Origin of the sequence: Clostridium sp. YIM B02500 (assembly GCF_022324665.1) — a bacterium.
In the GTDB taxonomy this organism is placed as follows: Bacteria; Bacillota; Clostridia; order Clostridiales; family Clostridiaceae; genus Clostridium; species Clostridium beijerinckii.
Map to the genome: position 1 here is coordinate 1 of NZ_JAKGTE010000042.1, position 41785 is coordinate 41785.

Consider the following 41785-nt stretch of genomic DNA (forward strand, 5'->3'; position numbering starts at 1 on the left):
GGCACAACAGGGCTCGAACCTGTGACCCCCTGCTTGTAAGGCAGGTGCTCTCCCAGCTGAGCTATGCGCCCATAAGATAGATATAAATGGTGACTCCTAGGGGAATCGAACCCCTGTTACCACCGTGAAAGGGTGGTGTCTTAACCGCTTGACCAAGGAGCCATGCTATATTGTCTTTCGCTTAAATGTCTTAACTAGATGTCCTTGAGTTATTCAAGCTGCTGACCACATAGACTATAATACCCAAAATTAGATTCCCTGTCAACACATTTTTTCATTTTTTTTATTTTTATATTATTTATTTTTAATAAAGTGGCATTATATCTACATTTCAGAGGTTCCTTAAATATAATCTCTAGCCTCCTTCAGACTAGATAAAAGATCTTTTTTTAAATTAATTTGCTCTTCAATATTTTTTATTTCACCACAACATATTTCTAAAAAATCTTCTTTCTCTATTTTATTAATATTTATACTATATCCATTCTTTTTAAAATTTTTTCCTGACGCTTTAACTTCTAAGGGAAATTTATTATTTATAAATAACAGCATTTCCTTTTCCCATACTTTACTTTTGTACAGTTTATATTTATCTCTTAAAATACTTAGATTTTTTACCTCTTCTTTAATTTCTAACTTTAATGATTCATATAGTGCATTGTAAAAAAGTACTGATATCCCTCTTTTTAATTTAATTTTCAAGAAATTTCTATTGTTAATTAAAAATTTATCTATATCACTTTCACTTATACATTCCACATCATTAAAAGAAAAACTCTTTACCCCACTCATATTCGGATAATTAACCATTATATTATCAAAGTTCATTCTGATCACTTTAAATACTCTTTCGAAATCTCCCGAATTCATATTAATTACCTTTACTTCCATTATAAAATCACCTCATTTTTAGTATTCCTTTCTTTTAACCTTAATATTACTATGATAAAATTTATTAAAAAGTATTATAAAATATTGAATAATATGATTTGAATCCTTTTATTTTAGTAGTGATTAATAAATTAATGGTATACTTAAAATATTCAGTTTATTTTAGCACTGGGTAAAATATGTGATTTAATTTTATATGGTCAATAAAACATACATAGGGAGTGATTGTTATAATGATTTATCACGATTTAATGATTGTCGGCGGTGGTGCCTCTGGCCTAATGGCTGCAATAATAGCCAAAGATTTTGGACTTGATGTGGCAATTATTGAGAGCAACGATAGAATTGGCAAAAAAATTCTTGTAACTGGCAATGGAAGATGTAATATTACTAATAAAAATATATCTCACCCATTTGGGTGTTTCCATAGTGAAAATCAAGATTTCTTTAAAGCGACATTAGATAACTTTACTGTTAAAGATACTGAAAGCACATTTTTATCTCTAGGATTGCCATTAATTGAATTGGAAAGCGGAAAGATGTATCCAAAATCTCTTCAGGCCTCTTCTGTAATAGATATATTCAGAATGGCAATAGAGGATAGACAAATACCTCTATATACAAATTGTAAAATTGATTCTACAAGTAAAAAAAATAACTTTATTTTAACAAGTAATAATGATGACTTTAAAAATTTTTCTTGTAAAAAACTTATTTTAAGCTGTGGTGGGAAATCAGCTACTAAAACAGGTTCTGATGGATCTGGCTATAAACTATGCAAGTCATTGGGTCATAGTATTATAGAGCCTATTCCTGGCATTGTTCAATTAAAATTAGATTATCCTTATTTAAAAGCTCTATCAGGAGTAAAATTTGATGGCTCTGCTTCTATTTTAGTTGATAATAAAGTTATTCGAACAGAGTTTGGTGAAATACTTTTTACCGATTATGGAATTTCAGGCCCCCCTATAATGCAATTATCATCTTATGCTTCTAAAGCTCTCTATGAAAATCTAAATGTAACTATAAGAATAGATATGTTTCCACTAGAAAGTAAAGATGATATTGAAAGTTTCTTTACCACACATTTTTCTATGTTTGGTCACAGAGAGATATCAACAGCCCTAATTGGGGTTATAAATAAAAAATTAATTTCTACAATTTTAAAAGATGTTGGGATAAAAGATATACATATACCGTGCAGTAGTATTGATTGGAGAACTACCAGCAAATTAATTGATAAGTTTAAAAGATGGGATTTTAAATGTATTGGCACTAATGGCTTTAACAATTCACAAGTTACAGTTGGTGGTGTAAATACATCTGAAGTAAATAATATTTCCTTAGAATCTAAGTTAGTTAAAAATCTTTATTTCTGTGGAGAGATTTTAGATGTGCATGGAGATTGTGGAGGTTTCAACCTTCAGTGGGCATGGAGTTCTGGATATTTAGCAGCTAAGTCCGCCGCCAATAGCTAAAAATTATTAACTTATCTATAAAAATAATACTATAAAATTAGCTGTCGTAATTATTAATATTACCTAGATTCTTGCAACAGCTAATTTTCTATATTTACCTTTATTATTTTTTCCAATCTGCTTGTAATAGCGTTAGTTCAGTTCCCTCACCATTTTTTATAGTATGATATGATTTTAAACTATTTTCATCAATTACATTTATAGCAGCAGTTGATGAAATCTTATCCCTATATGTTGTTTCTTTCTCAAATACTACCTTAATTCTTTTAAGAGTATAATTATTAATGATATCGAGAGGAACAGCTTCCATTGCCCACTCAACATATTTGACATTATTAACATGGTTATTAGAATCAATATCACTGTATCTTATGTTAAATTGCTTATAGTATTGTGCATCATTTGTTCTTTCTATTTTATCCATACTTATATCGTAATCAACATCACCATCTACTCCATATATATGATATTGTTCATCTTGTATTCGCATTGGCCTTCTTTTATCTATATTAATTAGAAAAAATAATGCTAGTGCTTCCCCTATAACATTATTATTCTCATCATTAATTGTATATTTTCTTAATCCATAGAATTTCTTAAAGCCTATAGCTTCTGTTGTGACGCTTATTACCTCACCAAACATTGGATATCTATACATTTTTATATCGTATTTATAAAATACCCAAGCGCAGTTATTTTTCGTACAGTAATCAATTCCTCCACCTAAGGCTTCTGATTGTTGAGTGCCTACATCACATATAAAATCTATTATAGATGACAATTTACATCTTAAATTAGAATTTACTTCATAATAATGTATTTCATATTTTTTTGTAAACTTCTTACTCATAATTAACAATTGTAAAATGCAAAAATAAATCTCAAGCTAAGAAACATTTTTATTTAACGAATAAATTATAGCTAAATGGCATCTATTTTGATTTACAACTCCTCCCCTCCTTTACTATATCTTATATTTATTATTATAAAAAATTATCAATAATATTGTTAATGAATTATTTAATCTTATAATCTATTATAATCACAAAAATTGAATTACACATAAAAAACATAAACGATATAAATATATTTTTTAATAAGTAAAAAAGGATTCCCTAAAAAGAAAATCCTTTTAAAATAATTATCTTATCTATTTAATGCTTCTAATAAATCGTCTAGATTTAATCCATGTACTGTTGCAGCTTCTGCTATAGTTTCAGCTTGAGCTGATGGACATCCAACACATCCCATTCCAAAACTCATTAAAACTTGAGCTTTAGATTGATCTGCACTAACTACTTCACCAATTGTCATATCTTTAGTTATCATACTTTCACCTTCTTTAATATAACTTTATGTAATTATTGTCTACAATAAAATTATATTTTATACAAAACATAAAGTCAATACCCGAGCATAATACTAAACTATAGATTATCTATTCTCATAGTTTGATCTCTCTTTGGTCCAACTCCAACTATAGAAATTCTAGTCCCTGTGAATTCTGATATTCTTGCTAAATACTTCTTAACATTCTCAGGTAATTCATCATAACTTCTAACATCAGCTACACTATCATCCCAGCCATCAAATTCTTCATAAATTGGTTCACACTCTGCTAAGTCTTCTAAACTTGCTGGGAAGTAATCTATAACTGTATCATTAAATTTATATCCAACACATACTTTGATTTTTTCTAGACCAGCTAAAGTATCAATCTTAGTAACAGCTAATGATGTCAATCCACTCACTCTAACTGCAGTTTTAATTATAACTAAATCAAGCCATCCACATCTTCTTGATCTTCCTGTATTTACACCATATTCGTGTCCCTTTTCTCTAATCCAGTCTCCAGTTTCACCAAGTAATTCTGTTGGGAATGGTCCTTTACCGACTCTTGTAGTATATGCTTTTGTTATACCTACTGCATTAGTAATCATATTAGGTCCTATACCAGAACCACTTGAAACGCCTCCTGCAGTTGTGTTAGATGATGTTACATACGGATATGTACCATAATCAATATCTAATAGCATTCCTTGAGCGCCTTCAAATAAAACTGTCTTATCTGCTTTAATTGCATCATATACCTTAACTGATGTATCTTGAACAAATGGTCTTAATTTCTTAGCAAAACCTAAGTATTCATCTAGTATCTCATCAAAATTTAATGCTTCTCCACCTAATACTTTAGTAATATAAGCATTTTTCATTTCAACATTTTCTCTTAATTTTTCTATAAAAACATCTTCATGCAGTAAATCACAAACTCTGATTCCACATCTTTCAAATTTATCTGTATAACAAGGTCCGATTCCTCTACCTGTAGTACCTATATCATTTTTTCCTCTAGCTTTTTCTTTTAATTTATCTAGTACCTTATGGTATGGCATTATAAGCTGTGCTCTATCGCTTACTATTAACTTTTCAGGCGATATTTTAACTCCAACACCTTCTAAGTATTCTATTTCTTCAAATAAGGCCTTTGGATCTACAACTACTCCATTACCTATAACATTTAATTTATCTTCGTATAAAATTCCAGATGGTATTAATCGCAATTTGTATTCTTTATCACCAACCACTACTGTGTGACCAGCATTATTTCCACCTTGAAATCTAACAACTACATTAGCTTCCTCTGCTAAGTAATCTGTCATCTTTCCTTTTCCTTCATCTCCCCATTGAGCTCCTAAAACAATAAATGCTGACATTTATATTGCCTCCCTTAATATATAAAGTTTAAATAAATAACTTTAATTTTTATTATCAATTTGGAGTTTCATTAAATTTATTTTAACCTCTCCTTTTAAATAGTAGCAAAGTACTTTTCTATGGTCAACCACATATCGAATATTTTTTTGCTTTTTTTATAAATAATTCGTATAATTGTTTTATATTGTTATGATCAAGATCATGTTTTTGTAAATTTGAATATATTTAGCATATTAAGGAGTGTTTTTAATGAATATTTATGAAGAAGCCTTGAAATTTCATGAAGAAAAAAAAGGTAAATATGAAATCAAACCTACCTGTGAAGTTAAGACTGCTAAGGATCTAAGTCTTGCATATACACCTGGTGTTGCAGAACCTTGTCGTGAGATACATAAAGACCCATCCAAAGCTTATATATATACTCGTAAATGGAATACAGTTGCTGTTATTTCTGATGGAACTGCGGTTCTAGGACTTGGAGACATTGGCCCACTTGCTTCTTTACCTGTCATGGAGGGTAAGAGTATTTTATTTAAGGAATTTGGTAATGTAGATGCATTTCCTATAGTTTTAGATACTAAAGATATAGATGAAATTGTTAATACAGTTGTAAATATCGCGCCAACTCTTGGAGGAATAAATCTAGAAGATATTTCAGCTCCTAGATGCTTCGAAGTTGAAAAAAGACTGAAAGAGAAATTAAATATACCAGTATTTCATGATGATCAACACGGAACGGCTATAGTCGTTTTATCAGGTCTCTTGAATGCCTTAAAAATAGTAAATAAAAAACTAGAAAGCCTAAAAGTAATTATAAATGGTGCTGGGTCTGCAGGAACTGCCATATGTAAGTTACTACTTTCTTCTGGAGTTAAAAATATAGTAATGTGTGATATAGATGGCGTAATAAGTAGAGATAAAGATTTAAGTCATAATATTTACATGCAAGAACTAGCTAATATAACTAATCCAAATAATGAAACTGGTACGCTTAAAGATGTTATAAAAGGTGCAGATGTTTTTATTGGTGTTTCTGCCCCAAATATAGTTTCTAAAGACATGGTTAGAACTATGAACAAAGATGGAATAATATTTGCAATGGCTAATCCAACCCCTGAAATTTTTCCTGAAGATGCAAAAGAAGCTGGAATTGCAGTAATGGGAACTGGTCGTTCAGATTATCCTAACCAAATAAACAATGTATTAGCTTTTCCAGGAATATTTAGAGGCGCTTTAGATGTAAGGGCTACAGAAATTAATGAAGATATGAAAGTAGCTGCTGCTTATGCTATAGCAAATGCTATACCGGCTGGTGAACTATCTCCTGATAATATAATACCAAAAGCATTTGATCTAAAAGTTCAAGCTTTAGTTGCTGAAGCTGTTAAAGAAGCGGCAATTAGAAGCGGCGTTGCTAGTATTTAGTATTCATGAATTTAAGTTTTTGATTTCCTATTTCAAATTAAGACCTACAATTGAATGATAAACTCAATTGTAGGTTTTATTATTTGTATTGCTTTTCTATTAAGATTCTACCAGATAATATAATACTGAAAATAAATATTTTATCCACAACTTCACTTAAGCAATAATTATTCACAGAATAAGTTTTATATAATTATCCACATTATATTATTATCAATCTTATCCACAAGAAGTATCTTCAAGAATTATGTTAATAAATATATTATTCTCTTAAAACCAACTTAACTATAACCAATACTATAGGCAACCATAAACTATTTAATTAATATTAATTACATTGGGAGTGAATCACATGAATAAATTACTAATACCTATAAATGATGATACCTTTAAAGCTAAAGTTAATATAAGATTTAATAATATACTTGATGGCTTATATTCTTTCAAAAATTTTACTCTTGTAGCTAGTGATATTGATGATGGTGAGAATAAACTAATCAAATTAATAGAATATATTTTTGAGATCAATAATTCTAACGCTTATATAGATTTTTATATAAACAAAATTTCACCTGAAGACAAAAACACGCTTTTTCATCTCCTTTCAGATGAAGATAAAGATATATTCACGTCTTATTTAAATTTTGATGAGCACACTGGTGTATTTTTTAGACTTATTGATAAAGAACTTATACCATTCCTAGTTCGTTTAAATACAAGAGAAATTTTCTTCGTCACTTTTTATTTTACTAATAAACCTATAACAATTTGGGGAAATTATGATTTAAACTTTCCTTGTTTTTTTAATGCTCAAGAAGATTTTGAATTTTACTATAATATATCTAAATCATTTGGCCTATTAATTAATTCTGATTTGGAAGGTTAAAGTTATAAAAAAGGTATATTAAATAATTATAATTATTTAATATACCTCCACTTTTCAATTACTACATATTTTTAGATTTCTCTGCACATTTATCCATAGCCTGTATAACACTATTTCTAAAACCTAATTTCTCTAGTTCAACTACTGCATCTATAGTAGTCCCAGCAGGTGAACAAACCATATCCTTTAACTCTCCTGGATGTTTTCCTGTTTCTAAGACCATCTTTGATGATCCTAAGACACTCTGTGCTGCCATTTTATAAGCTTTAGCCCTAGGTATTCCTAATCTTACCGCTGAATCTGCCATAGCTTCAATAAACATGAAAACATATGCAGGTGATGATCCACATAATGCAATAAATGCGTGAAAATCTTTTTCTTCTAGTTGAACACATTCTCCGAAACTTTCAAATATCTTAAAGCAATAATCCAACTCATCTTTAGTTACATTCTTATTAGGGCATACCGCTGACATTGCTTGCCCTACAAGTGCTGGCGTATTTGGCATTGTCCTAATTATTTTAGCACTACTATTAATCCACTCCTCCATATTGCTAATTGTAATTCCTGCAGCTATAGTAATAATTAATTTATCTGTTGTTAATTCCGATTTAATTTCACTTATCATTTCCTTAAACATAAAAGGTTTAATAGCTAAAATAATAACATCAGATTCTCTTGCAACAATTGTACTATCTAAAGTTGTTTTCACTTGGAAACTTTCTTCTAATCGCTTTGAAGAAGATTCCGTTTTAGTTGATACTATTATATCATCAGCCTTTATAAATCCAGATTTAATAAGACCTCCAACCATAGAACTTCCCATATTACCACAACCAATGAAACCAATTTTTTTATTCATATCATAGCCCCCATTAAAAAATTTTTGTTATTTATTCAAATTTTATCATTTTATATGAATATCTTAATTATAAACCACCACTATCATAGGATAGCTTGTATTAAAACTTCACAAACTATAATTAAATATGAAGGGAGGAATATATATGAAAGATAATTTTTTAGTATATAATAATTGTTTAATAAGCCCAAAAGAATTCATTAATTCCGTGCTATCTCTTGAGCTCGAAGAACAACTTCCTACATGTGAACTTGAAGAATCTTCAGATTTTTATTACATAAATGTAGATTCATTCTATGATAGTAAACATATATTAGAAATATCTTATAAAAATCATTTTTTAATATTAAAAATTATGTTTAATAATAATTCAAAAGAATTTTTATTTCAGCGAATTTTTTATTTATCAAAAGTTGATGTAAGTAATATTTTACTCCACGATAATAAAAGCAGTTTAAAATTAATAATTCCAAAAGCTGTTTAATACTAATCATATTATTCACATCATTTAAAGATATAAGAAATTTTATATTTATATAAATTTCTTATATCTTTTTAATTTAGTATTACTAATTATTTAAATTTTATTCCTTATGAATTAAATCTAAATTACCGAATTTACTATACTGACCAAGCCAAGCAAGTTTAACAGTTCCAACCGGTCCATTTCTCTGCTTAGCCATTATACATTCACCGATATTTTTATCTTCAGTTTCTTTATTGTAATATTCATCTCTATATAAAAACATAACAATATCAGCATCTTGCTCTATAGATCCTGATTCTCTTAAGTCAGATAACATCGGCCTATGATCTGCTCTTTGCTCAGGCGCACGTGACAGCTGAGACAAAGCTATTACTGGACATTCCATTTCTTTAGCTAACGCTTTAATCGATCTCGAAATTTCAGATACTTCTTGTTGTCTATTATCACTACCTGATCCTCCAGACATAAGCTGCAAATAGTCTATGACGATTAGATCTATTCCATACTCCATTTTAAGTCTTCTACATTTTGATCTCATTTCCATAACAGTTACGCCAGCAGTATCATCTATATAAATTTTTGCCTTTGAAAGTGGACCTGCAGCCATAGCTATATTTTCCCAATCCTTATCTTCTAAAGTTCCAGTTCTAAGGCTTAACATATCTACGTTTGCTTCTGAACAAAGAAGTTTATATGCCAATTGCTCTTTAGACATTTCCAGAGAAAAGACTACAACACTTTTATTTTCTCTAAGAGCTGCGTGTTCTACAATATTTAGTGCAAATGTTGTTTTACCCATTGAAGGTCTAGCTGCTATTAATATCATATCTCCACTTTGAAATCCGGATGTTTTTGCATCTAGATCAGTAAAGCCAGATCCTACACCAGTAATTGTTCCCTTATTGTTGAACAATTTCTCTATTTGTGCAAATCCTCTTTCTAATACATCGCTTAAAGGTTCGAAATCCTTTGATGTTCTTTTTTCAGCTATATTAAATATTTTCTTTTCAGCACTATCCACGACATCTTCCACATTACTTTGATTATTATAACTTTCTTCTATTATTGCAGTTGATGACTTAATAAGTTTTCTCAACGTAGATTTATCAGAAACAATTTTTATATATGCGCTTAAGTTTGCAGTAGTTGGTACAGAAGAGCTTATTTCTGTTATATAGGTTACCCCTCCAGCTCTCTCAAGCATATCAGAACTCTTCAAATATTCTAATAGTGTTAATAAATCTACTGCTATATCACTTCTAAACATTTCTTGTATAGCTTTATATATTACCTTATGACCATCTCTATAAAAATCCTCTTCTTCTAAACTCTCTAGAACTTTGGCAATAGCATTCTTATCGATGATCATAGATCCTATAACTGATTGTTCCGCTTCTATGCTTTGAGGCAAACTCCTCATAACTGATGCATCCAAGTTTTATTCCTCCTATCTAATTATCAATTGACAATTAATTTTCCCTTTATCTTTTGTATATCATCATTCTAATTCTATCATTTCTTAGTTGCAAAAAAAAGTCTCCTTCATATTAAGGAGACCTATTTCATTAAATTAAATAAGGGCAATGTCCATAATCTCTTTTATAGATCCTACAGTTCTAATATCTATGTCATCAGTATTTAGAGGAATTTCATTTTTATTATCACTTGGAATTAAAACAGTTTTTATTCCCATTCTTCTAGCTCCATATATTTTTTCAAATATTCCTCCAACTGGCTTGACATTTCCTTTGAGTGATATCTCTCCTGTAATAGCCATATCTTGTCTTATAGGTTTGTTTAACAACGAACTTATTATGCAAATGGTGATAGCTGCACCTGCTGAAGGTCCATCTATTTTTCCTCCACCAACTATATTAACATGAATATCATAATCTTTAATGTCTTTATCGGTTAAGCTTCGGATTACTGAAGCAGCATTAAATACGGAATCCTTAGCCATACTTCCAGCTGTATCATTAAATCTTACCATACCTGAACCCTTTTTCTTTGCAGCAAAAACTGTAGCTTCAATTTCAATTGTAGATCCTAAAAAACCACTAACGCCTAATCCATACACATGCCCAACTTCGCTTTTGTCTACATTGCTTAGTCTTTCATATGGTGTATATCTTCCAACTGATATTACCTCATCTAAATCTGATAATTTTATTTCTAAGTTATCAACAAATTTTTTAGATCGGTGTAACGCATATCCATATGTGTCTGTCAGAATATTTACAGCTTTTCTACCCTCAAATGTATAATTACTTATTTTTTTAGCAACCCCATCTTCTAAGTTTACCTTTAATTTCTTAGCTGCATCTTCTACTATAAATACAACATCCTTTGAAGAAAGAGGTTCAAAATACACTTCTGTACATCTAGACCTTAAAGCCGGATTAATTTCACTTGGACTTTTAGTTGTAGCGCCAATTAAAACAAAGTCTGCTGGAGCTCCATTATCAAAAAGATATTTTATATATTTAGGTATTGTTTCATCATCCGGATCATAGTATGATGATGAAAATTCTACTCTTTTATCTTCTAAAACCTTCAACAGCTTGTTTTGAAGCATAGAGTCCAATTCTCCAATCTCATCTATAAATAGTATACCTCCATGCGCCTGTGTAACTAAACCTGGTTTAGGTTCTGGTATCCCAACCTCAGCCAGATCCCTTTTACTTCCTTGATATATTGGATCGTGCACTGATCCTAGCAATGGGTTTGTTATTTCTCTAGGATCCCATCTTAATGTAGTACCATCAACTTCAACGAATTTAGATTTGTCATCAAAAGGAGTAAATGAAAGTTTTTTAACCTCATCTAAAGCTAATCTTGCTGCTGTAGTTTTTCCAACTCCCGGAGGTCCATATAATATTATATGTTGTGGATATGGTGATGAAAGCTTTGATATTAATGATCTTATAGCTCTTTCTTGCCCAACTACTTGATTAAAATCAGTTGGTCTTAAAAAGCTCATAATATTTTTACTAGTAATTCTACTATCTAATTCTATTAAATTATTCAATTTGCTGATAGTCTTTTTATTTTCAGAACCCTTTTGCTTGTTTATAACTGAAAGTCTAACTTCATCTATATACTTTTCCTGCTTTTCCATAATAGATTGTTCAACTTGAGATTCGATTTTATTTTGAACATATCTTTTTGCTAGTTCATTTGAAATTAACCTAACTGTTCTATTTATGGCTTTTTGCAATTCTTCTTCCTTAGGTGTAACTTTTAAATCTTTTCCCTCTGCTAATATAGTATTTAGTGCGAAAACTTTATCGCAGAGATTTGATGATTGAATGAATTTATCTAGTTTAAACCTAACTGTTCTAGCCCTAAAAGCTCCTTTGTCAAGTACATTCTTAGTTATAGAAAATAAAGCCTCGATTTGTGATTCTAATGATAAGGTTCCTGAAATAATATCCTGCAATAAGCTTGCGTCATCATATGAATTCAAAATTAATCCTCCTTATTCTTGTGGAACAATAATCACCTTCATTTTAGTGCTAACTTCTGGATATAGTTTAATATCAATTTCATATCCGCCTGCTAATTTTATTGTATCCATAACAATTTTCTTTTTATCTATTTCAATCTTATACTGTTCTCTAATTAATTCTGCAACATCTTTACTAGTAATTGCACCAAATAACTTTCCATTTTCTCCTGTCTTAGCTTTAATTTTTATTTCTTTTCCTTTTAATTCTTCAGCTAATTTTTGTGCTGCTTCAAGTTCTGCTAACTTTTGTTTTCGCTCATTTTCTTTTTTATTATTCAAAATGTGCATATTTGCATCACTAGCTTCTTGTGCTAATTTCCTTGGAAATAAAAAGTTTCTTGCATACCCATCTGAAGCCTCAATGATATCACCCTTTTTACCTATCTTTTTAACATCTTGTAATAAAATAACTTTCATAACTTATTCACCTATCCTTAAGTATTTTTTCATTACTTCTTTTAATTCAACAATTACTTCCTCAATTGTCTTATTTGATATTTTTACGCCAGCAATATTCATATGTCCTCCTCCGCCAAGTGCTTCTAGCACTACTTGAACATTAATATCGCCTACTGACCTTCCACTTATATATATATCGTTATTTACTTCCCCTAAAACAAAGCTTACAGATATTCCGGATATATTTAGCAATTCATCTGCTGCCTTTGCTATAATTACTGTATCAATATTTTTAGGGGTTATAGCAATAGCTGTATTATCTCTTACTTCAGCAGATTTTATAGTCTCAGCAATAAGTAAATAATCTTCTAGGTCATCAGTAAACATCTTTTTAATTTCTATAGGATCTGCTCCCAAGGATTTTAAAAATGATGCAGCATCAAAAGTTCTGACACCAGTTTTAAAAGAAAACCCTTTTGTATCCATAAAAATACCTGCAAGCAAACCTTCTGCTTCTGTTCTTGTTAATTTAGGCTTATCAACCATATACTGAATAATTTCTGTTACCATCTCTGATGTAGATGAGGCATATACTTCTATATAATTAAGTATATCATGCTCTATCATATCAGGACTTCTTCTATGGTGATCTATTATTACTTTTCTTTGAACCTTATCTACTAGCGATAAATCAGCAACATAACTCTTATTATGAACATCCACAATAATTACTAGTGTTTGGGCATCTAAATCACTTTTTGCCTCTTCTACTGATATAAATAAATCATCATATTTAGATTCCTTGTTTAATTTATTTAAGAAATATCCAATTGCAGTAATGTCATTATTTAATATAATTTTACACCCGATCCCCAATTGCTTAACCACGCTAGCCAATCCGACTGCAGATCCAAAGCAATCCATATCAGGATTCTTGTGTCCTATTATATAAACCTTACTACTCTCTCTAATTAGTTCACTCAAAGCTCTAGCTATAACTCTTGCTTTTACTTTAGTTCTTTTTTCTATTTCTTTTGAATTTCCACCAAAAAACTTTATGTCATCATTAGTTTTAACAACAACTTGATCTCCACCTCTGCCTAACGCTAACTCTTTAGCTATATTAGCATTGTTATGATTTTCAAGTGGAGACATTCCACCTCTGCCAACACCAATAGATAAAGTAATTTCAATTGAATTCCCCTTATCTATTTTTGATATTACTTCCATTATATTGAACTTGTGTTTTATTTCATCTTCAATATACTTATCTTGAATTGATAATACATATTTATTGGTATCATATCTTTTAATCATTGCTTTTAAGTTATTGGCATATGTGTTTATTGTTCTCTCTATTTCAGCTACTAAAAGCGGTCTGTTGTTATCATCGGTTTTATCTATTACTTCTGTAAAATTATCTACTTCTATTAACATTACACTCTCTTGAGTGGTTTCATAATCTATTAGCTTCGTAATGTCATTAAAAGATAATAAGTATAGATTTTTTTTATTTTTAGTTTCAATTAAAGTAGCGTATACATCATATAATTTATTTTGTATGCTCAATCTTTGATGCAAATTATTTTCATTCTTTAAAAAATCATCTAGATTTATACCTCTGGCTATACTTAAAATATTCTTTTCAGTATTTTCTTCATCTGATTTTAAAGTGTTAAATAAATTATTATACCAAACTATTTCTCCATCTTCTTTTATCAATACTAATGGATATATTGATTTTAATGCATTCTCTGATATACCTTTATTTATACTTTTTATAAATTGGTTAAAATCACTTTCCTTTTCCAAGTAATAATTTAATTGGTGGAAATTATCTATAAAATAGATTACTAGGATAATTATACCTATGCCTGTATAATTATATGCAAATAATAGTATTAAAATTGTAATTAGTAATCCAGGCTTAAGCAAACGTTTAAGCATAGTTATCCAATTCATAAAAAGCCTCCTAAGAATATTTAATCTCTTCTGTTACTAATATAATGCTTCAACTTACTTAAGCTTTTACCTTCTTTTTCAACTTGATCCTCTGCTCTTACCCCTAAATCTAATTTTGATTTTATATTATGGTCTATATCTACCAATGAATATCCTAACTTATCACCTAGAATATATAGTATAATTATAGCTCCTGAAATACAATCTAAAATAGAATCACGGGCTACATTGTTACCTTTTGTCAATAGTCTGAAAAACTCTCCTATTATACAAAGAAGTTGTGCTTTTAAATCTTCTATAATCTTAATGTTAGTCATAATATTAAAATTATCTTTTCTCATAGTCTATCACCTCTCTCAAAACCCTTGTATTATTATTTTAATTTTTTTTTGTGAGTATTGCAAGAATTTATAGACAATTTGCTATATTTTTCCACAAAGTTGAGAGATTGATTTAATAATAATATTTTTTTATATTAAAAACCCCCTGATTTCTCAGGGGGGATATTACTACTACCATTATTCTGTTGTAAATGGTAATAATGCTATGTTTCTTGCTCTCTTAATTGAAGATGTTAATTCTCTTTGGTGCTTAGCACAAGTTCCAGAAATTCTTCTTGGAAGAATCTTTCCTCTTTCTGTAACATATTTTCTAAGCTTATTTATATCTTTATAGTCGATAAATTCAGCTTTATCTACACAAAAAGCACAAACTTTTTTTCTAGATCTTCTCATTTTACCGCCAGGTCTTCTACCGTTGTTACCTTCTTCTCTGCTCATTATATTCCCTCCTTACTTAAAATTTTAGAAAGGCATATCTCCGTCATCTACCGGAGTTATATCCTCTTCAAATCCACCACTGAATGCATCATTCGCTGGTGCTGAATATTCATTGCTATTACCAAAACTATTTCCTGATGAATTACTTCCTTTACTTCCTAGGAATTCAACTCCACCAAATTGATCTGCTACAACTTCCGTAACATATCTCTTAGTTCCGTCTTTCGCATCATAACTTCTGGTTTGGATTCTACCACTAATAGCCACTTGGCTACCTTTACTCATGTAATTAGCAGTACTCTCAGCTTGTTTGCCCCATACTACTACAGGAACAAAATCTGCTTCTCTTTGGCCAGTTTTTGTATTATATTTATCAACTGCTAATGTTAAGGTTGTTACTGCTGCTCCACTTCCTGGAGTAAATCTTAGTTCTGGATCTTTTGTTAATCTTCCGATTAGAACTACTTTATTCATTTACAACGCCACCTTATACTTGTTCATTAACAATGATATGTCTTATAACACCATCAGTGATTCTGAATATTCTATCTAACTCTCTTGGTAATTCAGGGTTAGCAGTAAAGTTAACTAAAGTATAAAAACCTTCACTAACTTTTGAGATTTCATAAGCAAGCTTTCTCTTACCCCAGAAATCAACATTTTCTACTGTTCCTCCACCATTTTCTATAACACCCTTAAACTTTTCGATGTTAGCTTTTACAGTTTCTTCATCGAATGATGGGTTTAATATAAATATAGTTTCGTACTTTCTCATTAATTTCACCTCCTCCCCTCGGACTAACGGCTATGCTTTGCATAGCAGGGATTACAATTAATGATTATACCATTAATAAAAGAATGAATCAAGTTATTTTGCTAACTTTCTGCAGCAATTACTATTTTTTTTGCTTCCTTTTTAAATTTCACTCTAGGAATCATTACAATTCTACCACAGCCAGTACATTTTATTTTTATATCTGCACCTACCCTTATTATTTCAAATTGATTTGAACCGCATGGATGTTGCTTCTTCATTTCAACCACATCTCCAAGATTAAAGTTTTCTACCATTACTCCCCATCCTTCTCTATATTTTCATTATCTAGTTGTTTCTCATCCAATGATACATTTATTCTATTTTTATCTAAAGCTAACTTTATTGACATTCTAAGCTCTCTTTCCATTTTCCACTGCATTAATGGCTTTGCATTCCCTACTACTCTTATTGTAACCTTTGATACTTCAAGAGCTATGACCCCAGTTATTTCTATGGATTCACCTATATATTCTTCGTTTTTGCTCTTAAAATCGTCACAAGCAGCTCTTATAACGTTAATAACTTTTTTAATATCTTCCTGTGGAGATATATCTATGTCTACCGTGAACCTAATATCATTCCTCGAATGATTTGTAACTCCACCTATTGACCCATTTGGAATTGAATGTATATCCCCTGTAAAATCTTTAATTACGGTGGCTCTAATTCCTATACTTTTGACAATTCCGTTAAAACTTCCTATTGTTACATGATCTCCTACTCCAAATTGATTTTCAAATAAAATAAAAAATCCATTAATTAAATCTTTTATTAGACTTTGCGCACCAAGACCAACTGCAATTCCACCTATACTCGCAAACGTAAATGACATACCACCAAATACAATTGATATTATTATTGTTATCCCCATAAAATATACTGAATATTTTAAAACACTTTTCAATACTTCCCCCAAAGTTTTTGCCCTTTGAGAATCCAAAGAAATCACTGCATTGCTTTCAATCTGCTTATCAACAAACTTTTTTATTAAATGCTTACCTATTTTTATAGAAAAATACATTATAATAATTACAACTGCTATTTTAAGTGCTTTATTTATTATTAGCTCGATTGATTTAACACTTATGATATCTACTAGCGTACTATTAATATTAGATTTCAATTCTTTTAAAAATTGGAAATCTTCCTCTAACTCTATTAAGTAATTACCATACAAACATAATCCCCCCTCCTATTTATTAATTAGTATATATCCTTCATCATTTCTATAGTATATATTTTTATATTCCATCAAATCATTATTTATTATGTTATCTATATCTGCCTTTTTATCTATTCTCACGCATATCCCACAACTCATAGTTATAGATGTAGGAGTTGGCATTATTCTAAACTCTAGATCTAATTCTTTTAAATTTTTTTCTGCTGACATTGCATCATATGTATTTTTGAATACTATTATATAATAATCCATATTTACACCACCTATATAATCTTTATTATAACTTATATTAATATTATATATATTTTTTTAAATTTATAAAGGTTAAGAACACATTCATATAAAAACTTCATAAATTTAGTGAAAAATATATCTTTTTATTTTATAATTATATAGAAATGCAATTAGAAGGAGAATATAATGTTTTCAGTAATTAACATATTAAAAGCTATATTAATTGGTTTTTTTACAGGTTTTGTTGCCTCTATACCTTTGGGGCCCTCAGGCCTTGAATCTGTTAGTCGTTCAATATCAAAAGGTTTTAAAGAGGGATTTAAAGTATCACTTGGTGCTGTATCCGCAGATATAACATATATAGTAATTATAAACCTAGGTCTTTTTACAATACTTACTAGAAATCCTAAGTTTCACAGTCTATTTTGGATAGTATCTGGTATTGTTTTAATTATATCTAATAAAATATCATTTACAGCTAAAAAGCCAGACCTTAACTTAGAAAAATCAATTTATAGACGTTCATCAAATGCTTTTTTAACTGGTTTTTTGATAACGTTTCTCAATCCAACAACTCCATCATTATGGATTGCATTAAGTGGAACCATATTCAATGTTTGGAGACATCATGGAAGGATATATTTTATATTCTCAATCTCATCAATGATAATTGGAAGTATAACTTGGTTTTGCTTTCTTAATATTTTAGTAAGTAAAGGTTTTAAGAAATTCAAACCTGATTTGGCCAATAATACAACTAAAATATTGGACTACTTCCTATTTGCTTTGGGTATAATATTTATTATTTGGGGCTCTTACAAATTATTTTTTTAGAGGTGAATACTTGATATGGAAGTTTACTTAGATAATTCATCAACAACTTTTCCTAAACCAAAGCAAGTTATTAATGCCATGTGTGACTATATGCTAAATGTAGGTGGCAATGCAGGCCGTGGAAATTACAGTAATTCTCTTCAAAGTAATAGATACCTTTATGATGCAAGAGAATTAATTTGCAATTTTTTTGGTTATGATTCCCCTAGTAATGTTATTTTTACAAACAACGTTACTACATCTTTAAACATATTAATCAAAGGTATTTTAAGGCATGGTGATCATGTAATAACATCTTCAATGGAACATAATTCTGTTATTAGACCATTATTCTCTTGTAAGGAGAATCTTCAAATTGAATTAGATATAGTGGCTGCAAATTCTGAAGGTTTTATCAATGCCAATGATTTAAAGAAGAAAATTACTAATAAAACAAGGCTAGTTGTAATGACTCAAGCATCTAACGTCACAGGCTCAGTACAAGACCTATATAACATCGGTAAAATATGTGATGAAAACAATATTTTTTTCATTGTTGATTCTTCTCAGGGTGCCGGTGTTCTGGATATCAATATGAAAAACATAAAAGCTAATGCGATAGCTTTTACAGGACATAAAAGTTTATTGGGTCCGCAAGGAATTGGTGGATTTATATTGGACTCTAAATTTAATGACTCTTGTTCAAGTCTAATACATGGCGGTACTGGAAGTCTTTCTTATTCTTTATCACAACCAGACTTTCTACCTGATAAGTTTGAATGCGGAACTCATAATCTTCCAGGGATAGTTGGATTATCAGAATCTATTAAATACATAAACTCAGTAGGTTTAAATTCAATTTATGAACATAATAACTACTTAATAAAACATATGCTAGAAGGTTTGCTAAACATCAAAGGAATAACTGTTTATGGTGATTTATCTGGCAAAAGGCTAAGTTCATGTATTTCTATAAATCTTAATTCCCTCGATCCTTCTGAATTGGGATATTATTTAGAATGTGAAGGAATAAAGACTAGATCTGGTTTGCATTGTTCTCCATTAGCACACAAGACCATAGGTAGTTATCCATCCGGAACTGTCAGACTAAGCATTAGTTATTTTACAACTAAGGAAGAAGTTAATTATGTGCTTACGGTTCTAAATAAAATTTCGAAAAATCTATAACAACAAATATTTCAAGTGCTCTTAGCACCGGCCTTAATACATACCTTTTATATTATTTTCTTGTTAGATGTGATTATTAATTTAATTTGTATTCTATTTATTATTTTTAGACAATGAATAAAACCTCTTTTTATTGGAAATAAATCTAATAAAAGGAGGTTTTCTTATGTGTCAAAGTTTTTCTGTAAACTCATCTTCACTGGCTTCTTGTACTAAAATCAAAGATTATTTATTGACTGAATTACAACCAATACTTTATGAAGATAGACCAATTATATTTATTTGTATTGGAAGTGATAGATCTACTGGAGATTCATTAGGCCCATTAGTAGGACATAAATTAAAACATTTTTCTAAGAATAATATACATATATTTGGAACACTCGAAAATCCAATACATGCAAAAAATATAGTAAGTAAATTAAATGAGATAAATTTTAATTTTATAAATCCATATATTATAGCAATCGATTCTTGTTTAGGATCTATAAATAATATAGGTAAAGTTTTCATACAGAAAAAGCCTCTACTTCCTGGTTTGGCTTTAAATAAGAACCTTCCTGCCGTTGGTGATATGAGTATAACTGGTATTGTAAATGTATCCGGAGGATTTGATTTTTTGGTTTTACAAAATACTAGATTATATACTGTTATGAATCTCGCAGATTCAATTTCTAGAGGTATCTATTATTTTATTTTAAAGAGCTTAGATAGGCCTAGCACTACTAGCACTTCTGTAAATATTCAATTTTAGTAACTTTTAATTCTTAATTGTTTTAACAAAACAATTCTCATTTCTATGATTATTAATTTATTTTAAACTTATATAGTGTCATCAGTGTAATACTATTTTGTATTATTTTTTAATAAAGATTGTTTCACGTGAAACAATCTTTATTTTCTTTTAATAATAAAAACTTTCTAACCATGCGTGGTATATTATAATTTAATAATTTTCTGGTTTTTAACATAACTATAATCACTTACTTATAACTATACTAGTGTAAAAATGCTTGAATAATTCTACAACTAAATAAAGTAAAAAACACCTATGACAAATCCTTGTTATAATTGAGTTACCACACAATAATGCCAACAAGGAGCCATACATAAATGCTTCAAAACACAATTGTATCGGATGAACTATCAATATACAATTCTTTAAAAGAACTAAATTTTAATTTTTACTTAACTACGCGTCAATTAAGGAATTTAGAAAATATAATGAATGCTATGATATCAGAAGGTTATAATGTTAAAATTTCCGACATAGCAGAGCTTGCTCCTTCGAAACATAGAACTAGTATTACTAGATTTCTTTCAAATAATAGTTTCTTTACTACCGTGTAACGGATTAGTTCTGCCATACTCAATTGATATCTATGATAAAGATAGAATTAACTCAAAAATTAATTACAACACTTCTCAAGCTTGAAAATAAAGCCTATATATTAGCTGTTCGTTAGGCGATTGAACCATTTTTTAGGGATTACAAAACTTACTTAGGGCTAGATGGAAATCAAGTGAAAAGTAAAAAAAGTATTAATAGATATCTAATCATAATGTTAGTAAATTATACTTATTGCGAAATATACTGTATTGATTTTCTTCACATTAATACTGAATATAAGTTGCTAATAAGAATTTAGAAAAGTCTAAAATAATATATTTACAAAGCTACTTCAAGCGGGTAGGTCTAGAAAATTTTTCTAGTCATTAGAAATAGCTTGTAATCTATTTTTTTATTCAACTGTAAATTTCTTTAAACAAAGCTGCACCATTGTAGATAATATCTATTTTTCAATAAGGAAATCAATCTTGATTATCTATGTAAATGCGTCGATATATTCCTTCAAGGTTCATTTATTCATACGCTATATCTTCTCTATATTTTATTTTTATATACTCTTTTATTATCTTTATGCTTATTCCTATTATATCTACATAATATCCTTACAGAAAATTGTCCATTTCTATACTTGCATTTTTGTGTGTCTATAAAAAATCATCAATGAATTCTACCTTTCAGATACCCCCTAGATTTCACTACACTTAATTTAGGTGGTATACTTACAAACATATTATATAATCTAGAAATGCTTTCACTTCTATAATTTCAAGTATTTTTTTCACATAATAATCCAGGTGTTTTCATATATCATTCTTTATCTTCTTGTATATAAATTTTTTTCTAAACCTTGGCATGAAAACTATATGATATTTACCATTCCGTTCACTATACTCTAAATTATCAATGTCCATAAAAGCACCTCCTTGTAGTTCATAGTTCAAGTCGGCGAACATGCTATAATTTTGCAGCAGAGATTTATTTCTTCACTTACAGCCAAAAGCTTTCCGTAACCACAAATCCAACTTGTTACATTCTTAAATACAAAAATAGAGCACCAAAATCTATTGGTGCTCACTTAACTAAAATCAATTCTACTAATTTTTATTTTCTTTATTAGCTGCTTCATTTAAAACATATAACTCTTCCTCCGAAAGGTCATATCTTGATATTCCCTTATCAATTGGTTTTGCATAAGTTGTACTTTCTTGCCTTCCATATATACCAGTTAAAATAACCCCATCATTTCTATCATCTAGCATAGCTATCGAAAAGCTCAAGTCACTACCAACATTCTCGAATGCCTTATATCTCATAATTGCTACTTTTTGAACACAATCCTTCATCTTAACTTCTAATCTCTTACATTCTTCTAGAGCCTTATCAGATCTTTCTTTAGCATCCTCAATACTATCTAATCTTTCCAGTAACATTTCTTCTAAATTATTATTAGTAGTACCTTTCATTAATTTTCTGTATCTGCTTTCTACTTTTCCAACTGCTTTAAATAAGACCACTACCATTATAAATAATAATATAATTATTATTGCCATTCCAATTAATAAATATGGCATTATATCATTCATTGCACTAATTAGCATATCCAATTTTGTGTCATTCCTTTCATAATTGTTTCACGTGAAACATTACATATTAATAATGTCGAGTATTCTTTGAAGATCTTCCTCTGAATAATATTCAATTTCTATTTTACCCTTGTTTTTCTTGTTTAAAATATTTACCTTTGTTCCAAAATAGTTCTGAAGCTGATTCTTAATTTCTTTATAATAAGGATTTACTTCTCCTATATTTTCATTATTTTTTTCCTTTTCAATATCATCATTAATTCTTTTTATTAATCTTTCTAATTCTCTAACGGATAATTTTTCATCAATTACCTGCTGAGCTATTTCATACTGTTTCTGCTTATCATTTATTGAAAGAAGCACTCTTCCATGTCCTTCCGTTATGATACTCTCAATTATATATTGTTGAACACGTTCATCCAGATTCATCAATCTCATTGTATTAGCAATAGCAACCCTTGACTTTCCTATTCTTTTACTTAATTCTTCTTGTGTTATTTTAAAATCATTTAACAATTTTCTATATGCTAAAGCCTCTTCTATTGGATTTAAGTCTTGGCGTTGAATATTCTCTATCAATGATATTTCTAATATATCTCTATCACTTAATTCCATTATTATTGCTGGGACTTCTTTTAAGCCAACAATTTTAGCCGCTCTCCATCTGCGCTCTCCAGCAACTATAATGTATCTATCATTTTTTAGCTCTCTTAAAATTAAAGGTTGAATAACACCATGGGTTTTGATTGACTCTGCTAATTCAGCTATTTTTTCTGAATCAAATAATTTTCTTGGTTGATCTTCATCACTTTTAATTTTATTTATAGGAATGAGCAAACTATTATTTTCTTGTTCAGTATTATCTGATTCCTCCGGTATAAGTGCGCCTAATCCTTTTCCTAAGGCGAATTTCTTTGCCATTCTATCACCTACTGTCTCTCTAAAAACTCTTTAGTTAATTTTACATACGCCTCAGCGCCCTTACATTTTTCGTCATACAACATTATCGGAAGTCCAAAGCTTGGCGCCTCTGCAAGCCTTACATTTCTAGATATTGTAGCTTCATATACCTTATTCTTAAAATATTTTTTTACTTCTTTCAAAACTTCATTACTAAGATTTGTCCTATAATCAAACATTGTCATTACAACACCTTCGATTTCTAGCTTTTTATTAAGAGATTTTTTTACTAATTGTATTGTGTTTATTAATTGACTAACTCCCTCCAATGCATAGAATTCGCATTGTATTGGTATTAGCACTGAATCTGCACATGTTAATGCATTTATTGTTAATACCCCTAAAGACGGCGGACAATCTATAAACACATAGTCATATTCTGATTCAATTTCTTTTAATTTATTCTTCATTATATTTTCCCTATCACTTCTATTTATAAGTTCCACCTCTGCACCAGCTAGTTCCATCGTTGACGGTGATATGTACAAGTTCTGGACTAAGTCACTCCTTACTATAGATTCCTTCATAGTTGCATCAGAAATTAACACATCGTAAATGGATAAGTCTAAATTACTTTTATCCAATCCTAATCCACTCGTAGTATTTCCTTGAGGATCTATGTCTATAGTCAATACTCTATAACCTTCCATTGCTAAGTATGCACATAAGTTTATATTAGTAGTTGTTTTCCCAACCCCACCTTTTTGATTAAAAATGCAAATTACTTTCATAAGCACAGCCCTAAAAGAGCGTCCCCCCTTTCCATATTAATATTATATATACTTTTTTATTATAATAAAAGAATTATGTTCTAAAAAACAATAACTCTTAATAAAATATATTCTATCATAAAATATTTTTCATTAATTCTTAATTTTCTGTGTATAAATATGATTGACAATCCTATATTTCTATATTTATAAATATAAGATTAATATATACTTGCAATAATAAATTTACATTTATAATTCCAGTCATGTAATCCCTAAGTTAAGACCAAAATGTAGAACTTTAATTACAACATGTATATATAATTAAAGTTAAGGCAATACTTAGTAAAACCTTAACTTCCAATTATTCCGCTTATTTTTTTGTTTTTGGTATCTTTACTACTACTTCTATAAACTCATCATCATCTTTATATGCATATTCAGCTGGAATATCAAATTTCTGCAAAACTTGTTTTATTGTATTAACATAAAGTTTAGCCGGCAATACGCCTCTTATATTTCTTTTATTCTTATTTTTTAATTCTTCTCCAGCTAATTTAAGCAATTCTTTGTTAATTAATTCCTCTGTTTTCTTAACATTTAATCCGTCTTTTATTACTTTTTGAACAATTCTTAACTGCATTTCTTCAGTCGGAATTGTTAATAAAGCTCTTGCATGTCTTTCAGTTAATTTATTCTTTAAGCATAATTCCCTAACTTCACTACTTAACTTTAGCAATCTTAATTTATTAGCGATTGTTGATTGCTTCTTTCCCATCTTTTTTGCTAATTCATCTTGCGTAAAATTATGATCACTTATTAAATTATAATACGCTTCTGCTTCTTCTATGTAATTTAAATCTTCTCTTTGAAGATTTTCAAGTAGAGCTATCTGAGCAGATTCAGAGTCAGTTATATCTATAATATTGCAAGGAACCGTCTCTAACTCAGCTAACTTAGCTGCTCTAAGTCTTCTCTCTCCTGCTACCAATTCAAAGACCTCTCCACGCCGTCTTACAGTAATTGGTTGAATTATTCCATGTTCTCTAATTGATTGTGATAATTCTTCTATAGCTTCTTCATTAAAATATTTACGTGGTTGATAAATATTTGGAATGACTTTATTTATGCTAATACTTACTATTTCATTATTCATGTTCCCAACCCATCCCTTATTAAAATACTACATACATATTTTACCTTAATATCCTTATTTGTCTATTTAACTCCTACCTTAATATTTTATCATATACCTGCTTACATAATCAAATTTCAATTATTTATGTAATATCTTTATTTAATTGGATTTTTACTTATTACTCCTGCTCTTCTTGGATATCCCTTAGGAGATCTATCTATCTTTTTCACGACAACTAAATTATGTTTTAATTGTGTATCTTCAATGTTAATTTCACAAACTTCCAATACTTTTCCACCTAAAATCTTTATTGCATTTGTGCTCTCTGTAATTTCTTGATCAACTGATGGACCTTTTAGCGCAATAAAACTTCCTCCAACTTTTACATATGGTAAGCATAATTCAGATAATACACTCATATTTGCAACGGCCCTAGATGTTGCAATATCAAAATTCTCTCTTAGCTTAATATCTTTTGCTCCATCTTCAGCCCTAGAATGTATAGTTGTTACATTAGATACTCCAATTCTATTAATAACTGTGTTTAAAAAACTCACTCTTTTGTTCAATGAATCTAATAATGTAACATTCAAATCAGCTCTCATTATTGCAATAGGCAAACCTGGAAAACCAGCTCCTGTACCAACATCTATTAAGCTGCTAGCAATTTTGAATTCATTTCTTTTAAATGCTTTTATTGAATCAATAAAATGCTTTTTGATTATTTCTTCATCATCAATTATAGCTGTTAAATTAATCTTTTCATTCCATTCTTGAAGAAGTTTCATATAATCAATAAATTTTTCATACTGCTCTTTCGATAGTTGTAAACCAACATCTTCTGCTGATTTAGACATTAAATCATAAAACTTCATAATTCCTCCAATAATAATTAAAATTATTTATTATAATAATGTTCAAGATAAATAAGTAATACTGAAATATCTGCTGGAGACACTCCTGAAATACGTGTTGCCTGACCTATGCTTATTGGTCTAATATCACTTAACTTTTGTATTGCTTCAGTTCTTAACCCCTTAATATCACTATAATTAATATCCTTAGGTAATAATTTCTTTTCAAATTTCTTGAATTGAGCAACTTGTTCAAGCTGACTTTGGATATATCCTTCATATTTTGTTAATATATTAATTTGCTCTCCAACGTCATGAGGTAATTCTGGCCTCTCTGAATCTATTTGTTGTAAATCAAAGTAATCTAATTCAGGTCTTTGTAGTAGTTCATAAAAAGTAATTGGCTTTCTCAATTCAGCTGAATTTAATGATATTAAAAATTCATTTATTTCTTTTTTATTAGTTACCTTTAAATTCTTTAATCGTTCTAATTCATTTTCAATATTTTGTTTCCTCTTTATAAATTTATCATATCTTTCCTCTGTGACTAATCCAACTCTATACCCTAAATCCGTTAATCTAAAATCTGCATTATCCTGCCTCAATAATAATCTATATTCTGCTCTTGAAGTCATCATCCTATAAGGTTCATTAGTCCCTTTTGTAACTAAATCATCTATTAGAACTCCTATATAAGCATCAGATCTAGTTAGTATTAGTGGTTCTTTTTGTTTAATTTTTAATGCTGCATTTATACCTGCAATTAACCCCTGTGCTCCAGCCTCTTCATATCCTGAACTTCCATTAAGCTGACCTGCACCATATAATCCTTCAATATCTTTAAATTCTAATGTTGGTTTTAATTGAGTAGGATCAATTGAATCATACTCAATTGCATATGCAGTTCTCATCATTTCAACATTTTCAAGTCCTGGTAAGGTTTTAAGCATTTTAATTTGCACTTCTTCTGGTAATGATGATGAAAATCCACCTACATACATTTCTAGTGTGTCAAGCCCCTCAGGTTCAATAAATATTTGATGTTGTGGTTTATCTGGAAATCTCATTATTTTATCTTCTATTGATGGACAATATCTAGGACCAACGCCTTTTATACTCCCATTATAAATTGGAGATCTTCCTATATTATCTCTAATTATTTTACGTGTTTCATCATTTGTATAGGTTAAATAACAAGATACTTGTTCCCTTTCAATATTTTCACTCATAAATGAAAAAGGTATTATATTATCATCACCATTTTGTTCTATCATCTTAGAAAAATCCACAGATCTTCTATTTATCCTAGCTGGGGTTCCAGTTTTGAATCTCCTCAAAGAAACTCCTAAATCTAATAATGATTGTGATAGGTCATTAGCTGGAAATAAACCATTAGGACCGCCACTATATGATACTTCACCAATTATAATTTTTCCTTTTAAATATGTACCAGTTGCAAGAATTACCGCCTTACATTTAAAAATAGCTCCATTTTTAGTAACTACGCCTGTCACCTTTCCATTCTCAACATTAAGTTCAGTTACCTCAATTTGCCTTATTTTAAGATTTTCCTGTTCCTCTAAAATTCTCTTCATTCTAAATTGATAACTTTTTTTATCTGCTTGAGCTCTCAATGAGTGAACTGCTGGTCCTTTTGAAGTATTCAACATTCTTGACTGGATAAATGTATTATCAATATTGATCCCCATTTCTCCACCAAGTGCATCAATTTCCCTAACTAAATGACCTTTTGCAGTACCACCGATATTAGGATTACAAGGCATCAATGCTATTGAATCTAAATTTATTGTACATACTAATGTATTAAGGCCTAATCTTGCTGATGCCAATGCAGCTTCACATCCCGCATGACCTGCACCAACAACAACTATATCGAATTGACCACCATCATAATTTACTGCCATTACTTTTACCTACTTTCCTACACAAAATTCACTAAAAATTTTGTTTAATAAATCTTCTTCTAATTCATCTCCAGTTATTTCTCCTAAAGCTTTCATAGCCGCTGTTATATAAATTGATATTAAATCAAGATATTCATTAGCATTAATTTTATCTAAAGCCATTTTACAATTTTCTAATGATTTATATAACGCTTGCTTATGTCGTGCATTAGAAATTATTAAGCTTTCAGAGCTTATCTCTCCATTAAAGAATAACTTTTTAACTTCATCTTTTAAAATATCTATTCCTTGGCCAGTTTTAGCTGATATATTTATTATATTACTTAAATTCTTAAGTATTTCTTCTTGAATTTTTATATCTTTCAAATCCATCTTATTTAATAATACTATATATTTTCTATTCTTTATTTTATTAATTATTCTACTGTCTTCTTCATCTATATATCTAGATGCATCAAGCATGAGTATTATTAGATCTGCTTCTTCAATTTTCTCTTTTGATTTTTCCACACCTATTTTTTCTACTACATCTTCTGTATCTCTTATTCCTGCTGTATCGGTTATTTTAACCGGTATTCCATCAAGATTTATATATTCCTCAATTATATCTCTAGTTGTCCCTGGGACATCTGTTACTATAGCTCTATTTTCTCTTAATAATGCATTAAGTAATGAAGATTTTCCTACATTTGGTTTTCCTACAATAACTATATTGAGTCCATCTCTCACAATTTTACCCGCATCCGCATTAGACAATAAGGTTTCAATTTTTGAATTTGTATTCTCGATCCCATCTTTAATCTGTAAAATTAAATTGTCATCAACGATATCCTCATCATCTTCTGTAAAATCAACTGCATATTCAATTAGCGCTAAAACGTTTAGCAAATACCCTCTTAATTCATTTATTTCTTTAGATAAAGCCCCTTTGCTTTGAATCATAGCGGCTTTCATCGATAACTCTGTTTTAGCAGTTATTATATCCATAACTGCTTCGGCCTGACTCAAATCTATTCTTCCATTTAAAAATGCTCTTTTAGTAAATTCTCCAGGTTCTGCAAGTCTTGCACCAGCTTTGATAACCTGATCTAATACACTATTAGTAGATATAACTCCTCCATGACAATTTATTTCTACCACGTTTTCACCCGTATAGCTTCTTGGCGCTTTCATATAACTTAAAATAACTTCATCAATTATCTCTTTTTTGTTCTCTAAATCCACAATATTACCATACTTCATAGTGTATGTTTTCATGCTTTCAATATCGTATTTATTCCTAGGGGTAAATATCTTACTAGCAATCTTTAAAACATTCTCCCCTGAAATTCTTATTATTGAAACTCCGCCTTCTCCGATTGGTGTAGCGATCGCACAAATAGTATCAAATTCTTTCATTTAATTTCCTCCTCTTTTTAAAGAAGAATATTTTCTAAACTAAAACTCCTTTTTAACTATTATCAATTTTACATAACAAAATTTAAATAGTCAAAGTTATATTAGCTAAAACTTCTCTTTTTAATCATAAATTTTATTTATAAACTTAAAAAGAAAGCCATTATGGCTTTCTTTTTAAGTTTAATCTTTCTTTAATTCAACGACTACCCTTCTAAACGGCTCCTCGCCCTCACTATATGTATTAACAAAGGCATCTTCCTGAAGTGCAGAATGAATGATTCTTCTCTCGTATGGATTCATTGGCTCTAGTTTAAATGATTTTTTTGTTTTCTTAACTCTATTAGCTGTTTTAATTGCAACACCTTTAAGAGTTTCCTCTCTTTTGCTTCTATAATCTTCGGTATCTAGTATAACCTTTTTATGAGGAAGTTCATGTAACTTATTAACTACAAGTGAAACTAAATATTGAATAGAATCTAATGTCTCTCCTCTATAACCAATTATCACTCCCATTTTTTCTCCGGATAAATTAATTATAATGCTATCATTCTCTTCTTTAATATCAATAGTTGCCTCAACTTCCATTCCCTTGAGTATATGGACTATAAAGTTTCGTGCGTCTTCAATATAATTATATTTTCTAGAAACTCTAATTCTTGCTGGTTTAACTCCTATAACATTAAATAAACCCTTTGAGCCATGATCCAAAATTTCAATATCAACCATATCCTTATTTGCATCAAGTTCACTTAAAGCTTTATTTAAGGCTTCTTCAACAGTCTTTCCTTCCACTTCTACTGATTTCATCTGTTAATTCACCACCTCTAATATCAAAGCAAAATCACTTTTTGATTATTTCTTTTTTCTCTTTTTACTAGCTGAATTTTTAGATTCTTCCACTGCCATAACAAATTTATCTGATTCTGCTACAGCATCTTTTTGAGTCTTATCATCCATCTCTCTCATTGCTGGCCTATAGTTTAAAAAATATGTTTGTATTGTTTGAATTAAATTACCAATTATCCAGTAAAGTACAAGTATTGATTTAAAATTCAATGACATAACACCCATCATTCCAGCCATAACTAAATTCATACTTCCCATATTCATTCCACCTGGTTGTGATGGTGTTGATTTAGACATTAAATAAGATGGTATATATGTTGACAATGCAGCTAATACTGGTAATATATAATATTTATCTGGTGCAAATAAATCGTGAATCCATAGGAATGAAGCACCTTCTATTCCTTGTATCCCCATAAATACCCAATAGAGAGCCATTAGTATAGGTAGAGGTAATAATGATGGAAGGCACCCACCAGCTACACTAACATTATTCTCCTTATATAGCCTCATAGTTTCAGTATTCAGTTTTTGAGGATCGTCTTTGTACTTAGCCTGAAGCTTTTTCACTTCTGGTTGAATTTTCTGCATTCCTTGTGATGACTTTGCTGCCTTAATGTTAAATGGTAATATTAAAATTCTTATAATCAATGTAAAAATAAATATTGCCAAAACATAAGATAGCCCAACATCTGATATTCCCATACTAACTATAAAGTCATGCAGGGAATCAAATATCCCTTTCATAAAGTTAACTATTGCTTGAAACATTAAAATATATACCTCCTAATATCTCACCTAACTGGATCATATCCACCCTTACAAAAAGGATTACATCTTAATATTCTGTAAACTGCTAATGCACTACCTTTAAAAGCTCCATATTTATTTATGGCATCTATTGCATATTGTGAACAAGTAGGCACAAATCTACAGCATGAAGATCTTCCAGGTGAAATATATTTTCTATAAAATTTAATTAGGCGTATTAGTAATTTCTTCATTATTATATAAGCCTGCCTTTTTAATTAAACTTCTCATAGCTCTTTCTACTTCAAAGTAGCTTTTACTTTGAAGAGGATTTCTTGCTATAAAAACAAAATCATATCCCTTTACTATATAATTATAATTTAATCTAAAGCTTTCAGTTATTAATCTTTTACATCTACTTCTAACAACACTATTCCCAACTTTTTTACTTACAGAAATACCTACCTTGCTATAGGCTAAAAAATCTCTATCCTTATTCCTTCTATTTTTTAATATGTACATAACTAGAAGCTCATTTGCAAATGATTTACCTCTTTTATATACAATTGTAAATTCAAAATTTTTCTTTAATCTATAAATCATAGATATTTTTATACTCCTTTTTTCCCTGCATTTGCAGAAAAAAGGCCACTAATGGGCCCTTAAGCTGTTAATTTTTTTCTTCCTTTTTGTCTTCTGCTCTTAAGAATGTTTCTTCCTGATTGAGTGCTCATTCTTTTTCTAAAACCATGTTCTTTTTTTCTTTGTCTCTTTTTAGGTTGGTAAGTCATAAACATTACATATGCACCCCCTTAAATTTATTATTTATAGTAAAAACTATACTTCGCTATTTAAATTTTACTTTATCATTATATAGATATACTATTTTTCTGTCAAGGTGGTAATAATTGTTGATAAATATATTTATATATATTTTTTTGTGGATAACTTATTGAATATAAGTATTTACTTATGTTATCATAAATATTATGTTGTGAATAACTTATTAATATAAAAACTTATCCACATGTGTGGATAAAATTGTGCATAACTTGTTTATTTTTATTGTTAGTACATGCTTTATAGTTGATTTTATTTAGATCTTAGCATGTTTATAACACTTAATAACAGATTGTTATTAAATTTATAGAAATTTAATATATACACATAGTTATTAACATGTTGATATATTTATATACATACTTGGCTATAATATATGAATGTTAATATCCTTGTTGATAAACTGTACATAACTATTATAAAAATTTTTTTATTACAATATTGGAGGAATAAGAATGGATGCCGATCTTAAAAATTTATGGGATAAAACCTTAGATATTATAAAAAGTGAGCTAAGTGAAGTTAGTTTTAATACTTGGATTAAAAGCTGCGAACCTCTGTCTATTTCTTCTAATACTCTAAAGATAAGCGTTCCAAATTCCTTTACTCAAGATATTTTAGATAAAAGATATAAAGATTTAGTTGCAAATTCCATAAAAGCAGTATGTTCAAAATTATATACAATTGAATTTATTATAATGTCTGAAATCTATGAAAAAGAAGAAATTAAGAGTTCATCAAATCAGAAATCAAAAGCTATTGTAGTTAATGATGAAATGTCGTCTACATTAAATCCAAAATATACTTTTAATTCTTTTGTAATAGGTAATAGTAATAGATTTGCTCATGCTGCATCTTTGGCAGTTGCAGAATCACCAGCAAAAGCATATAACCCGTTATTCATATATGGTGGAGTCGGACTTGGAAAGACTCACTTAATGCATGCTATAGGTCATTACATCTTAGATGGTAATCCTAATGCTAAAGTTGTATATGTCTCATCTGAAAAATTTACCAATGAATTAATAAACGCTATAAAAGATGATAAGAATGAAGAATTCAGAAATAAATACAGGAATGTTGATATCTTACTTATAGATGATATACAATTTATAGCCGGAAAAGAGCGTACTCAAGAAGAATTCTTTCATACATTTAATGCGTTACATGATGCGAATAAACAAATTATATTATCTTCAGATAGACCGCCAAAAGAAATTCCAACATTAGAAGATAGGCTTCGATCTAGATTTGAATGGGGCTTAATAGCAGATATTCAAGTCCCTGATTTCGAAACTAGAATGGCAATACTAAAAAAGAAAGCTGATGTTGAAAATCTAAATGTAGCAAATGAAGTTATGGGCTACATTGCTACTAAAATTAAATCTAATATAAGAGAACTTGAAGGCGCACTAATAAGAATAATTGCTTACTCCTCATTAACTAACAGAGAAGTTACTGTAGATTTAGCTACAGAAGCATTAAAAGATATAATATCTAAAAAGCAAGGAAAGCATGTGACTATTGACTTAATACAAGATGTAGTTTCTAGTTACTTTAATTTGCGTGTTGAAGATTTAAAATCTCAAAGGCGGACTAGAAATGTTGCTTACCCAAGGCAAATAGCAATGTATTTAAGTAGAAAGCTAACAGATATGTCTTTACCTAAAATTGGAGAAGAATTTGGAGGAAGAGATCATACCACAGTAATACATGCTTATGAGAAAATATCTGAGAATCTCAAAACTGATGATTCATTACAAAGTACTGTTAACGACATTACAAAAAAATTGACTCAGAATTAATCCACAGAGCTGTATAATAAGTACATAATAACTTGTGGATAATATTTTTTTAGTTATATTATGCTTATACTTGTGGATAACCAGTCTGTTTTGTTACTGATTTATCCACAATATTTTTGAATTAAATTTTGTTGATATTACAGCGATTATACTAGTTATCAACAAATTAACAGCCCCTACTACTATTATTACTATAAAAATATTTATCTAACTACTAATTATCATCTTTAATTCTTGTGAATAAAATAAGGAGGATTTTCAATGATCTTTACATGTGAAAAACAAAAAATATTAGAAGGTATATCAATAGTTCAAAAAGCCATAACAGGTAAATCAACAATGCCCATATTAGAAGGTATTTATATAAATGCAAATAATTCAACAATAACTCTTATAGGTTCAGACATGGATGTTAGTATTCAAACATTAGTTGATGCAACTATTATGGAAGAAGGAAGTATAGTTATTGATGCTAAAATATTTGGAGAAATAATAAGAAAACTACCTAATTCAACTATAAGAATAGAAACTATGGAAAATCAGCTAATAAAAATAACTTGTGAAAAATCCATATTTGATGTAGTTTATATGAACACAAATGAATTTCCAGAGTTACCTGAAATTAATGAGAATTTAAAAATATCAGTAAATCAAAATATATTAAAAAATATGATAAAAGGGACTTCTTTTGCTATCGCTCAAGACGAAACAAGACCTATTCTTCAAGGAATATTATTCGAAGTGAGAAATAAAAACTTAAACCTAGTTGCTCTAGATGGATATAGACTAGCTATAAAAAGTGAATTTTTGGATACGGATATTGATATAGAAGTTGTAATTCCAGGAAAAACATTAAATGAAGTATCAAAGATACTAGAAGATATAGATGAGATTGTGGATATAACATTTACTAATAACCATATATTATTTAATTTAAAAAGAACTAAAATAATATCTAGATTATTAGAAGGTAAGTTCATAAATTATAAATCATTATTACCACAAGAACACAAACTATTTGTAAATGTTAATAGACAAGAACTACAAAATGCGATAGAAAGAGCATCTCTAATGGCTAAGGATGGAAATACTAATTTAATAAAATTAGATTTACATCAAGATAACTTAGTAATAACCTCTAATTCTCAATTGGGAAAGGTAAGAGATGAAATTTCGATAAAATTGCAAGGAGATGAAATAGAAATTGCATTTAACTCAAAATATCTGTTAGATGTTTTAAAGAACATGGAGGATAATGAAGTTGTTATGAAAATGACATCTGGTATAAGCCCATGTGTTATTGAAGAACATAATAATGAAAATGCAAAATATTTAGTTTTGCCAGTAAGACTAATGAGATAGGAGGATAAATATTATTTTAATATTTATATAATGAAAATGAATAAAATAAAAATTGATACTGAAATTATAAAATTAGATGCTTTTTTAAAATGGGCATCTATTGCTAGCTCAGGTTCAGAAGCTAAGATTTATGTGCAAGATGGAATGATAAAGGTTAATGGAGAAGTTTGTACTCAAAGAGGTAAAAAATTAAGAATTGGAGATGTAGTAAACTTCGAAGGTTCAGATTTTGAAATAATATAGAGATAGTTATTTGATTAGTTATGATATAATTATTATAGGTGTATTTTTATGTATGTTAAAAATATAAATTTGCTTAATTATAGGAATTATAAAAAATTAAGCGTAGAATTGACTGAAAATGTTAATGTGTTTGTGGGAGATAATGCTCAAGGAAAAACAAATATTTTAGAATCAGTATATTATTGTGCTTTTGCAAAATCACACAGAACATCAAAAGATAAAGAATTAATAAATTGGGAAAATAGTACAGCCTACATAAGTTTACTTATAGGGAAAAATAGATTAGATAAAAAGATCGATATAAATATACTCAGAGATGGTAAGAAAGCCATAAAAGTAAACAATATAAAAGTAAATAAGATAGGTGAACTATTTGGAATTTTTAATGTAGTAATGTTTTCTCCAGAAGATTTAAAAGTTATAAAAGAAGCACCAAGTTTGAGAAGAAGAGTATTAGATATGGAATTATCTCAGGTAAATCCAAATTATTACTTCAACTTAGTACAATATAATAAAGTTCTAGGCGAAAGAAACATTGTGTTAAAGAGCAGGTCATTTAGTGAAGATATTTTAGATGTATATGATATGCAATTGAGTAAATATGCTGATTATATTATTTCAAAAAGGTTAGAATATATAAATAAGATAAATTTTTACGGTGATATAATTCATAAAGAAATTACATCTGGAAAAGAAGCAATAAACTTTAAATATAATTGTACTGTTAATCTAGAGAATGGAAAATTTAAAGATAATTATTTAAAAAAACTAAAAGATAATATTCAAAAAGATAGGGAAAAGGGGTTAACATCTGTAGGACCTCATAGAGATGATTTTAGCGTATTTATAAATAATATTGATACTAAGATTTTCGGATCTCAAGGACAACAAAGAACATCGATTCTAACTATGAAATTTGCATCTTTAAAAATCATTAGAGAGATTACAGGTGAATATCCAGTATTATTGTTAGATGATGTTTTATCGGAGCTTGATTTAAATAGGAAAAAATATATATTAAGATCAATAAAGGATATACAAACTATAATAACATGTGCTGGAATTGAGGATTTAAATGATTATTTAGATGATAAAGTCAAGATATTTAATGTATTAAACGGACAAATTTTAAATCAAGGGAGGAATATATAATGTTTTTGCATTTAGGTGAAAATGTAGTAGTTCCCATTAAAGACATTATTGGAATATTCGATCTTCAAAATACGATGTATAGCTCTGACACAATACAATTTTTAAGACTAGCAGAAGAAGACGGATTTGTAGAAAGAATAACAGAAGAAAAGCCAAAGTCGTTTATAATAGCAGAAGTAGATAATAAGAGTAAAATATATTTATCACCAATATCATCAACTACATTAACAAAAAGAACAGATATAGAATATAGTTCTTAGTTTCATAAAATTAAAAATTTTAATAATACTTATTAAGTTTAGGAGGAGTCTGATTTGGAACAAAATAACAGAAAATATGATGAAAATCAGATACAAGTTCTTGAAGGATTAGAAGCAGTAAGAAAAAGACCAGGAATGTATATTGGAAGCACTAGTTCAAGAGGCCTTCATCATTTAGTATATGAAATCGTAGATAATAGCATTGATGAGGCTTTAGCAGGATATTGTAATAAGATAGAAGTATACATTAATGAGGATAATTCGATTACAGTAAATGACGATGGTAGAGGGATGCCTGTAGGAATACATCCTAAGATGGGAAAATCAACTGTTGAAGTTATAATGACAATATTGCACGCAGGTGGTAAATTTGGAGGGGGAGGATATAAGGTTTCAGGTGGATTACACGGAGTTGGTGCATCTGTAGTTAATGCTCTTTCGGAAGAATGTACTGTCACAGTTAATAGAGATGGGCATATATGGCAGCAGAAATATAGTAAAGGAAAGGTTCTAAACGAACTTACAAAAGTAGGGGACAGTGACCAGACTGGAACACAGACATATTTTAAGCCTGATGCAGAAATATTTGATGAAATAGTGTTTGATTTCGAAGTTTTATCTCAAAGATTAAGAGAACTAGCATTCTTAAATAAAGGAATATATATAAGGTTAGTAGATAAAAGAGATGAGAAAGAAGAAGTTTTCCATTACGAGGGTGGAATTAAATCCTTTGTTAGCTACTTGAATAGGAATAAAGTGCCACTTCATGAAGAACCTATATATATTGAAGGGGTGAAAGATAATATATCCGTGGAAGTAGCGCTTCAATATAATGACGGTTATACTGAAAATATATTTTCTTTTGCCAACAATATTGATACAGTTGAAGGCGGAACGCATCTAGTTGGATTTAAAACTGCACTAACTAGAGTATTTAACGATTATGCAAAAAAATTTGGGCATATAAAAGAGAATGACAAGAATTTTACTGGTGATGATATAAGGGAAGGTCTGACTGGAGTAATATCTATAAAAATTGAAGAGCCACAATTTGAGGGGCAAACAAAAACTAAGTTAGGAAATAGCGAAGTAAGAGGAATTGTAGACTCAATTGTTGGTGAAAATATAGGCATATTCCTTGAGGAAAATCCTAACATAGGTAAAATGATTGTTGATAAGGCTCTAATGGCTGCCAGAGCCAGAGATGCAGCTAGAAAAGCAAGAGAATTAACACGAAAATCAGTTTTGGAAAGATCTACATTGCCAGGGAAATTAGCAGATTGTTCATCTAAAGACCCAAGGGAGTGTGAAATTTATATAGTCGAAGGAGATTCGGCAGGTGGATCTGCAAAGCAAGGAAGAAATAGAAAATTCCAAGCTATTTTACCTTTAAGAGGTAAGATATTAAATGTTGAAAAACAAAGATTAGATAGAATATTAAATGCAGATACTATTAGATCAATGATTACTGCATTTGGAGCAGGCATAGGAAATGATTTTGATGTTGAGAAGATTAGATATAATAGAATTATAATTATGACAGATGCCGATGTTGATGGTGCTCATATTAGAACATTATTACTAACATTTTTTTACAGATATATGAGGAATTTAATAGATGATGGGCATGTATACATAGCACAACCACCATTATATAAAGTTAGTAAGAGTAAAAAGGAGTATTATGCATATAGTGATCCTGAATTAGAAAGTGTTTTATCAGAGTTAGGTGGAAAAGATAATTCTACTGATATTCAAAGATATAAAGGTCTTGGAGAAATGAATGCGTCTCAATTATGGGATACAACTATGGATCCGGAAAAGAGAATTTTATTAAAAGTAAACATAGAAGATGCTATGGCAGCCGATGAAATTTTTACAATACTGATGGGCGAAAAAGTCGAACCAAGAAAAGAATTTATACAACAAAATGCTAGAAATGTTGTTAATTTAGATATTTAGTACTGAAATACGAGGTGAAGTACATGGATTTTAATGAAGGAAAAGTTATACCTGTAGATATTAAAAATGAAATGAAGAAATGTTATATAGATTATGCAATGAGTGTTATAGTCGGTCGTGCATTGCCAGATGTAAGAGACGGACTAAAACCTGTTCATAGAAGAATACTATATTCGTTGCAGGAATTGGGATTAACCCCTGAAAAGGGATATAGAAAGTGTGCAAGAATAGTTGGAGATGTTCTAGGTAAATATCATCCACATGGTGATAGTTCAGTTTATGATGCATTAGTTAGAATGGCTCAAGATTTTTCAATGAGATATATGCTAGTTGATGGACATGGAAATTTTGGATCAGTTGATGGTGATAGTGCAGCTGCTATGAGATATACAGAAGCAAAAATGAATAAAATAGCAGTTGAAATGTTAAGAGATATTAATAAGAGCACAGTTGATTTTATGCCTAACTTTGATGGCGAAGAGCAAGAGCCAGTAGTATTACCATCAAGATTTCCTAATCTCTTGGTAAATGGTTCATCAGGAATTGCAGTTGGTATGGCAACTAATATTCCACCACATAATTTGGCTGAAATAATTGATGGGACTATTATGCTTATAGATAATCCTGAAAGCACAGTTTTGGAACTTATGACTAAAATTACAGGACCAGATTTTCCTACAGGGGCTACCATTATGGGTAAAGCAGGAATTAGGGCTGCATATGAAACTGGTAAAGGAAAGATAATAGTAAGAGCGAATGCTGAAATAGAAGAAGAAAACGGAAGGCACTCAATAATTGTTACTGAGATACCATATCAAGTAAATAAAGCAAAACTTGTAGAAAATATTGCTGATTTAGTAAAAGATAAAAAGATTACTGGAATCTCTGACTTGAGAGACGAATCAGACAGAGACGGTATGAGAATTGTAATTGAGCTTAAAAGAGATGCTAATCCAAGTGTAGTATTAAATTTATTATATAAGCATACAAAGCTTCAAGATACATTTGGCATTATTATGTTAGCATTAGTTAATAATGAGCCAAAGGTTTTAAATTTAAAGCAAATACTGGAAAATTATGTAGAATTTCAAAAAGAAGTTATAACAAGAAGAACTATATTTGATTTAAACAAGGCAGAGGCTAGAGCACATATCTTAGAAGGCTTAAAGATAGCATTAGATAACATAGATGAAGTAATAAGTATAATAAGAAATTCTAATACTACTGAAATTGCCAAAAATACTCTAATGGAAAGATTTGAACTTTCTGAAAAGCAATCTCAGGCTATATTAGAGATGAGATTAAGAAGATTAACTGGATTAGAAAGAGGTAAAATCGAGGAAGAGTATAATGAGCTAATGAAACAAATAGAATATTTAAAATCTATTTTAGCTAGTGAAGAAAAACTGTTAGATGTTATTAAAGAGGAACTATTAGAAATAAAGAATAGATACTCAGATGAGAGAAAAAGTAAAATTGAAAAAATAGTAAATGAAATTGATATAGAGGATCTAATTCAAGAAGAAGATGTTGTGATAACATTAACACATTCGGGATATATAAAAAGAATTTCGGCCGACACTTATTCATCACAAAGAAGAGGTGGAAAAGGAATTCAAGCAATGTCAACTAAGGAAGATGATTTTGTTGAGCACTTGATGATAACATCAACACATTCAGATGTACTATTCTTTACAAATAAAGGAAGAGTGTATAAATTAAGAGCTTATGAAGTTCATGATGCTGGAAGACAGGCGAAAGGAACAAATCTGATAAATCTTATAGCAATAGAACCTGATGAAAAGATTCAAACAGTACTTACTGTAACAGATGAGAAAAAAGAAGGCTTTTTGTTTATGGGAACTAAGCAAGGAATAGTAAAGAAGACTCCATTAAGTGAATTTAAAAATCTAAGAAAGAATGGATTAATCGCAATAAGCTTAAAAGATGGCGATGAATTATTAAAAGTAAAGAATACCTATGGTGATGCTAATATTATGGTTGTAACTCAAAATGGTTATGCCGTTAAATTTAATGAAAAAGATGTTAGATCAATGGGAAGAACTGCATCAGGTGTTAAAGCCATTAATTTGAAAGAAGATGATATAGCAGTATGTATGGATATTGCTGTTGATGGAGAAGAGTTATTAGTAATAAGTGAAAATGGATATGGAAAGAGAACTCCTATTGCTGAATATAAGCTTCAAAATAGGGGCGGAGTAGGACTAATAACTTATAAAATTAGTGAAAAGACTGGAAAGCTTGCTGGCGCTACAATTTGTAAGGTAGATGATGAATTAATGCTTATAAATTCTAGTGGAGTAGCTATTAGAATTAATGTAGCAGATATCTCTGTAACAAGTAGATCAGCAATGGGGGTAACATTGATGAGAACGAATGAAGATGAGAAAGTTGTTGCAATAGCTAAAATATTAAGCAGTGATGATCAAGAAACTGAATCTGGTGATGAAGCTGAATCTGAAATAAATAATATAGAAGAATAATATTAGATATAATAAATCTTATAAGATTATAAATAAGGCATAACTATTGAATATACGTTATAGCCTTATTTTTTTATAGGTATTATATATTAAAATTTTATAAAAATATCTACATATATGCGAGGTGTATCATAATAAGATATATTAAGTATCATATAGATATATTAATTAATGTTAACATAAATTAATATAATTGGGTTATATTATATAAGTACTGTTGAATTATTATGTTAATATAAAAAACGTCGCTGAAGCAGATAAACACTTTAATTAAATTTAGAAAAAGTATTTTTGATATAATTTAAAAAAAATTTTAAAAAGTTGTTGACAGTGTATAAATCAGGTGATATACTAAGAAAGTCGCTTGAGGGTGATGAAAATTAATAACTACAATGAGAATTGTAGGAAAGAAAATTGGTCTTTGAAAATTGAACAGAATAACATAAATACATTTAAGTAAACCAGCAATTTTTATTTGAGTAAGCTAAGATTAAACTTTTTATTGAGAGTTTGAT

43 protein-coding genes and 1 tRNA gene are annotated in these 41785 nt (G+C 29.3%); 15 read left to right on the forward strand and 29 right to left on the reverse strand.

What is annotated here, in order from left to right; all coding sequences use genetic code 11:
- Positions 1–87 precede the first annotated feature (87 nt).
- Positions 88–162, reverse strand: a tRNA-Glu gene (locus tag L1S46_RS23240).
- A 180-nt stretch (positions 163–342) separates the two neighbouring features.
- Complete coding sequence (locus tag L1S46_RS23245) at positions 343–891, reverse strand: hypothetical protein (protein ID WP_012061219.1); 549 nt, start codon at positions 889–891, stop codon at positions 343–345.
- A gap of 233 nt (positions 892–1124) precedes the next feature.
- Between L1S46_RS23245 and L1S46_RS23250 the strand changes: the two genes are divergently transcribed.
- Positions 1125–2369 (forward strand): NAD(P)/FAD-dependent oxidoreductase, encoded by a 1245-nt coding sequence (locus L1S46_RS23250; RefSeq protein WP_012061220.1) that lies wholly within the window; start codon positions 1125–1127, stop codon positions 2367–2369.
- A gap of 103 nt (positions 2370–2472) precedes the next feature.
- On the opposite strand, the gene L1S46_RS23255 is transcribed toward L1S46_RS23250, so the two are convergent.
- The 3 genes from L1S46_RS23255 to L1S46_RS23265 form a co-directional block, all read right to left on the reverse strand.
- The gene (locus L1S46_RS23255; protein WP_238901115.1) at positions 2473–3219 is read right to left on the reverse strand and encodes an acyl-ACP thioesterase domain-containing protein; all 747 of its coding nucleotides are present in this window, start codon (positions 3217–3219) and stop codon (positions 2473–2475) included.
- Between the two features lie 296 nt (positions 3220–3515).
- A complete protein-coding gene (locus L1S46_RS23260; protein WP_012061222.1) occupies positions 3516–3698 on the reverse strand; it encodes a DUF1858 domain-containing protein in 183 nt (60 codons plus the stop codon).
- Positions 3699–3796: 98 nt separating this feature from the next.
- Positions 3797–5083 carry an adenylosuccinate synthase gene (locus L1S46_RS23265; protein ID WP_012061223.1) on the reverse strand — a complete coding sequence of 429 codons (1287 nt, stop codon included), beginning with the start codon at positions 5081–5083 and terminating at the stop codon, positions 3797–3799.
- A 250-nt stretch (positions 5084–5333) separates the two neighbouring features.
- Between L1S46_RS23265 and L1S46_RS23270 the strand changes: the two genes are divergently transcribed.
- On the forward strand, positions 5334–6509 hold the full coding sequence (locus tag L1S46_RS23270) for a malic enzyme-like NAD(P)-binding protein (RefSeq protein WP_238901116.1): 1176 nt from the start codon (positions 5334–5336) through the stop codon (positions 6507–6509).
- Positions 6510–6861: 352 nt separating this feature from the next.
- A complete protein-coding gene (locus L1S46_RS23275) occupies positions 6862–7395 on the forward strand; it encodes a hypothetical protein (protein WP_077855387.1) in 534 nt (177 codons plus the stop codon).
- Between the two features lie 61 nt (positions 7396–7456).
- On the opposite strand, the gene proC is transcribed toward L1S46_RS23275, so the two are convergent.
- Positions 7457–8257 carry a pyrroline-5-carboxylate reductase gene (proC, locus tag L1S46_RS23280; RefSeq protein ID WP_065417464.1) on the reverse strand — a complete coding sequence of 267 codons (801 nt, stop codon included), beginning with the start codon at positions 8255–8257 and terminating at the stop codon, positions 7457–7459.
- 145 nt (positions 8258–8402) lie between these two features.
- On the opposite strand from proC, the gene L1S46_RS23285 reads away from it, so the two are divergent.
- Positions 8403–8741: a hypothetical protein gene (locus L1S46_RS23285; RefSeq protein WP_017213159.1), complete on the forward strand. Its 339-nt coding sequence runs from the start codon at positions 8403–8405 to the stop codon at positions 8739–8741.
- A 100-nt stretch (positions 8742–8841) separates the two neighbouring features.
- Here L1S46_RS23285 and L1S46_RS23290 read toward each other — a convergent pair whose 3' ends face one another.
- From L1S46_RS23290 to L1S46_RS23340, 11 genes are all read right to left on the reverse strand, one after another.
- Complete coding sequence (locus tag L1S46_RS23290) at positions 8842–10179, reverse strand: replicative DNA helicase (RefSeq protein ID WP_012061228.1); 1338 nt, start codon at positions 10177–10179, stop codon at positions 8842–8844.
- A 135-nt stretch (positions 10180–10314) separates the two neighbouring features.
- Positions 10315–12210 (reverse strand): Lon family ATP-dependent protease, encoded by a 1896-nt coding sequence (gene lonC, locus L1S46_RS23295; RefSeq protein WP_238901117.1) that lies wholly within the window; start codon positions 12208–12210, stop codon positions 10315–10317.
- A gap of 12 nt (positions 12211–12222) precedes the next feature.
- A complete protein-coding gene (rplI, locus tag L1S46_RS23300; RefSeq protein WP_012061230.1) occupies positions 12223–12669 on the reverse strand; it encodes a 50S ribosomal protein L9 in 447 nt (148 codons plus the stop codon).
- 3 nt (positions 12670–12672) lie between these two features.
- Entirely contained in the window at positions 12673–14613 is a 1941-nt protein-coding gene (locus L1S46_RS23305) for a DHH family phosphoesterase (RefSeq protein ID WP_041900769.1), read from the reverse strand.
- A 20-nt stretch (positions 14614–14633) separates the two neighbouring features.
- The gene (locus L1S46_RS23310; protein ID WP_012061232.1) at positions 14634–14954 is read right to left on the reverse strand and encodes a MazG-like family protein; all 321 of its coding nucleotides are present in this window, start codon (positions 14952–14954) and stop codon (positions 14634–14636) included.
- A 177-nt stretch (positions 14955–15131) separates the two neighbouring features.
- Positions 15132–15392 (reverse strand): 30S ribosomal protein S18, encoded by a 261-nt coding sequence (gene rpsR / locus L1S46_RS23315; protein WP_012061233.1) that lies wholly within the window; start codon positions 15390–15392, stop codon positions 15132–15134.
- A gap of 24 nt (positions 15393–15416) precedes the next feature.
- The gene (gene ssb / locus L1S46_RS23320) at positions 15417–15866 is read right to left on the reverse strand and encodes a single-stranded DNA-binding protein (RefSeq protein WP_012061234.1); all 450 of its coding nucleotides are present in this window, start codon (positions 15864–15866) and stop codon (positions 15417–15419) included.
- 13 nt (positions 15867–15879) lie between these two features.
- Entirely contained in the window at positions 15880–16167 is a 288-nt protein-coding gene (gene rpsF, locus L1S46_RS23325) for a 30S ribosomal protein S6 (RefSeq protein ID WP_012061235.1), read from the reverse strand.
- Positions 16168–16268: 101 nt separating this feature from the next.
- Positions 16269–16463 carry a DUF951 domain-containing protein gene (locus L1S46_RS23330; RefSeq protein WP_012061236.1) on the reverse strand — a complete coding sequence of 65 codons (195 nt, stop codon included), beginning with the start codon at positions 16461–16463 and terminating at the stop codon, positions 16269–16271.
- A complete protein-coding gene (locus tag L1S46_RS23335; RefSeq protein WP_012061237.1) occupies positions 16463–17386 on the reverse strand; it encodes a mechanosensitive ion channel domain-containing protein in 924 nt (307 codons plus the stop codon). Before L1S46_RS23335 ends, L1S46_RS23330 begins: the two co-directional genes overlap by 1 nt.
- 15 nt (positions 17387–17401) lie before the next feature.
- Positions 17402–17644, reverse strand: a complete 243-nt coding sequence (locus tag L1S46_RS23340) for a DUF3343 domain-containing protein (RefSeq protein ID WP_238901118.1) — start codon at positions 17642–17644, stop codon at positions 17402–17404.
- 168 nt (positions 17645–17812) lie between these two features.
- Here L1S46_RS23340 and L1S46_RS23345 point away from each other — a divergent pair, with 168 nt between their 5' ends.
- The 4 genes from L1S46_RS23345 (at position 17813) to L1S46_RS23360 (ending at position 20977) form a co-directional block, all read left to right on the forward strand.
- Complete coding sequence (locus L1S46_RS23345; RefSeq protein ID WP_012061239.1) at positions 17813–18460, forward strand: LysE family transporter; 648 nt, start codon at positions 17813–17815, stop codon at positions 18458–18460.
- A 15-nt stretch (positions 18461–18475) separates the two neighbouring features.
- A complete protein-coding gene (locus L1S46_RS23350) occupies positions 18476–19627 on the forward strand; it encodes an aminotransferase class V-fold PLP-dependent enzyme (RefSeq protein ID WP_077855391.1) in 1152 nt (383 codons plus the stop codon).
- A gap of 166 nt (positions 19628–19793) precedes the next feature.
- Positions 19794–20381: a spore protease YyaC gene (yyaC, locus tag L1S46_RS23355; RefSeq protein ID WP_065417466.1), complete on the forward strand. Its 588-nt coding sequence runs from the start codon at positions 19794–19796 to the stop codon at positions 20379–20381.
- Positions 20382–20740: 359 nt separating this feature from the next.
- Complete coding sequence (locus tag L1S46_RS23360) at positions 20741–20977, forward strand: hypothetical protein (protein WP_238901119.1); 237 nt, start codon at positions 20741–20743, stop codon at positions 20975–20977.
- A gap of 1095 nt (positions 20978–22072) precedes the next feature.
- Here the strand turns inward: L1S46_RS23360 and L1S46_RS23365 are convergent.
- From L1S46_RS23365 to rpmH, 12 genes are all read right to left on the reverse strand, one after another.
- Positions 22073–22561 (reverse strand): DUF4446 family protein, encoded by a 489-nt coding sequence (locus tag L1S46_RS23365; RefSeq protein ID WP_238901120.1) that lies wholly within the window; start codon positions 22559–22561, stop codon positions 22073–22075.
- Positions 22562–22621: 60 nt separating this feature from the next.
- Positions 22622–23482 carry a ParB/RepB/Spo0J family partition protein gene (locus L1S46_RS23370; RefSeq protein ID WP_238901121.1) on the reverse strand — a complete coding sequence of 287 codons (861 nt, stop codon included), beginning with the start codon at positions 23480–23482 and terminating at the stop codon, positions 22622–22624.
- Positions 23483–23490: 8 nt separating this feature from the next.
- Positions 23491–24252: an AAA family ATPase gene (locus L1S46_RS23375; protein ID WP_012061244.1), complete on the reverse strand. Its 762-nt coding sequence runs from the start codon at positions 24250–24252 to the stop codon at positions 23491–23493.
- Positions 24253–24604: 352 nt separating this feature from the next.
- The gene (gene noc, locus L1S46_RS23380; protein WP_012061245.1) at positions 24605–25387 is read right to left on the reverse strand and encodes a nucleoid occlusion protein; all 783 of its coding nucleotides are present in this window, start codon (positions 25385–25387) and stop codon (positions 24605–24607) included.
- A gap of 137 nt (positions 25388–25524) precedes the next feature.
- Entirely contained in the window at positions 25525–26244 is a 720-nt protein-coding gene (gene rsmG, locus L1S46_RS23385; protein ID WP_238901122.1) for a 16S rRNA (guanine(527)-N(7))-methyltransferase RsmG, read from the reverse strand.
- Positions 26245–26267: 23 nt separating this feature from the next.
- Positions 26268–28148 carry a tRNA uridine-5-carboxymethylaminomethyl(34) synthesis enzyme MnmG gene (gene mnmG / locus L1S46_RS23390; RefSeq protein WP_238901123.1) on the reverse strand — a complete coding sequence of 627 codons (1881 nt, stop codon included), beginning with the start codon at positions 28146–28148 and terminating at the stop codon, positions 26268–26270.
- 9 nt (positions 28149–28157) lie between these two features.
- Positions 28158–29546, reverse strand: coding sequence for a tRNA uridine-5-carboxymethylaminomethyl(34) synthesis GTPase MnmE (gene mnmE / locus L1S46_RS23395; RefSeq protein ID WP_012061248.1), 1389 nt, complete (start codon positions 29544–29546; stop codon positions 28158–28160).
- Between the two features lie 180 nt (positions 29547–29726).
- Positions 29727–30353, reverse strand: a complete 627-nt coding sequence (gene jag / locus L1S46_RS23400) for an RNA-binding cell elongation regulator Jag/EloR (RefSeq protein WP_238901124.1) — start codon at positions 30351–30353, stop codon at positions 29727–29729.
- Positions 30354–30398: 45 nt separating this feature from the next.
- Entirely contained in the window at positions 30399–31163 is a 765-nt protein-coding gene (locus tag L1S46_RS23405) for a membrane protein insertase YidC (protein WP_017210027.1), read from the reverse strand.
- A 23-nt stretch (positions 31164–31186) separates the two neighbouring features.
- The gene (gene yidD / locus L1S46_RS23410; RefSeq protein ID WP_012061251.1) at positions 31187–31396 is read right to left on the reverse strand and encodes a membrane protein insertion efficiency factor YidD; all 210 of its coding nucleotides are present in this window, start codon (positions 31394–31396) and stop codon (positions 31187–31189) included.
- Positions 31368–31745 (reverse strand): ribonuclease P protein component, encoded by a 378-nt coding sequence (rnpA, locus tag L1S46_RS23415; protein ID WP_012061252.1) that lies wholly within the window; start codon positions 31743–31745, stop codon positions 31368–31370. Before rnpA ends, yidD begins: the two co-directional genes overlap by 29 nt.
- 59 nt (positions 31746–31804) lie before the next feature.
- Complete coding sequence (gene rpmH / locus L1S46_RS23420; RefSeq protein ID WP_008419045.1) at positions 31805–31939, reverse strand: 50S ribosomal protein L34; 135 nt, start codon at positions 31937–31939, stop codon at positions 31805–31807.
- Positions 31940–32437: 498 nt separating this feature from the next.
- Between rpmH and dnaA the strand changes: the two genes are divergently transcribed.
- The 7 genes from dnaA to gyrA all read left to right on the forward strand — a co-directional run bounded on the left by dnaA (position 32438) and on the right by gyrA (position 41270).
- On the forward strand, positions 32438–33787 hold the full coding sequence (dnaA, locus tag L1S46_RS23425) for a chromosomal replication initiator protein DnaA (protein WP_011967366.1): 1350 nt from the start codon (positions 32438–32440) through the stop codon (positions 33785–33787).
- Between the two features lie 261 nt (positions 33788–34048).
- Complete coding sequence (dnaN, locus tag L1S46_RS23430) at positions 34049–35149, forward strand: DNA polymerase III subunit beta (protein WP_011967367.1); 1101 nt, start codon at positions 34049–34051, stop codon at positions 35147–35149.
- A gap of 36 nt (positions 35150–35185) precedes the next feature.
- Positions 35186–35392 (forward strand): S4 domain-containing protein YaaA, encoded by a 207-nt coding sequence (yaaA, locus tag L1S46_RS23435; RefSeq protein WP_031276195.1) that lies wholly within the window; start codon positions 35186–35188, stop codon positions 35390–35392.
- 48 nt (positions 35393–35440) lie between these two features.
- On the forward strand, positions 35441–36544 hold the full coding sequence (gene recF / locus L1S46_RS23440) for a DNA replication/repair protein RecF (protein WP_238901125.1): 1104 nt from the start codon (positions 35441–35443) through the stop codon (positions 36542–36544).
- Complete coding sequence (locus L1S46_RS23445; protein WP_011967370.1) at positions 36544–36804, forward strand: extracellular matrix/biofilm biosynthesis regulator RemA family protein; 261 nt, start codon at positions 36544–36546, stop codon at positions 36802–36804. Before recF ends, L1S46_RS23445 begins: the two co-directional genes overlap by 1 nt.
- A 54-nt stretch (positions 36805–36858) precedes the next feature.
- Positions 36859–38766: a DNA topoisomerase (ATP-hydrolyzing) subunit B gene (gene gyrB, locus L1S46_RS23450; RefSeq protein WP_238901126.1), complete on the forward strand. Its 1908-nt coding sequence runs from the start codon at positions 36859–36861 to the stop codon at positions 38764–38766.
- 23 nt (positions 38767–38789) lie between these two features.
- Positions 38790–41270, forward strand: coding sequence for a DNA gyrase subunit A (gene gyrA / locus L1S46_RS23455; protein WP_238901127.1), 2481 nt, complete (start codon positions 38790–38792; stop codon positions 41268–41270).
- The last annotated feature ends 515 nt before the right edge of the window (positions 41271–41785 follow it).

Bases quoted from the DNA above. Each gene is read 5' to 3' on its own strand.
- L1S46_RS23245 (WP_012061219.1), bottom strand. From the start codon at position 891: ATGGAAGTAAAGGTAATTAATATGAATTCGGGAGATTTCGAAAGAGTA.
- L1S46_RS23250 (WP_012061220.1), top strand. From the start codon at position 1,125: ATGATTTATCACGATTTAATGATTGTCGGCGGTGGTGCCTCTGGCCTA.
- L1S46_RS23255 (WP_238901115.1), bottom strand. From the start codon at position 3,219: ATGAGTAAGAAGTTTACAAAAAAATATGAAATACATTATTATGAAGTA.
- L1S46_RS23260 (WP_012061222.1), bottom strand. From the start codon at position 3,698: ATGATAACTAAAGATATGACAATTGGTGAAGTAGTTAGTGCAGATCAA.
- L1S46_RS23265 (WP_012061223.1), bottom strand. From the start codon at position 5,083: ATGTCAGCATTTATTGTTTTAGGAGCTCAATGGGGAGATGAAGGAAAA.
- L1S46_RS23270 (WP_238901116.1), top strand. From the start codon at position 5,334: ATGAATATTTATGAAGAAGCCTTGAAATTTCATGAAGAAAAAAAAGGT.
- L1S46_RS23275 (WP_077855387.1), top strand. From the start codon at position 6,862: ATGAATAAATTACTAATACCTATAAATGATGATACCTTTAAAGCTAAA.
- proC (WP_065417464.1), bottom strand. From the start codon at position 8,257: ATGAATAAAAAAATTGGTTTCATTGGTTGTGGTAATATGGGAAGTTCT.
- L1S46_RS23285 (WP_017213159.1), top strand. From the start codon at position 8,403: ATGAAAGATAATTTTTTAGTATATAATAATTGTTTAATAAGCCCAAAA.
- rplI (WP_012061230.1), bottom strand. From the start codon at position 12,669: ATGAAAGTTATTTTATTACAAGATGTTAAAAAGATAGGTAAAAAGGGT.
- L1S46_RS23305 (WP_041900769.1), bottom strand. From the start codon at position 14,613: ATGAATTGGATAACTATGCTTAAACGTTTGCTTAAGCCTGGATTACTA.
- L1S46_RS23310 (WP_012061232.1), bottom strand. From the start codon at position 14,954: ATGAGAAAAGATAATTTTAATATTATGACTAACATTAAGATTATAGAA.
- rpsR (WP_012061233.1), bottom strand. From the start codon at position 15,392: ATGAGCAGAGAAGAAGGTAACAACGGTAGAAGACCTGGCGGTAAAATG.
- ssb (WP_012061234.1), bottom strand. From the start codon at position 15,866: ATGAATAAAGTAGTTCTAATCGGAAGATTAACAAAAGATCCAGAACTA.
- rpsF (WP_012061235.1), bottom strand. From the start codon at position 16,167: ATGAGAAAGTACGAAACTATATTTATATTAAACCCATCATTCGATGAA.
- L1S46_RS23330 (WP_012061236.1), bottom strand. From the start codon at position 16,463: ATGGTAGAAAACTTTAATCTTGGAGATGTGGTTGAAATGAAGAAGCAA.
- L1S46_RS23340 (WP_238901118.1), bottom strand. From the start codon at position 17,644: ATGGATTATTATATAATAGTATTCAAAAATACATATGATGCAATGTCA.
- L1S46_RS23345 (WP_012061239.1), top strand. From the start codon at position 17,813: ATGTTTTCAGTAATTAACATATTAAAAGCTATATTAATTGGTTTTTTT.
- L1S46_RS23350 (WP_077855391.1), top strand. From the start codon at position 18,476: ATGGAAGTTTACTTAGATAATTCATCAACAACTTTTCCTAAACCAAAG.
- yyaC (WP_065417466.1), top strand. From the start codon at position 19,794: ATGTGTCAAAGTTTTTCTGTAAACTCATCTTCACTGGCTTCTTGTACT.
- L1S46_RS23360 (WP_238901119.1), top strand. From the start codon at position 20,741: ATGCTTCAAAACACAATTGTATCGGATGAACTATCAATATACAATTCT.
- L1S46_RS23365 (WP_238901120.1), bottom strand. From the start codon at position 22,561: ATGAATGATATAATGCCATATTTATTAATTGGAATGGCAATAATAATT.
- L1S46_RS23370 (WP_238901121.1), bottom strand. From the start codon at position 23,482: ATGGCAAAGAAATTCGCCTTAGGAAAAGGATTAGGCGCACTTATACCG.
- L1S46_RS23375 (WP_012061244.1), bottom strand. From the start codon at position 24,252: ATGAAAGTAATTTGCATTTTTAATCAAAAAGGTGGGGTTGGGAAAACA.
- noc (WP_012061245.1), bottom strand. From the start codon at position 25,387: ATGAATAATGAAATAGTAAGTATTAGCATAAATAAAGTCATTCCAAAT.
- rsmG (WP_238901122.1), bottom strand. From the start codon at position 26,244: ATGAAGTTTTATGATTTAATGTCTAAATCAGCAGAAGATGTTGGTTTA.
- mnmG (WP_238901123.1), bottom strand. From the start codon at position 28,148: ATGGCAGTAAATTATGATGGTGGTCAATTCGATATAGTTGTTGTTGGT.
- mnmE (WP_012061248.1), bottom strand. From the start codon at position 29,546: ATGAAAGAATTTGATACTATTTGTGCGATCGCTACACCAATCGGAGAA.
- jag (WP_238901124.1), bottom strand. From the start codon at position 30,353: ATGAAATCAGTAGAAGTGGAAGGAAAGACTGTTGAAGAAGCCTTAAAT.
- L1S46_RS23405 (WP_017210027.1), bottom strand. From the start codon at position 31,163: ATGTTTCAAGCAATAGTTAACTTTATGAAAGGGATATTTGATTCCCTG.
- yidD (WP_012061251.1), bottom strand. From the start codon at position 31,396: ATGAAGAAATTACTAATACGCCTAATTAAATTTTATAGAAAATATATT.
- rnpA (WP_012061252.1), bottom strand. From the start codon at position 31,745: ATGATTTATAGATTAAAGAAAAATTTTGAATTTACAATTGTATATAAA.
- rpmH (WP_008419045.1), bottom strand. From the start codon at position 31,939: ATGTTTATGACTTACCAACCTAAAAAGAGACAAAGAAAAAAAGAACAT.
- dnaA (WP_011967366.1), top strand. From the start codon at position 32,438: ATGGATGCCGATCTTAAAAATTTATGGGATAAAACCTTAGATATTATA.
- dnaN (WP_011967367.1), top strand. From the start codon at position 34,049: ATGATCTTTACATGTGAAAAACAAAAAATATTAGAAGGTATATCAATA.
- yaaA (WP_031276195.1), top strand. From the start codon at position 35,186: ATGAATAAAATAAAAATTGATACTGAAATTATAAAATTAGATGCTTTT.
- recF (WP_238901125.1), top strand. From the start codon at position 35,441: ATGTATGTTAAAAATATAAATTTGCTTAATTATAGGAATTATAAAAAA.
- L1S46_RS23445 (WP_011967370.1), top strand. From the start codon at position 36,544: ATGTTTTTGCATTTAGGTGAAAATGTAGTAGTTCCCATTAAAGACATT.
- gyrA (WP_238901127.1), top strand. From the start codon at position 38,790: ATGGATTTTAATGAAGGAAAAGTTATACCTGTAGATATTAAAAATGAA.